The following is a 55,797-nucleotide window of genomic DNA, read 5'->3' on the forward strand; positions in this document are numbered from 1 at the left end:
ACAGGCCCGACAGTGCGTCGAAAATCTTGCGGCCTTTGTCATCGACCAGATAGTTGCCTTCGGCGGCGACGATCAGGCGCGGATCGCGCTGGAAATTACGGTTTGCGGTGTAAGGCATCCAGTGCGCATCCAGCTTCAGCTGGCTAGCCAGACCGGCGGGAGCGGTTTCAGGCAGGTTCATCGTCAAGACCTCGCAAGGCGGATTGAACAGCATTCGAAGAAAGCGTTGTGTTGCCGATACGTTGTCACGGCTATAAAGACCGGAAAACTGTACTTTTCTAATCCTCAGTTCACTGGACACTAAACTATGAGTCGTCGCCCGGAGCCGCTTTCCCAAGTCAGTGATTTCGACATCCGGCTGCTGAAGATTTTCCGCAGCGTTGTTGAATGTGGCGGCTTCTCTGCGGCGGAGAACGTGCTTGGGATCGGGCGCTCGGCGATCAGCCAGCAGATGGGCGATCTGGAACAGCGCCTCGGGCTGCGCCTTTGTCAGCGCGGGCGTGCCGGTTTCTCGCTGACCGAGGAAGGTCGGGAGGTCTATCAGTCGGCGCTGCAGTTGCTCAGCGCACTGGAGAGTTTCCGCACCGAGGTCAACGGCCTGCACCAGCACCTGCGCGGCGAGTTGAACATCGGCCTGACCGACAATCTGGTGACCATGCCGCACATGCGCATCACTCATGCCCTCGCCCAGTTGAAGGACCGCGGCCCGGACGTGCGCATCCGCATCCGCATGATCCCGCCGAGCCAGGTCGAACAAGGCGTGCTCGACGGCAGCCTGCATGTCGGCGTGGTGCCGCAGGCCAGCCCGCTGTCCGGGCTCGAATACCAGCCGCTGTACAGCGAACGGTCTCTGCTTTATTGCGCAGTGGGCCACCCACTGTTCTATGCCGACGACCGCCAACTGGACGACCAGCGCCTCAACAGCCAGGACGCCATCGCCCCGACCTTCCGGCTTCCTGCGGAAATCCAGGAGCACTACCAGGCACTCCACTGCACGGCCAGCGCGTCTGACCGCGAAGGCATGGCGTTTCTGATCCTCACCGGGCGCTACATCGGCTACCTGCCGGATCACTACGCCACCTTCTGGGTTCAGCAGGGCCGCCTGCGTGCACTCAAACCCAGCGAGCGTTTTTACGACCTGAGCCTGGCCTGGGTAACACGCAAAGGGAGGCGCCCGCATCTGGTGCTGGAGAGCTTCTTGGAGAGTCTGGCTGCGACACGATGAGACGCATTTGCGATATTCTGCCGCTTCGCGCTTGTCTGTCCGCTGCGGCTGGGGTATCAGTGCAGGTGCCTCTATTTCCCAGCTCTTGCCGGAATCGCCCATGACCCTCGAAGTGCCCGCCCACCGCCCCTTGGCCGCCAAGCCCGCCGGGCGAATTCGCCAGAAGAACGAGCAAGCCATCATCCAGGCCGCCGAGGACGAATTCGCACGGCACGGCTTCAAAGGCACCAGCATGAACACCATCGCCCAGAACGCCGGGCTGCCCAAAGCCAACCTGCACTACTACTTCACCAACAAGTTGGGGCTGTACATCGCGGTGCTGAGCAACATCATCGAGTTGTGGGACAGCACCTTCAACGCCCTGAGCGTCGATGACGACCCGGCCGAGTCCCTCGCCCAGTACATCCGCGCCAAGATGGAATTCTCGCGCCGCAACCCGCAGGCCTCGCGGATCTTCGCCATGGAGATCATCAGCGGCGGCCAGTGCCTGAGCGACTACTTCAGCCAGGACTACCGCGAATGGTTCAAAGGCAGGGCTGCGGTGTTCCAAGGCTGGATCGATGCCGGCAAGATGGACCGGGTCGACCCGGTTCACCTGATCTTCCTGCTCTGGAGCAGCACCCAGCACTACGCCGACTTCGCCACCCAGATCTGCCAGGTCACCGGCCGCAGCCGCCTGACCAAGCAAGACATGGAAGAAGCCGGCAACAATCTTATCCACATCATCCTTAAAGGCTGTGGCCTGACGCCGCCGAACTGACACCCGCTTATGCCTTCTACCCTGCTGGACACTTGCGAATACCGCGAAGAGATTCGCAAGAGCCGCTTCATTACCTTGGCCGCGCCCATCAGCACGCCTGGCGACGCCCAGGCGTTCATCGAGCAGAACAGCGACCTCGCCGCGACCCATAACTGCTGGGCCTGGAAGATCGGCGAGCAATACCGCAGCAGCGACGACGGTGAACCCGGCGGCACTGCCGGTCGGCCGATACTCGCCGCCATCGAAGCCCAGGACTGTGATCAAGTGGTGGTGCTGGTGATCCGCTGGTACGGCGGCATTCAGTTGGGCACCGGCGGACTGGCCCGGGCCTACGGCGGCGGCGCCAACAAGTGCCTGCAACAGGCGCCGAAGCGCCTGCTGGTCAGTCGGGCGGAGCTCAAGTGCAGTTGCTCGTTCAGCGAATTGGCGCTGCTCAAGCTGCGGGTGAGCGAAGCCGATGGCGTGGTGCTGGGCGAGGAGTTCACCTCAAATGGCGTCGATGTCCGCCTCGCCCTTGGCGCAGCGCAGATCGATACCGTGCAACGCCAGTTGGCGGACCTCAGCCGTGGCCGAATCCTGCTCGAGCCCTGCTGAGCGATTTGCCCACATCTGCTGTGGGCCCGGTTGTGGATAACCTCTGCGCACTCCTCTACAGGCCTTGCCCAGCAAGGCCTGCAGGGAAACGATCAGATTTTGATCACAATCTGATGACAACCGCTTATTCGTCCAAAAATCAGCCGCTTAAGTCCGGTTATCAGCGTTGGAAAGCAACGAATCCGGGCCGGGATACCTCACGCGGTGTTGCACACAAATACTGTGGAGCAAGTTGTGGATAAACCGTGCACGCCTGCGCCAATCGCTTGCCTGGCCGTCACGCGGAGCAGTTGATCGTTTTTTGATCAGACGAGTTGTCCACAGCGCGTACTGGCCACAACTGCAGCGCCGCCCAGGCCAACTCCAACACCAGAATCCCCCAGATCAATTCGCTCGCGCCCTGCATCAGCGCATACGCTTGCCAACTGGCGAACAGCAATCGGCCCGCGGCGTCATAGCGACCGAATTGCACCTGTGGATCGCGAATACGCAGCACAGACCAGACGCAGACAATCGAGCCCATCAGGTTGGCCATCAACACGTGCATCGGGGCGAAGGGCGGCAGTTCTCCCGCCAATCCCCAACCGGCGCTCAACTGGCTCAACGCGCCGTGCAACAGCGCCAGGCTCCAGGGCGTTACGAATGCCGCCGTGACCAACAGGTCGTACCAGCCACTGGCCCTGACCAGACCCCGATAACCGCTCTGACTCCACATGTGCCGCTCCTTGCTGGAAAGTAAAGGCAGCAGGCTAAAGCCTGGAGTATGCTCCAGGGTCAACCCTTCCTCAGGAAACAATTGTGCGTATCGGAGAACTGGCCCAGACCTGTTCCGTCAGCCGCGACACGTTGCGGTTCTACGAGGAGCGCGGCCTGATCCGCGCCCATCGCAGTGCCAATGGCTACCGCAATTACCCGGCAGAAACCGTGCAACTGGTGCTGCTGATCAAGACCGCGCAGAAGCTCGGTTTCAGCCTTGGCGAAATCAGCCAGAACGTCGCCGAGTTGTGGCAGGCGAAAGACCCGGAAGCGCTGGTCACGCGCTTTATCGAAGACAAGCTGGCACTGGTCGAAGCCCGGATAGAGGCCCTTGATCAGTTGCGCCAGGAGTTGCGTGAACGGCTGCAGCAACGCTGTCCCTTGCGCCTGACGGCGTCCCCCTCATTGAAAGGAGCTCTCGCATGACTAACCTGAAAACCGCCCTGATCATCGGCGCCTCCCGTGGTCTGGGCCTCGGCCTGGCTGAACGCTTGAGCGAAGACGGCTGGAAGGTCGTCGCAACCGTGCGCGACCCGGCCAAGGCCAGTGCACTGGCGGCATTGCCAGGCATTCAGGTGGAAACCCTGGAAATGAACAGCACCACCCAGCTCGACGCTCTGCAAAAGCGTCTCGATGGCCAGGCGTTTGACCTGCTGTTCGTCAACGCAGGGGTTAAAGGGCCGGACAATCAAAACGCCGAAGTCGCACAACTGAACGAGATCGGAGAACTGTTCCTGACCAACAGCGTGGCACCGATCCGCGTGGCCCAGCGCTTTGCCGGGCAAGTGCGTGGAAGCGGCGTTATCGCGTTCATGAGTTCTATCCTCGGCAGCATCAGCATTCCCGACGCTCCAGACCTGGCCCTGTACAAAGCCAGCAAGGCCGCACTGAACTCGATGATCAACAGCTTCGTCGTGCGCCTGGGCGAAACCGGCCTGAGCGTGCTGGCCATGCACCCGGGCTGGGTCAAGACCGACATGGGCGGCGACGGCGCCGACATCGACGTGCTCACCAGCACCCGCGGCATGGTCGAGCAAGTCAACGCTTACGCCGGCAAGGGCGGCGTGCATTACATCAACTACAAGGGCGAATCGCTGGTCTGGTGATTTCTCCTGCGAAGGGGCCGTTCCACGCAAAGTGAAACGGCCCGGGCAGGTGTCACGGCGCAGCTATAGTTCAACCAGCCGGTCAGGTTTCACCGCCCCGGTCCGACAACCTCTGTAGAATGCGCCGATTGCACCTGATGAGAATTGACCATGTACGACTGGCTTAACGCGCTGCCCAAGGCAGAATTGCACCTGCACCTGGAAGGATCGCTGGAGCCCGAGTTGCTGTTCGCCCTGGCTGAGCGCAACAAGATCGCCCTGCCCTGGAATGATGTCGAAGCCCTGCGCGCGGCTTATGCCTTCAACAACCTGCAAGAATTCCTCGACCTGTACTACCAGGGCGCCGACGTGTTGCGCACCGAGCAGGACTTCTATGACCTGACCTGGGCCTACCTGCAACGCTGCAAGGCTCAGAACGTCATCCATACCGAGCCGTTCTTCGACCCGCAGACCCACACCGACCGTGGCATTCCCTTCGAAGTGGTCCTGGACGGTATCGCCCGTGCACTCAAGGACGGCCGCGAGCAACTGGGCATCGGCAGCGGGCTGATCCTTAGCTTCCTACGCCACCTGAGCGAAGAAGAAGCCCAGAAGACCCTCGACCAGGCCCTGCCGTTTCGCGATGCCTTCATTGCCGTGGGCCTCGACAGCTCGGAGAAAGGTCATCCACCGAGCAAGTTCAAGCGCGTCTTCGACCGTGCCCGTAGCGAAGGCTTCCTGACTGTCGCCCACGCCGGCGAAGAAGGTCCGCCCGAGTACATCTGGGAAGCGCTGGACCTGTTGAAGATCGAGCGTATCGACCACGGCGTGCGCGCCATCGAGGACGAGCGTCTGATGCAGCGCATCATCGACGAGCAGATCCCGCTGACCGTGTGCCCACTGTCCAACACCAAGCTCTGCGTGTTCGACCACATGAGCCAGCACAACATCCTCGACATGCTCGAACGCGGCGTGAAGGTCACGGTGAACTCGGACGACCCAGCGTACTTCGGCGGCTATGTCACCGAGAACTTCCACGCCCTGCACACCCATCTCGGCATGACCGAAGACCAGGCCCGTCGCCTCGCCCAGAACAGTCTGGACGCCCGTCTCGTCAAAGCCTGAAACGTCTGAACAAACGCTCGGCGACCTTCTCGCCGGGCGTCGTGTTCAGCCCATCGACAGCGGCGCCGGCATGCGGGCGATTTGCTGGATGCCGCGCAGTCCACCGGGGGTCAACTGCACCACCCTGGATTCATCGCTGATCCGCACCCAACCCGACTGAACGAACAACTTCATGAGGCTGCTGCCCAGCGCGCCGCCTAGGTGCGAGCGTCGGTCGTGGACCTCGCTGCAGCAGTTGCAGAGGCTGCACAGGCGACCATCGCGTGGGGCCAGTGCGTCGATGAAGATGCCCTGGCGAGCGAAATGAACGCGGCCGTGCAGGGTAATTTCCAGTTGCTGCTCGGCCTGTTGCACCCACTGTGCGTCCAGCAGGCGCTGCAGCAGATCCGCCGCCACCTCGCCGCCCAGGTGATCCCAACACAGCCGTGCCCGACGCATTGCCAGCGGCACCGTCACCGGAGCCTGCTCGCGTGATGTCGCCGGCCGCTCGAAGTCGCGGATGGTCACGCTTGCCAGTGCTTCCACGGCAGTGCCGATTTCCGGTGCGGCCAGCCGGAAGTAGCGCTTGCGCCCGCGAGCTTCACGCTTGAGCAGCCCCCCGGCCGACAGCCGGGCCAGATGCGCGCACGCCGAAGAAGGTGTCAGCCCGGCCAGGGTGGCCAGTTCCTCCAGGGGACGCGCCATTCCATCAATAAGTGCCCAGAGCATTGCACTGCGTTTGGGATCGGCCATCAAACTGGCGATCTGGCTGATACTGGCTATCGGTTGCATCTGTCCACTCCCTGCGTAGTTGTCATTGGCGAATGCGGGCTCCTCCCATCTTCAAGCCGGGCAGACAATGGCCCGACCGCCGATACCAGGAAACCGGTACGGTACTTACTCGAGGTAGAAGTTCATGGGGAAAGGGCATCCCGCCCTTGCTTCAACCTGGAAACATTATCCCGATGATGGCAATTGCCCGGTCCAGTATAAGCCTGCTTATTCCGGTGTAAGCGCCGCCTTTTGCGACAAACTGCCCATGCTTTCGCAACCCTGGGTGAAAGCCCGACGCTAGGTGTTCTGCGGGACAACGGCCATTTTTGAGGCGCAAGTGCCTATGTATTCATGGCATCGCGGATGACAGGAAAGTTATCAAGGCAAATTGAATAGTTACTTTACCTACATTCAAAGTAATAACTTCCTTCATACATATGCGCAGTGTATGTCGGACATGAAAATGAATGATTAACCTGCCTCTGTTTTCAACTCATCCAGCAACAACCGGCAGCGCTCCTTGAGCAGGGCGCTCAAGCGCTGTACCGGCTTGCTCAACTGCGCCCGGTGAGTGCACAGCAGGTTCAGCGGCGTGGACTCGCCGCGATAGTGCCCCAGCAACACTCGCAGGCGACCGGCACGCACATCGGCGGCCACATCCAGCCAGGATTTGTAGGCGATCCCGACACCCGCCACGGCCCAGCGCCGCACGACATCCGCGTCGTCACAGAAACGGTCGCCGCGGACCAGCACGCTTTCCTCGCGGCCCTGCAACTGGAACCGCCAGTGATCATGCACACCGTTGCCCAGTTGATAGAGCAGGCAGTTGTGTTCGCTCAGTTGGGCGATGCTGCGCGGCTCGCCATGTTGCGCAAGATAGTCCGGCGCGGCGCAGAGCACACGGCGGTTGTCCAGGCACAGCGGCACTGCGACCAGGCTGGAATCCTCCGGCGTGCCGTAGCGCAGGGCGATATCCACCGGCTGGCGGAACAGGTCGGCGTTGCGGTCGCCCAGCAACAGCCGCACGTTGAGCAGCGGATGGGCGCGTTGCAGTTCGTCCAGCCAGGGCAGCAGCACGTTGCGGCCAAAGTCCGAGGGCGCCGATAGCTGCAACACCCCGCTGATTTCATCCTGTTCGCGGGCCAGCAGGCGCCGTCCTTCATCGAGACTGGCCAGGGCTGCACGGGCGTGCGCGAGAAAGCCCTCGCCCTCGGCGGTCAGGCGCAGGCTGCGGGTCGAACGGGCCAGCAGGCGGGCGCCGAGTTGCGCCTCCAGACGCTTGAGCGCCGCGCTGGCCACCGCCGGCGACAGGTCGAGCAGCCGCGCCGCCGCCGACAGGCTGCCGTGTTCGGCAGCGCTGACAAATAACTGCAAGTCATCGAAGCGCAGCAAGGCGGCCTCCATTTTCAAAATTATTTTGAAAGTTTCTGCGGTTTTAGCGGCTTTTAACCGGAAACGAAAGGGTCAATGATGGCCAGCATCCCGCTCACGAGGAATCCCCTGATGAAAGCCGTTGCCTATTACCAGTCGCTGCCAATCGAAGACGCCGCCGCCCTGCAGGACATCGAACTGCCGGCCCCCGAACCCGGCCCGCGCGACTTGCTGGTGGAGGTCCGGGCAATCTCGGTCAACCCGGTGGATACCAAGGTGCGCCGCAACGCCCAGCCAGAAGGGGGCGCGGCCAAGGTGCTGGGTTGGGATGTCGCCGGGGTGGTCAAGGCGGTGGGCAGTGACGTCAGCCTGTTCCAGCCCGGCGACAAGGTTTACTACGCCGGCTCCATCGCCCGTGCCGGCGGCAACAGCGAGCTGCATGTGGTGGACGAACGCATCGTTGGCCACATGCCGAAAACCCTGAGTTTCGCCGAAGCCGCAGCTCTGCCTCTCACCGCGATTACCGCCTGGGAACTGCTGTTCGACCGCCTGCAGGTCGCCGAAGGCAAACAGGACCTGGGCCAGAGCCTGCTGATCGTTGGCGCCGCCGGTGGTGTCGGTTCGATTCTTACCCAACTGGCCAGCCAGCTCACCGGCCTGCGGGTAATCGGCAGTGCTTCGCGCGAGCAAACCCAACAGTGGGTGCGCGAGCTGGGCGCCGACCATGTGGTCGACCATCGCCAGCCACTGGCCGCAGAGTTGAAGGCGCAAGGGATCGATCAGGTCACCCATGTCGCCAGCCTGACGCAGACCGATGAACACCTCGATCAATTGGTCGAAGCCTTGGCGCCGCAAGGCAAGCTGGCGCTGATCGACGATCCGAAGCAACTGGACGTGACCAAGCTCAAACGCAAGAGCCTGTCGCTGCACTGGGAGTTCATGTACACGCGTTCGTTGTTCGAAACCCCGGACATGCTGGAACAGCACAAGCTGCTCAACCGGGTGGCCGAACTGGTCGACGCCGGCACCCTGAAGACCACGCTCGGCGAGCATTTTGGCCAGATCAACGCCGCCAACCTGCGCCGCGCCCACGCGTTGCTGGAAAGCGGCAGCGCCAAGGGCAAGATCGTCCTCGAAGGGTTCTGAGGCATCCGACGTACGGCATGACCGTCAGTCCGCAGCTTGCTCCAGGTCATGCCGCGCTCGCAAAAGCGGCGTCTACAATGCGGCAGCCTTTGCCAACCGGAGGTATGCCGCGATGAAGATTGTGCTCAATGCGTCAGGCAAAAAACCGGGCTGCCCTTGGGAAGTCCGGCTCGATCAGCATGTGGTGAGTTTTCGCAGCGAGGCCGAAGCCCGGGCCTTTATCAACACCCTGCAAACCCGGCTTCAGGCGCCGCATCCGCTCAGGCGCTACGCTTGAGCTGCAGGCGGCGGGTCAATACCGCCGCTGTCACCGCCCCGGCACCGCACAGGGTGATGACCAATGCCATGGGGAGCGCGGTGCCATCGTGCAACGCGCTCACCAGCCCCGCCGCCCCCGCCGCCACACTGAACTGCAGACAACCCAGCAATGCCGAGGCACTGCCGGCGCGAGCGCCCTGCCCGTTCATCGCGCAGGCCGAGGCGTTGGGAATGATGCAGCCCAGGCTGGCGATACACAGGAACAACGGCACCAACAGCGGCCACAGCGCTTGCGTGTGCAGCGCGCTGATGCCCAACACCACCAGACCCGCCAGCAAGTACACCCAGATCGTGCGCGCCAGCAGCGAGCTCGGCGCGCGCTTGGCCAACAGGCGAGCGTTGACTTGCGCCACCAGGATGAACCCCGCCGCATTCATGCCGAACAGCCAGCCGTAGTGCTCGGCCGGCACGCCGTACAACTTGATGAAGACGAACGGTGAACCGGCGACGTAGGCAAACATCCCGGCCATGGCGATCCCGCCGGTCAGGGCGTAACCGAGAAACACGCCATCCTTGAGCAATCGCCCGTATTGCCCCAGCGCCCCCGACAACGGTGGCCGCGGCTGATTCGCCGGCAGGCTTTCCGGCAAGCCCCAGGCCACGGTCAGCGCGCAGGCGGCACTGAACAGCGTCAGGGCGATGAAGATAGACTGCCAGCCATACAGGTTGACCAGCACCCCGCCGAGCATCGGCGCGAGGATCGGCGCCAGCCCCATCACCAGCATCAATTGCGAGAACACTTTCGCCGAGCCGACCGCGTCACACTTGTCGCTGACGATCGCCCGCGACAGCACCATTCCCGCGCAGCCGCCCAGGGCTTGGACGAAGCGTGCGACCACCAGCGTATCCAGGCTTGGCGCAAAGGCGCAGGCCAGCGATGCCAGGGTGAACAAGGTGACGCCGGCCAACAGCGGGATGCGCCGGCCAAAGCGGTCGGCTACCGGGCCATAGGCCAGTTGACCGATGGACAGGCCGAGGAAATACGCCGCAAGGGTGGTCTGGATATGTTTTTCATCGGTGCCGAAGGCCACCGCCATCGCGGGAAAGCCGGGCAGATAGAAGTCAATCGCCAACGGCCCGAACGCACTGAGTGCGCCGAGTATGAGGATGGTTCGCAGGTTCATCGGGAATCCGTAGCAGGCTAAGCAAGTTGGCTAGTCTAACTGGCCCACGGGGTTCTCGCTGAAGGAGTTATAAGGAAATTCCAGACGGTCATTGATTCGGCGTTCATCGCCGGCAAGCGGAACGCTGGCCGGCGATGAGGCTCGATCACTCAGATTGCGCGAGCTTCGTAGCCTTCTTCGCGGATCAGTTCGAGAATCTGCTCCGACGGCAATTCGCTCTTCACCGACACCTGTTTCTGCGCCAGATCGACGGTCACCTGGGCCGTCGCATCTTCACGCTGGACCGCGTTGGTCACGGCCTTGACGCAGTGGCCGCAGGTCATGCCTTGCACATTGAATACTTGCATCGTCGCTACCTCCTGGTTGGATTTGGTCGCAGTCTCAAGCTTGCCACCGGGGCAAGGTCAAGTTTGTCGTGGCGCTGCCGGGCTGGAAATCCTCGCCCGCCTCGGCCAAGCTGCGTGCTTGTCGATTCATCAGCAGGAGATTCATCCATGGGCAAGGCAGCGTTGGGCCTTCTCGGTGTGCTGGGGCTGTTCAGCAGCGTTTCCCCGGCCATCGCTGAAAGTCAGGACTACAGCGTGCTGATCATTTCCCGCGAGCGCCTGGAAGTGGCCACCACATGCGAGATCGGGATTTACCTCAACGACCAGCTCTCCGGTCGCGTATTCCAGGAAGACTCCGTCTCTTTCAACCTGCCGGCCGGCCAGGTGGATATCCGCCTGCGTCTACTGCCAGGCCAGGCGCCGGGCTGCTACAACGGCATCGAAAACCAGCGTAGCCAGCAATTCACCCTGCAGAACGGCCAGGTCAACAAATACCGCATCGCCTCGGGCCAATATGGCCTCTACCTGAAGAAGGCCGACTTGAACTATTGACCTTGCCAGCATGGCAAGGTTGATGCTGGCGGCCAGTCCACGGAGGAGAGCCCCCATGCCCGAGTCAATCACCTTCGACCTGCCGATCTCCGGCATGACCTGCGCCAGTTGCGCGGGTCGGGTGGAGCGGGCGCTGCGCAAAGTCGCCGGCGCCGAGCAGGTCAACGTCAACCTCGCCACCGAGCAGGCCCGCATCCTCGCCCCGGCCGACCGCCTGCCGGCGCTGGTGGAAGCGGTCAGCCAGGCCGGCTACAGCGTGCCGCTGCAAAGCCTGGAGTTGCAGATCGGCGGCATGACCTGCGCGTCCTGCGCCGGCCGTGTCGAGCGGGCCCTGAACAAGGTGTCCGGGGTGCAATCGGTCAGCGTCAACCTCGCCAGCGAACGTGCCCATGTCGAAGTCATCGGCCAACCCGACAGCAGCCTGCTGATTGCCGCCGTCGAGCGCGCCGGCTACAGCGCCAGCCTTCCACACACCGGCCAGACCGCCGTCGATGACAGCGAACGGCGTCTGCGCAACGAACGCTGGGCGGTGGGCATCGCCTTGCTGCTGGCCCTGCCGCTGGTGTTGCCGATGCTGCTGCAACCCTTCGGTATCGAGTGGATGCTCCCGGCCTGGGCACAGTTCGCCCTGGCCACTCCGGTGCAGTTCGTGCTCGGGGCGCGGTTCTATGTCGCGGCCTGGAAAGCGGTGCGGGCCGGCGCCGGCAATATGGACCTGCTGGTCGCCCTCGGCACCAGCGCCGGCTACGGCCTGAGCCTGTACGAATGGAGCCAGGCCCACGCCGGCATGGCACCGCACCTGTATTTCGAAGCCTCAGCGGTGGTCATCGCGCTGGTGCTGCTGGGCAAATACCTGGAAAGCCGCGCCAAGCGCCAGACCGCCAGCGCCATCCGCGCCCTCGAAGCCTTGCGCCCGGAACGCGCACTGCAAGTGGTGGACGGCGTGGAGCGCGACGTACCGATCAGCGCACTGCGCCTGGACGACCTGGTGCTGGTCAAGCCCGGTGAGCGCTTTCCGGTGGACGGCGAGGTCATCGAAGGCCAGAGCCACGCCGATGAAGCACTGATCAGCGGCGAGAGCCTGCCGGTTCCCAAGCAGCCGGGGGATCGTGTCACCGGCGGCGCCATCAACGGCGAAGGCCGGCTGCTGGTCCGCACCCTGGCGCTGGGCACGGAAACCGTGCTGGCGCGGATCATTCGGCTGGTGGAAGACGCTCAGGCGGCCAAGGCACCGATCCAGAAACTGGTGGACCGGGTCAGCCAGGTGTTCGTGCCCACGGTGCTGGTGCTGGCGCTGCTCACCCTGATCGGCTGGTGGCTGGCCGGCGCCTCCATGGAAGTGGCGCTGATCAATGCCGTCGCCGTGCTGGTGATCGCCTGTCCGTGCGCCCTCGGCCTGGCAACGCCCACCGCGATCATGGCCGGCACGGGCGTGGCCGCGCGCCACGGCATCCTGATCAAGGACGCCGAAGCCCTCGAGCGCGCCCATGCGGTGAACCGCGTGGTCTTCGACAAGACCGGCACCCTCACCTCCGGCAGCCCGCGCATCGTCCACAGCCAGGCGCTGGCAGTGCAACCCGAAGAATTGCTGCAACTGGCCGGCGCCCTGCAGCGCGGCAGCGAGCACCCGCTGGCCAAGGCGGTGCTGGATGCCTGTGCCGAACAACAACTGAACGTACCCGAGATCCAGGACAGCCAATCGCTGACCGGTCGCGGTATCGCCGGCAGCCTCGACGGCCGCTCGCTGGCGCTGGGCAACCGCCGCCTGCTGGATGAAAGCGGCTTGCAGCCGGGCGAGCTGGCAACTAACGCGCAAGCCTGGGAAGCCGAGGGCCGCACCTTGTCCTGGCTGATCGAGCGTGCTCCGCAGACGCGGGTGCTGGGCCTGTTCGCCTTCGGTGACAGCCTCAAGCCCGGCGCCGAGCAGGCCGTGAAGCAACTGGCCGCGCAAGGCATCAGCAGCCACCTGCTGACCGGTGACAACCGCGGCAGCGCCAAGGTGGTGGCCGAGGCCTTGGGCATCAAGGACGTGCACGCCGAAGTGCTGCCCGCAGATAAAGCCGCCGAAGTCGGCGCGCTGAAGAAGACCGGCGTGGTGGCGATGGTCGGCGACGGTATCAACGATGCCCCGGCCCTGGCTGCCGCCGATATCGGCATCGCCATGGGCGGCGGCACCGACGTCGCCATGCAGGCTGCCGGCATCACCCTGATGCGCGGTGATCCGCGCCTGGTGCCCGCGGCGCTGGAAATCAGCCGCAAGACCTACGCGAAGATTCGCCAGAACCTGTTCTGGGCCTTCATCTACAACCTGATCGGAATTCCACTGGCCGCCTTCGGCCTGCTCAACCCGGTACTGGCCGGCGCAGCGATGGCGCTGTCGAGCGTCAGCGTGGTGAGTAACGCCCTGCTGCTCAAAACCTGGAAACCGGACACGCCGACAGAGGAGCAAAAGCCATGAATATCGGCCAGGCGGCCAAGCGCACGGGTCTGAGCGCGAAGATGATCCGCTATTACGAGTCCATCGGCCTGCTCAAGCCGGCCTCGCGCAGCGACAGCGGCTACCGTCTCTACCAGCAGGACGACCTGCACAGCCTGACGTTCATCAAGCGCTCGCGAGACCTGGGGTTTTCATTGGAAGAAGTGGCGAAACTGCTGACCCTGTGGCAAGACCGCCAGCGCGCCAGCGCCGACGTGAAGGCGTTGGCCAGCGAACATATCGCCGACCTCAACCGGCGCATTGAAGAGTTGGTGAGCCTGCGCGACACCCTCAGCGAGCTGGTCGCCCACTGCCAGGGCGATGATCGCCCCGACTGCCCGATCCTCAAGGACCTGGCAGCCGGTTGCTGTCACTAGGCTCGGTACGAGATGTATTCGAGCGAAGGCCAGGCAAGGCGAAAACAGGCGAGGAAGCGGAGTTGACTGGTTGTCAATGAGCATTCCGAGCCTGTTTTCAACGCAGCATGGGCGAGTTCGGATGCATTTCGTACCGAGCCAGTTCACTGCATCCACGGGGGCGGGGGTTCCTCGCCCTTGGTCGGGCCGCGCTCGGCATCGACCTTGGCCGCCTTGCGCCGCTCGTCGTCGATCCGCGCCGCTTCGATTTCCCGCATCACGCCGTTCACATCAGCGGTGTGCTCATCGTCTTTCCACTGCCCGCTCAGGACGCTGTCCGGTTGCAGCTCACCCGCCTGGTACAGCGACCACATCTCGCGGGCAAAGCGGGTTTCCTTGAGTTCCGGGGCGAAACGCCCGAAGTAGTGGGCCATGTTCGCCACATCCCGCTCCAGCATGCTGAAAGCGTGGTTGTTGGCGGCGGCGTCCACGGCCTGCGGCAGGTCGATGATCACCGGGCCTTCCGGGTCGAGTAGCACGTTGAACTCGGAAAGGTCACCGTGCACCAGGCCCGCGCACAGCATCAGCACGATCTGACGAATGACGAAGGCGTGGTACTCACGGGCCTGTTCCGGCTCCAGGTCGACATCGTTGAGCCGCGGCGCGGCCTGGCCGTCGTCGCCGGCGACCAGTTCCATCAACAGCACACCATCGAGGAAATCGAAGGGCTTGGGCACCCGCACGCCGGCACTGGCCAGGCGGAACAGCGCCGCCACTTCGGCGTTCTGCCAGGCATCCTCGGCTTCCTTGCGACCGTACTTCGAGCCCTTGGCCATGGCCCGGGCCTGGCGGCTGTTGCGCACCTTGCGCCCTTCCTGGTACTCGGCGGCCTGGCGGAAACTGCGTTTGTTCGCTTCCTTGTAGACCTTGGCGCAGCGCAATTGCTGGCCGCAACGCACGACATACACCGCCGCTTCCTTTCCGCTCATCAGCGGGCGCAGCACTTCATCGACCAGACCGTCTTCGATCAGCGGTTCTATCCGTTTGGGAGTCTTCATCGGCTTTTGTTCTTGCTCCTGTCTCTGCCACTAATGAATGCGCTGCCGTGGCGCCGCGCGCACACGATAGCTCAAGCGCCCTGCCGGAAACGGACCCGGATCAAGGGCGAGGGGTTTCAATTTACGTCAGCTCAATTTCTGAACAGTTCCCCTGGGGTGGCACCAAATAATCCTTTGAAGGCGGCGATGAAGGCCGAGGTCGAGTCATAACCACAGCCCAGCGCCGCCTGGGTGACACTCTGGCCCTGTTCAAGTGCGTCGAGGGACGATAACAGACGCATGCGCTGACGCCACGCACGAAAACTCAAACCGGTCTCGCGCTGGAACAGCCGCATCAGGGTTTTTTCCGATCGCCCCAGGCGCTGAGCCCAGTGTTCAAGGGTGTGCGCCTGCTCAGGATGGGCCAGCAGTTCGTTGCATAACCTCAACAAACCGGGGTGTTGCGGCGAAGGCAGCGAGAAGCCCACCTCCGGCAAACGCTGCAACTGATCGAGCAAGACCTGTACCAGATGGGCCTCGTGGCTGTCGCCTTCCGGGTAGTCCACCGGGTACACGCAAAACTGCTTGATCAGCTCCCGCGCCAGCGGCGTCACCTCCAGCACCCGGCAGTGCGATGCAGCCCAGGACGAATCTTCGCTGCGCACATACAGGCTGCGCATTTCCGCCCGCGTCGAGGTGATCACCTCATGCTCGACCCCGGCCGGAATCCACACGCCCCACTGCGGCGGAGCGAAATAGCTGCCCTCGGCGGTATGTACCCCGAGCACTCCGCTGATGGCGTAGGAAAACTGCACCCAATCATGCCGATGACGCGGCGTCCAGGAGCCGGCGCCGAGGCTTTCGGCACGGGCATACAGCGGCCGCGGCAGCGCCGTCAGGTCGGGAATCCGACGAGGGGCGGAATTTTGTCCGTTACTCGGCATCGCTTGGCCTTATGTCGCAAGACGGAAACTGACGGGCAGGTTAGCCTCAACCACGATTATTACAAGATGATTCGAAGGTCCGCCTATGCAAGCACTCAAGCACCTCAAGCGCGTGGTTACCGACTGGTTCCTCTGCGGTATGTTCCTGGCCACCTTTCTCGCCTGGCTGTTCCCGCACTTCGGCGCGGCGGGCGGGGCGATGCATGCCGAGTACGTGATCAACATCGGCGTGTTCCTGGTGTTCTTCCTCCACGGCATCAACCTGTCCAGCGAGCAGATCCGCCACGGCCTGAAGAACACCCGCCTGCACCTGATGGTGCAAGTCTTCACCTTCGTGGTCTTCCCGCTGCTGTGGCTGCTGGGCAAGACACTGCTCGGCAGCCAGATTCCGGCGCTGCTGATGCTCGGTTTCCTCTACCTGTGCGCCCTGCCCTCGACCATTTCGTCCTCGGTGGCGCTGACCGGCAGCGCCGGCGGCAACGTCCCGGCGGCGATCCTCAACGCCAGCCTGTCCAGCGTGCTGGGTATCTTCATCACCCCATGGCTGGTGAGTCTGGTGGTGGGCAGCGGCAGCGACGGCATCGACCTAGGCGCCACCCTGCTCGACCTCTGTGGCCTGCTGCTGGCGCCGCTGCTGCTGGGCCAGTTGCTGCGGCCCTGGCTGGGACGCTTCTTCGCCCGGCACAAGCGCTACACCAATGTCATGGACAAGCTGGTGATCCTGCTGCTGGTCTACGCGGCGTTCTGCAACTCGATGATGTCGGGCATGTGGCAGCAACAAGGGCTGTCGGTGATCGTCACCGCCCTCGTCGGCAGCGCGCTGCTGCTGGCGCTGGTCCTGTGGCTGACCACCCGCAGCGCGCGGGCGCTGAAATTCAGCCGCCCCGACGAGATCGCCGCGGTGTTCTGCGCCAGCAAAGTCCCTGGCCGCCGGGGCACCGATGGCCGCACTGATTTTCGGCGCCCACCCGGGCCTGGGGCTGATCCTGCTGCCGATCATGATCTATCACCCGCTGCAGTTGATCGTCTGCTCGATCATGGCCGAGCACTACGCCAACCAGCCGGCCCGGGAAGCCGCCGCCCTGGTCAGCGCTCGATAATCGCCGTCACGCCCTGACCGCCCGCAGCGCAGATGGAAATCAGCCCGCGGCCCTGACCCGCCTGGTCGAGCAACTTGGCCAGGTTGGCGACAATGCGCCCGCCCGTAGCAGCGAACGGGTGACCGGCGGCCAGCGAGCTGCCCTTCACGTTCAACCGGCTGCGGTCGATGGACCCCAGCGGCTGGTCGAGGCCCAGCCGCTCGCGGCAGTAGTCGGCGTCTTCCCAGGCTTTCAGGGTGCACAGCACCTGCGCGGCGAAGGCTTCGTGGATTTCGTAGTAATCGAAGTCCTGCAGGCTCAGGCCGTGACGCGCGAGCAGCCGCGGCACCGCGTAGACCGGCGCCATCAACAAGCCTTCGTGACCTTTGACGAAATCCACCGCGGCGTTCTCGCCGTCCAGCAAGTAGGCCAGCACCGGCAGGCCGCGCTCTTTCGCCCATTCCTCACTCGCCAACAGCACCACCGAGGCGCCGTCGGTGAGCGGCGTCGAGTTGCCCGCGGTGAGGGTGCCCTTCTCGCTGCGCTCGAACACCGGCTTGAGACTGGCGAGCTTTTCCAGGGTCAGGTCCGGGCGCAGGTTGTGGTCGCGGGACAAGCCCTGGAACGGCGTCAGCAAATCGTTGTGCCAGCCTTCGGCGAAGGATGCGGCCATGTTCTGGTGGCTGCGCAGCGCCAGTTCGTCCTGCTCCTGGCGGCCGATCTGCCAGGTCTGCGCCATCAGCTCGCAATGCTCGCCCATCGACAGCCCGGTCCGCGGCTCGCCATTGCGCGGCAGTTCGGGTTTCAAAAAGCTTGGCCGCAGCTTGAGCAGGGCCTTGAGTTTGTCTGCGGTGCTCTTGCCGCGATTCGCTTCCAGCAGCACCCGGCGCAGGCCTTCGTTGACGGCGATGGGTGCATCGGAGGTGGTGTCGACGCCGCCGGCAATGCCGCATTCGATCTGCCCCAGGGCGATCTTGTTAGCGACCATCAACGCCGCTTCCAGACCGGTGCCACAGGCCTGCTGGATGTCGTAGGCCGGGGTCTGTGCCGACAGACGCGAGCCAAGCACGCATTCACGGGTCAGGTTGAAATCGCGGGAATGCTTGAGCACTGCCCCCGCAGCCACCTCGCCCAGGCGCAGGCCGTGCAGGCTGAAGCGCTCGATCAGCCCTTCCAGGGCCGCGGTCAGCATCATCTGATTGCTGGCGCGGGCATAAGGGCCGTTGGAGCGGGCGAAAGGGATTCGATTGCCGCCAATGATCGCGACCCGGCGCAAAACTCGCATAGAAAACTTTCCTTACTTCGCGAAATAGACGCCTACAGCGTAGGTGTTTTTTCCTGGAGCGAACGACCAATGGCCGATCATGGTCCACACTTTGTGGCTTATTTCAGGGAGACGTACTCATGAGCGATCGCTATATCAACTTCGCCAACTCCGATTTCGGACGCCGTGTAGTAGGCGCTGTCGGCCTGCCCGCGCCAGCCCGCCTGGAGCGCTGGGAAGCCGGCCGGCTGCGCCCGGTGGAAGGCGCCCTGCTGCTGGGTGGCGGGCCGCTGGCGGCGAAGGTGGCGGCGTTCGCCAATCGTCTCACCGACGAGTCCTACAGCTTCGCCGACGAAGCCCTAGGCTTGCCGGCCTGGGTTGCCGGGCTGGGCAGCAAGCTCAAGGCGGTGGTGTTCGACGCCAGTGCCATCAGTGATATCGATCAGCTCAAGCAACTGCGCGAGTTCTTCCAGCCGTTGCTCCGCAGCCTTGCCGGCAGCGCGCATATCGTCATTCTCGGGCGTGCGCCGGAACACCTCGATGACGTACTGGCCAGGGTCGCCCAGCGCGCTCTGGAAGGTTTCAGCCGGTCGCTGGCCAAGGAACTGCGCAACGGCGGCACCCTGCAACTGCTCTATGTGTCCCGCGATGCGGAAGACCAGCTCGAAGGCGCGCTGCGTTTCTTCCTTTCGCCGAAAAGCGCGTTCATCAGCGGCCAGGTGTTGCGCCTGGAAGCCTGCGCCAGCGAAGTGCAGGACTGGACCCGCCCGCTCGCCGGGCGCAAGGCGCTGGTCACCGGCGCGGCGCGGGGCATTGGCGCGTCCATCGCCGAAACCCTGGCCCGGGACGGCGCCGACGTCGTGCTGCTGGATGTACCGCAGGCCAGCGATGATCTGCACGCCCTGGCCGAGCGTCTCGGCGGCCGTGCCTTGCCGCTGGATATCTGCGCCAGCGACGCAGCGGCGCAACTGCTCGAAGGCCTGCCGGAGGGCATCGATATCGTCGTGCACAACGCCGGCATCACCCGCGACAAGACCCTGGCCAACATGACCCCGGAATACTGGGACTCGGTGCTGGCGGTCAACCTCAAGGCCCCGTCTGTGCTGACCCAGGCCCTGCTCGACAGCGGCGCCCTGCACGACAACGCGCGGATCGTCCTGCTCGCCTCCATCAGCGGTATCGCCGGCAACCGCGGGCAATCCAACTACGCGGCGAGCAAGGCCGGGCTGATCGGCCTCGCGCAAGCCTGGGCGCCGTTGCTGGCCGAGCGCGGCGCCAGCATCAACGCCGTGGCGCCAGGGTTTATCGAAACCCGCATGACCGCAGCCATCCCGTTCACCTTGCGTGAAGCCGGGCGGCGCATGAGTTCCCTTGGCCAGGGCGGCCTGCCGCAGGACGTTGCCGAAGCGGTCGCCTGGCTGTCGCAGCCGGGCAGCGGCGCGGTCAACGGCCAGGTGCTGCGGGTGTGCGGCCAAGCCGTGATGGGGGCCTGAACATGACCCAGACCTGGCACGACGTTGGTCACACCGCCGGCCTTTCCGGGCTGTACCTGAAGGCTGCGAGCAAGCGCAAGATCAGCGGCGACACGCTGCCGACCACCGGCCTGCGCTGCTCGCTCAGCGTCGATGAACGCAATCTGGCCGCTTACCGCAAGCTCTGCCTGTTCAGCAACGACGGACGCCTGCCGCCGACTTATCCACATGTGATGGCGTTCACCCTGCAATTGCAGTTGCTGACGGACAAAGCGTTTCCGTTTCCGCTACTGGGGCTGGTGCACCTGAGCAATCGAATCCGTGTGCTGCGCCCGTTGGGCGGTGTTTCGCGGCTGCGCTTCGCGGTGTCTGTGGATAACCTTCAGCCTCACGAAAAAGGCGCCACCTTCGACCTGCGCACCGACGCCGAAGACGGCCTCGGGCTGCTCTGGTCGGAGAGCAGCCGCATGCTCTGTCGCGGCATGAAACTCGAAGGCGAGCCGCCCGTCGCGCAAGCGCCGGCAGAACTGGAAATGAGCGAGCTGACCCGCTGGTATGCCGACAGCGATATCGGCCGGCATTACGCCAGGGTCTGCGGCGACTACAACCCCATCCACCTCAGCGCCGCGACCGCGAAGTTGTTCGGTTTTCCACAGGCCATCGCCCATGGCATGTGGAGCAAGGCCGTGGCCCTGGCTCACCTGCGCGGACACCTGCCGCGCAGTGGCTATGAAGTGGCGGTGGATTTCCACAAGCCGGTGCGGCTGCCGAGCGAGGTCATCCTGGATGGCAGCAAGGAGGCGCCGAGCGGGCAGTTCCGCTTGAGCGGGCATGGCGGGCTGGTGCATATGAGCGGCACATGGCGGCCGGTCGATTAGACACGCATCGCTTGCCAGCCACCCGCTTCCCCCTGAAGCTATACCGCCTCAGGAGACCCCACATGAATTTGCAAGAACTCACTCAACGGCTGCACCGCATCCGCGACAACAATGACTGGCGCGGTTTTCACAGCCCGAAAAACCTGGCCATGGCCGCCAGCGTTGAAATGGCCGAGCTGGTGGAAATCTTCCAGTGGCTGAGCGAGGACCAGTCGCGGCAGTTGTCCGCCGAACAACTGGAACACGCCGGCCAGGAAGTGGGCGATGTGGTGCTCTACCTGCTGTTGCTGTGCAGCGAACTGGGCCTGGACATGGAGCAGGTGGTGCGCGCCAAACTGGCCGATAGCGAGAGGCGCTTCGCCAAATGAACGACCGTCATTTCGATGCCCTGGCGACCCGTTTCGCCGAGAAGATCTACGGCGGCGCCAAAGGCGCGATCCGCCTCGCGGTGCTCCAGGCGGACCTAGCCGAGTGCCTGCCGGACCGCCCATTGCGGGTGCTGGATATTGGCGCGGGCCTGGGCCACATGTCGTTGTGGCTGGCCGAGCGCGGGCATCACCTGACGCTGGCCGACCCCGCCGCGCCGATGCTCGACGGCGCCCGCGAGCGCTTCGCGGCCGCCGGCCAGCCGGCTACCTTCATCCAGGCGCCGTGGCAGGACCTGCTCGGCGAACTGACCGAGCCCTATGACCTGGTGATCTGCCACGCGGTGCTGGAATGGCTCGCCGAACCGGAAACCATCCTGCCGGTACTGCACCAGCTCACCCGCCCCGATGGCCTGTTGTCGCTGGCGTTCTACAACCGCGACGCGCTGGTCTACCGCAACCTGCTCAAAGGCCATTTCCGCAAGATGCGGCGCAACACCCTGGCCGGCGAAAAGCAGAGCCTGACGCCACAGAAACCCCTTGATCCGCGCGAACTCAGGGCGCAAGTTGAAGGTCTATGGCAGATAGACACCGAGAGCGGCGTGCGCGTGTTCCATGACTATATGCCCACGGAATTCCAGGCCCGCGCCGAACTGATCGACCTGCTCGAAATGGAACTGGCCCACCGTCGTCACCCGGCCTTTGCCGGCCTCGGTCGTTACCTGCACTGGATATGTCGACCCCGTTAGGGCCCAACGCCCTGGGAGAGCCACATGCCGTACCGTGTCGTCCTCGCCCTCACTTGCCTCGCCCTGGCCGCCTGCCAGGGCAGCAACCCTTATGTCGCCGACTCCCGGCCCTTGCCGCCCGCGCCCCCGCAGGCGGCCACGACCTTCGACCAGAGCGCCTACCCAGCACCGGCCCGCGACTACGGTCGCTACCGTAGTTGGGCCTGGCGTGACGGCCAGTTGCCCGCCGGCAATGCCTCGACCGACTCTGCGCAACTGGCCGAAGTGGTGAGCAATGCCCTCGACCAGCGCGGCCTGCGCCCCGCCCGTGGCGGTCGCGGCGACCTGCTGGTGAGCGCCGGCATGCACACGGAACGGCGCCTGCGGCAATACCGTGACGATGATTACTCACCCTACGGCGGCTATGGCGGGATGGGCTATCGCCACGGTTACTACGGCAACAGTTACGGGGTCTACGGCAGCGTGCCCGTGGTCCGCACCTACGCGATCGACGTGCTGGTGGTGCGCGTCGATCTGTTCGATGCCGGCAGCGGCCAGCCGGTCTGGAGCGCCAGTGCCGAGAGTGGCAGCCAGGGTTCCCTGGCCGACCGCGACGAAGCCCTGCGCAAGGCCGTCGAAAAGGCCATGAGCGGCTATCCTCCCAGCTAGCCAATGTCACTGGAGAACAACCATGTTCCGCCGACTCGCTTTATTCTCGCTGCTGACACTGCTCGCAGCCTGCCAGTCCAACAATGTCAGCCAGGACTTCGACGCCAGCCGCGACTTCGCCGCGTACCGCAGTTGGACCTGGCTGGAACCGGCCCTGCAATACCGCCCGGATGACCCGCGTATCAAGAGCGACCTTACTGAACAGCGCATTCGCCAGGCCGTCAGCGGGCAGCTCGACCAGCGCGGCCTGCGCCCGGCCCAGCCCGGCACTCGCGGCGACCTCAACGTACAGACCTACCTGATCGTGGAAAACCGTCATCAACAGATCACCACCCAGTACGGCGGTGCGTGGGGCGGTTACTGGGGAGGCTACTGGGGCGGCCCGGCGTTCAACGAGACCCGCACCGTCGAGTACAAGGTGGCGACCATCCAGATCGACCTGTTCGAGGGCCGCGACGGCAAGCTGGTCTGGCGCGGCAGTGCCGAGCAGATCATGACCCACTCCCCGCCGACCCCGGAAGAACGCAACACCGCGATCCAGAAGACCGTCACCCAGGTGCTGGCCAACTACCCGCCCCGTTGACCCTTCGTCCGTGGCCAGTTGCCGTTACAGGCGACTGGCCATGTTCTTGACTACACTCCGTTGACGCACGCGACGTGCACGGCCATGTGCCGGCAAAGGAGTGCTCGTGTCTTCCCGATTCGCTACACGCCAGAGCGGGGCCATCGGCCTGATGACTGCGCTGACCCTGGCCTTGGCCGTGGTTTTCGGGCTGCTCGCGGTGGACGGCGGGCGGCTTTACATGGAACAGCGCAAGCTGCAACGCATCGTCGACATGGCGGCTCTGGAAGCCGCGGGCCAGAGCGCCACCTGCAATGGCATCGGACCGCAGGCCGCAACCCTGGCGAACACCAGCGCGGTGCGCAACGGCTTCACCCTCGCCGGCGGCAACACCCTGGTCACCACCTGCGGCAGCATCAGCACCGGCGCCAACAGCCTGCGCATCTTCAGCCCGAATGCCAGCCTGGCCCAGGCCATCAAGGTCGTAGGCAACGTCAACGTCCCCACCAGCATCGCCGCCGGCATCCGCAACCTGGTGGCCGGTCAACCTATTCCCACCACCCTGCAATTGCATGCTCAGGCCGTGGCCGCCGCGCCGCTGCCGCCCGTGGCCATGCTGCGCCTGCGCTCGACCCTGCTGACCATGGACACGCAAAAATCGGCGCTGCTCAATGCGCTGATCGACCCGCTGGGCGGCCGCGTGACGCTAGATGCCGTGGGCTGGCAGGGCATCGCCAACACGCAGATCAACCTGCTGAGTTTTCTCGACGCACTGGCGATCAAGGCCAATGTCGGCGCCGGCCATTACGACGAACTGCTGACCAAGGACCTGCACGTCACCGATATCATCCAGGTCGCCGCAAATGTGGCGAGCCAGTCGGGCGCGCTGGCCGAGGTGGTGACCAACCTTGGCAAAGTGGTGGTCGGGGCGAACAACAGCACCGTGATTCACCTGGGCGACATGCTGGATATCCAGAACGGCACGCCTAGAGCTGGCCTCGACACCATGGTCAACGTCATCGACCTGGTGCAGGCGTCGGTGATGCTGGCGGCCCAGCAGAGCGCCGCCGTGGCGCAGATTCCACTGAACCTGCTGGGGTTGGTGACGGGCACGATTCGCCTGAAGGTGATCGAGCCAGAGCAACTTTCCGCCATCGGCAATCCGGCCACCGACGAAATCAAGGTGCACACGGCCCAGGTTCGGGCGCTGATTTCGCTCGACCTGCCGATCCTGAGCAGTATCACCGGCCTGACCAACGCGGTACTTTCCCTCGCCTCGCCACTGACCACGCTGATCGGCAACCTGCTGAGCCTGAACCTCAAGGGCACCCTGGAATCGGTCGGCTGCGCCCTGCTGGTGCCCTGCAAAGTCAGCGACATCCAGTTGATGCCGAATGTGCAGCAGATCAACATCGGCCTGGAAGTCGCGGAGGGCAGCAGCCAGGTCAGCAACTACAGTTGCACGCCCACCAAGACCCTCACCGCGAGCACCAAGAGCTCGGCGGCGAAAGTCGCCGTTGGCAAGTTCGACACGCCCAACGACTTTTTCACCACCGGTAACGCGGCAATCCAGCCGATCCCGCTGATCGACTTCGGCACCAACGTGTGTACCAGGCTGATCGTCATTCCCCTTGGCTGCGAAACGCGCGTGCCCTTCGTCGGCGGCGGTATCGGCATCAAGGTCGATACCACCGTGCTGGGGACACCTCCCGCCTCGCCCGTGAACCTGTTGTTCAGTGGCCCCACCGAGTTGCCCAAGCTCAATCAACCTGCGGTGTACAAGACGACCACCGGTGCCAGCAACGCCGTAGCCAGCCTCGGCACCACCCTCACGGGCGTGCAGTTGCTGACGTACCAGCCGCAGGGCAGTCATCCGCTGGGGCAGGTGGTCACCTCGGCCACCAGCCTGCTCACGGGCGTGAAAGATATTCTGGTGCCAAAAATCACCGCTCTGCTCAACAGCCTGACCAATCCGCTGATCAATTCACTGCTGAAAGTGCTGGGCATCGACCTGGTGGTGACGGATGTCGCCGCCCACCTTGACTGCAGCAGCAACCGCGCTCAACTGGTGCTCTGAACCGGCAGTTCGATAGCGAAGCGCGCGCCGTCACGGCCATTGCTGACACTCAGGGTGCCGCCCATGCTCTCGACAATCCGGTAACTCACCGACAAGCCCAGCCCGGTCCCGACACCCGCCGGCTTGGTGGTGAAGAACGGTTCGAAGATGCACTCCAGCAGACGCGGCTCGATGCCGCCGCCGTTGTCTTCCACCAATAGGCGCACCCACTGGCCGTCGCGCTCGCTGCGCAGCGAGATCCACGGCTGCTCTGGTTTCTTCTCCATCAGCACATCGCGGGCGTTGACCATCAGGTTGATCAGCACCTGCTCCAACTGATCCAGATGGCCGCTGACCGGACACCCCGTCAGCGGGTCACCCAGGCGCACCGCGACATTCTTGGCGGCCAGACCATCGGCCAGCAGCGACAGCGCGCCCTCCACCGCAACCCAGGGTTCGAACAGCCCGCGCTCGACCTCCGAGCGGCGACCAAAGACGCGCATGTGATCGACCACCTTCGACGCCCGCACCACCTGGGCGTCGATGCGTTTGAGTTTTTCCTGCAGGTAATCGACATCCACCTCGCCGCCTTCCAGACGCTTGAGGGCGTTGACCACCGCCATGCGCATCACGTTGAGCGGCTGGTTGATCTCATGGGCGAGTCCGGTGGACATCTCGCCGAGGGTGGCCATCTTCGCGCTCTGCAGCAGCAGTTGCTGGCTGCGCCGGACCTCGGTGTTGTCGCGGCCCACCGCCTGGCTTTCCAGCAGGCGGCCGTCGGCATCGAACAGCCCGCGGTCCGACCAGATCCACCAGGCATGCTGGCGCCCCGGCAGTTGCAGGCAGACTTCGTCACTGCTCACCGGCGCATCAGGACTGAGCCGGGCAATGCGTTCGACAAACAGCTCGCGCTGCCCCGGCGACAACCAGTCGCCGAGGTTCATCCCCGGCAGTTGCGCCGGGGTGCATTCCAGGTAATCGGCCAGTGGCTGGTTGCCGTAGAGCAGTTCGAGATCGAGGCGGTAGCGACAGATCATCGCCGGCGAATCCTCCACCAGCACGCGGTAGCGCTCCTCGCTCTGGCGCACCCGTTCGGCAGCCTGGGTCGTTTCGGTGACGTCGAGCCAGATACCCACGGCCTCCACCGGGATGCCCAGGTCATTGCGCAACAGCCGGGCCTCGTCGAGCACCCAGTGCCAGCCGCCTTCGCTGTCGCGCAGGCGGTAGCGGCTGCGCACCTGGCCCTCGCGCAGCAGCGTGCGAGTACGCGCCAGCCACAGCGGTTGATCGTCAGGATGCACCCATTGCGCCGGTTGCAGGCGCTCGCCCGGCGCCGGCTGCCAACCAAGCAACGGTTGCAGGCTGGCGCTGAAGAATTCGGCGTGCAGCGCGCCATCGTCGTAGTGCTGGATGTAGATCACCGCCGGCGAACTGGCGATCAGGTTGTCCAGCCGCGCGTGGGCGGCGCTGGCCTGTTGCTCCTGCTGCTTGATGTCGCTGATGTCGAGCATGAAGCCGTGCAGCCGGCGCGCCTCCCCCTGGCCACGCAGCTCGCCGCACAAACGATACCAGCGCGGCGTGTCGCCAAGCAGGCGCAGGCACAATTGCAGGCTGTCGCCTTGGCGTTGCAGGCCGGTGAAGGCCAGCAGCGCCGCCTCGCGATCGGCCGGGTGCACCTGGGTCAGCCAGTCGGCCAGGGTGACCCGCGCCGGCACGCCGAAGCTGATCGCCAACCCCGGCGCCAGATGCAGATAAGGATCATGCGGCGACCACTCCCACCAACCGGCGCCGAGCAGGCCCTGGACATTGTCCAGGCGCTGCTGGCTGGCCTGCAGCCGATCACCCGCAAGACGTGCCAGCAGCGGCTCGGCCACGGCGTCGGCAAGCAGCAAGGCGTCGTCGTCCAGACGTGGCTGGCCGCGGTCCTCGCACAGCAACCAGGCCTGCACTTCATGCTGCTGGGTGTGGGGCATCAGGTAGAACGGCAATTCCAGCACCTGCAAAGTGGGCTGGGCAGCACTGTGGATCAGGTGCTCGGCCGGCAGGTCGTTGAGCAGCAGGCCCAGCCGTTGCTCGCTCCAGGGCAGGTTGTCGCCGTAGTGCACGTAGTTTTTCCAGCCACCGGCGCCCCGCACCCACAACATCGCCCAACCCGCCTGCCAGTGCCAGGCGAGACGGCGCAATTGCTCACTGGCCTGTTCCGCCAGGTGCTCAAGGCTGCAATCGCGCAGCGCCGCCGCGACTTCACTGGCGAGCATTTGTCGCTGCTGCGCGGCCAGGCCCTGGCGTTGTTGCTGCACCAGGTCGCCGATGTCGAACAGTTGCAGCAACCAGCCCTCGGGCTGAGCCAGCAACCAGCCACGGGTATGCAGGGTGTGACCGGCGGCGGCGCGGAAGTCCAGGTCAAGCGGGTGCGCCTGCCAGTCCGGCGGCTCGCCTTCCAGGGCCAGCAGGCTGTGCGGCTGCACATAATCCTGCAGTCGCGCCGGCATCTGCGCCGGCAAGGCCAATACGGTTCGCAACGGGCCGCTGAGGCGCAGCACTCGCGCCTGATTATCCAGCCACAGTTGCAGGCCGACCGCGGGCGGTGCCGAGGTCTCGGGCCAGGTCGGAAGTTCGCCGGCGCGGGTCCGCCAGCGGTCGAATAACCCCGAGCCGCCGCTCAAAGTTGCAGGCTCGCTTGAGCACCCAGTCGCGCCGGCAGTCGCGGCACTTCGCCGATGACCGGTAACACCAGCACCGGCATCGCCGAAGTGATCTTGGCTTTGTCGTAGTGAACGCTCACCGTCAGCAGCTTGCCCGACGTCAGCGTCACGGTGGCGTCACTGGCGTACTGGAAACGCAATGCACCAGGTAGCCAGGCCAGTTGTTGCTCCAGCACCTGTCTGGCCAGGTTGGTGACGTCGGTGCCGTAGGTCGCACTGGTCGGGTCCAGCGCCACGCAGCGGCGCACCGCTTCGCTACTGGCCTGGTTGAACGACTGCACCATGAGCATGGGCAGGCTGTAACTGAGCAGCCCGTAGAACACCGCAAAGAACATTACGAAGACCAGGGCGAACTCAATCGCCACCGCACCTTTTTCCCGTCCACCTAAGCTCGCTTTCATGATCGCGTCTACCCTGACAGTGACACCTCTTTGACAAGCATAGAATCAATCAGACCAGGGGATGGCCTTTCGCCAATGCAAAGTCTAGTCGTGCTGTTGTGGCTTGCCCTTTGTGCCGAACAGGATGTGCGCGAACGACAGATCGCCAACGTCCTCACCCTCGGTGCAGCCGCCCTCGCCCTCGCCTATCTGTTCGTCACCGGCCACACCTGGATCGGTGCCGAGCCCACGGATGCGGCCGTCGCGCTGGTACTGGTGATGTTGTTAACCCTTCCGGGTTATATCCTCGGCCGCTTGGGGGCTGGCGACGTGAAGATGTTGGGCGCCCTGGCCCTGGCAACTGACCAGTGGTATCTGCTGGGCACTTTCATCGGCGCCGGAGTCGCCGTGCTGGTCTGGCTGATCAGCCGACGCTGGCTGTGGTCCCTGCTCAATCAGAAGGTTAAGAAGCGCCTGCAGGCGATCCACGAGGAAGTGTCAAAAAAGCAGCCCTTCGCCCCATTCCTCATGGCGGGCTTCCTGCTGGCTGCTTTATGGATCCATTAGTCGCCTGATGCCTGTGGCACGGGTGTTACGCCTTGTAAATAGTCGAAAGGAGCGACTACTTTTGAGTTAGTGCCCCACCGTGACCCGGGACCGCCTTGGCAGCTTTCAGGGAGGGCACCTCAGCATGGAGTTGCGAGTTAAATGCCAACCAGCCAAGTGAAAGTTCTGGTCGTCGATGACCAGCCACTGATCGTCGAAGAGCTTTGTGAATTCCTCGAAAGCAGCGGTTATCTGTGCGTCCCCTGCCATTCCAGCGTCACTGCCATCGATCGCTTCAACGCCGACCCGGCCATCGGCCTGGTGCTCTGTGACCTGAACATGCCCGAGTACGACGGTATCGAGTTGGTCAAGGCGCTGAAGAAAAGTGCCGGGCAGGAGCGCGCCTTCGAAGCCATCATGCTCACCGGCCGCGCCGAAAAGCAGGATGTCATCAAGGCCCTGCGCGAAGGCTTCGCGGACTATTACCAGAAGCCGGTCGACCTCGAAGAGCTGCTCAAGGGCCTGCAGCATCAGGAAACGGAATTGCTGAAACGGCAGAAGAACTTCCATCAACTTGGCCACCTGAACCAGAAGCTCAAGTACCTCGCCGACTCCATCGACGACCTCTACCAGGACTTGGACAAGGCTCGCGGCCAGGCGCCCGGCAAAGGCGACGGCAGCGAAGACAGCGAGCACGACAGCGTCACCATCCCGACCATCTTCTCCCCACTATCGCCCCGCCAGCTTGATGTGGCGCGGCTGGTCGGCAAGGGCAAGACCAACTACCAGATCGCCTGTGAACTGGGCATCACCGAAAACACCGTGAAGCTCTATGTCTCGCAGGTGCTGCGCCTGACCCACATGCACAACCGCACGCAACTGGCCCTGGCGCTCTCGCCTGGATCATCGACGCCGTGGCAGCGGGTGACGGAGCATTGAGCGCCCTTGAGATCGAGCGCCGCTTAGGCGGTGCTCGATCTCAAGAACGCTGGAAAGCTTCCGTCCGATTCACTGACTCCCCGACGACGTCGCCTTCTCCCACTTGACGACCTCCGGAATCTTGTAGTCGTACACCTTCTTGAAGCGCTCCATGGACTTGTCGTACTCCATGGGCGTGGTGGCCTGCGGGTTACTGGACGCATGCAGCCCTCGGGGTTGCAGTTGCAGCCAGGTTTCGGTGGTTTCCTGGGCCTTGGACGAGGGCCCTTCGGGAGCCGCCGCGACAGCACACGAGAAGCCGGCCAGCACGATCAACAACGGGATTCGCACGTTCATCAGGAACTCCTGGGCGGCTGCGCGCCGCCGGGTTTGAGTTGCTCGGCACGGGCCTGGGCTTCGCTGAACTGGGCCGAACTCAGACCCAGCCGGCTGACCAGGTCGGCAGCCTGTTGCCACTTGTCCTGGTACAGCAGCAGGGTCACCAGGTTGACCGCCGCCAGCCGGTCGGTGTCTTTCAACTCGATGGCGGTAAGAAACTCGAAGCGGGCTTTTTCCATTTCGCCGAGGTTGAGGTAAATCACGCCGAGGTCGTTGCGGATTTTCTCGTCGGTGGGCGCCAGACCCACCGCGCGCATCAGGTGCTGCCGGGCCTGGACGTTGTCGCCACGCGCTGAAGCCAGCTGCCCCAAACCATGTTCCGCCTCCGCGGACATGCAACCACCCAGCAGGCTGCGGTACAGCGGCTCGGCCTCGCTGCTGCCCAGCAGGCGCAAAACTTTGGCCTTGCGCACACGCACCTGAACCAGGTTGTCCGGCATTTCCTCCAGGTGCGCCAGACTGGCATGCGGGCGGCCGTCGGCGAGCAACTCATCGGCCATGTTCAGCGCCAGCTCTTGAGAAGAGTCGAGCTTGGGGCAGGTGCCCGGACCGTTGGCCACGTTCAGCCAAGGCAGTGCGCCCTGATTGGCGCACCCGCTCAACAGCATCACACCCAGTATCAATACGCTGACTTTCATCCCGCTCTCCCCTTCAGGAACCAAATGCCCGGGCCAGGGCGCTCAGCCCAGGCCCGGCCAGGACAATCAACAGGGCCGGGAAGAGGAACACCATCATCACGATGGACATCTTCCCGGACATTTTCCCAATGCGTTCCTGCAGGCGCGTCAGGCGCCGGTCGTCCAGCAGTTGCTTGAGGGCCAGCAGCGACTTCATCGCCCCACCGCCCTGGCTCAGCAACTGTTGCAGGATCACGCAGGTATCGCTGAATTCATCCACCGACAGCAGCTTCGAGGTCTGCTCCAGTTCCGCCGACAGCGCCAGACCCGAATCGACCCGCACCAGAATCAACCGCAGTTCCTCGCTGAGCACCGGCAACAATTGCCGGCCCTCGATGCTGAGGATGCGCAGGCTCTGCTCCACGGCCAGCCCGGAATCGAAGAGGATGCGCAGCAACGGAATGAAGCTGGAGACCTCTTCGGATATCTGCTGCTGGCGGCGCGCGGCGGTGTAGGCCAGGACCCGTTTGGGCAGCAGGTAGCCAAGCCCCAGAGAAAACATCGGCAGCAGCCAGGGCGTCTGGCTGTCGTGATAGAACAGTTGCTGAACCACGATGGCGATAGCCAGCGCACACAGCGGAAGGCCAATCTGCAATGCCGCGTAAAGCGAACGTTGGCGTGTGCGACGCCAGCCGATACGATCAAGCAGCAGGCGGGTTTCGCTGTCCATGTTCAACGAGCGCTGGGCCAGGGCGCTGGTGCCCAGGCGCTCCAGCCAGTTGTCACGCGTCGTCGCCTCGGCCGGCTGACCTTGCAGGCGCAAGGCAACCAGTCGCTCGCGGCGCTGCTGACGTGCCAGCAGGCTCACCAACAGAACAAAGGTCAGGAAGAACAACGCGGCGCTGATCAGCAAGGCCATTTCAGATACTCCGCAACATGCGCCACAGCGCCACGCAGCCCAACACCTGCAGGAGGAAAGCGGCTATCAACATCAGTTGGCCGTTGTGGTCATGCCACATCGACAGCAGGTAACCGGGGTTGGCCAGCAGGAAATAACCTGCCATCCCTATCGGCAGCAGCGCCAGCACCATCGCCGTCATCCGCGTCTCGCCCGTCAGGGCGCGCAACTGACGAGCACCCTGCTCACGTTCGCGAATCAGCTTGACCAGGTTTTCCAGAAGCTCGCTGGCATTGCCGCCGTAGCGGTGGTTGATGCGTATGCCCAAGGCCAGCACGCGCAACTCATCCTGATCGTAGAGATCAGCCAGGTCCTGCAGCGCCTCGTCCAGGCTGACGCCCATCTGCACGTTGCGCTGCACCCGCTGCATGGCGCCTTTGAGCGGATCGGCGGACACGTCGACAGCCCCCAGCACGGCATCGTTCAAGGTACGGCCGGCCTTGAGACTGCGCACCGCATGATCGAGCAAACCAGGCAACTGCTCGATCATCCGCCGCAGCCGACGCTGGTAGCGCCAGCTCATGTACAGGCGCCACAGCAGCGGGCCAATTACCAGCGTCATCAGTGCCCCCGGCCAGCCCGAGAAACTGCCAGCCAAGACGATCAGCAGCAGCCACGCCGCCCCCCAGAGCAGCAGACGGTCGGCGCGCCGGTCGAAGCCTGCGCGCAACAGCAGCAGTTCCAGCCAGCCGCGGGTCGGGGCCTCGACCGCCACGGGCTCCGGCAATTGGCCTAGCCGCTGCAAGGTGCGCTCTTGCGCCGACTTGCGCACGCCGCTGTAGAACAGGCTGACAGAAGCGCTCAACAACAGCAGGCCGAGCAGCCCCAGCACCAGGGCGATCATGGCGCGGACTCCAGAGGATCGCGGCGCAGCTTCTCTCCGGCCGGGTTGACCGCTTCACGCACGAAGGCCGTGCCGCCTCGCCGATCAAGGCGGAACAAGGTGTTGGTGACATACACGTCATCGCGCAGGCCAACCACTTCCAATACCTCGCTGACACAGCGGCGCCCATCGGGCAGTCGCGTCAACTGGATCACCACATCAAGGGCGGCGCAGATCATCTGCCGCAGGGTCTTCTCCGCCACCTGGCGCCCGGTCAGGCCGACCAGGGTTTCCAGACGTAGCAACGCGTCCTGCGCGGTGTTGGCGTGGATGGTGCTCATGGAGCCGTCGTGGCCGGTGTTCATGGCGGTCAGCACGTCGATTACTTCCACCCCGCGAATCTCCCCGAGCAGGATGCGGTCCGGGCGCATCCGCAGGGCGTTGCGGATCAGTTCGCTGGCCTTGATCTCGCCATGGCCTTCGGCGTTCGGCGGCCGGGTTTCCAGCCGCACGACGGGAGGGGGATCCAGATGCAGTTCGGCCACGTCCTCGATGGTCACCAGCCGCTCGTGCGGGCTGATCAACTGGCTGAGGATGTTCAGCAACGTGGTCTTGCCGGTACCGGTACCGCCGCTGACCAGCACGTTGCAGCGCTTGCTCACCGCCAGCTCGAAGAAATCCAGAATGCCCGGATCGATGGCGCGGGTCGCCAGCAGGTCGACGCTCTTGAGCATGTCCTTGCGGAACTTACGGATCGACAGGCAAGGCCCGTCCAGCGCCACCGGCGGAATGATTGCGTTGACCCGGCTGCCGTCAGGCATGCGCGCATCGACCATCGGCGACGACTCATCCAGGCGCCGGCCAAGCGGCGCAAGGATGCGCTGCATCACCCGCTCGACATGGTGTGAGTCGATGAAGCGCAGGTCGGTCTGGTGCAATACCCCGGCACGCTCGACGAACACGCGGTAAGGGCCGTTGACCAGGATTTCGGTAACGCTGGTGTCGCGCAGCAGGACTTCCAGCGGACCGAAGCCGGTCAGTTCGTCGACCAGCTCCTCGGCCAGCCGCTCCATTTCATAGCGCGACAGCGCCAGGTGCAGGCGGGCGATGTAGTCACCGACCTGCTCGGCGACGAATTGCGCCAACGCCGGGCGCGAGCCTTCCAGCAGGTTGCGGCCGGAGTCTTCGATGGCGTCGATGATGTGACGGTGCAGCGCACGCTTGAGCGCCTGGGGATCGTTGCCAAGGTTGGCCCTGGGTCCGCCGAACAGCTCGTCACTGGTCATGCTTGTTTCCCCAGAGCCGCGTCAGCCAGTTGTTGGCCTTGGGCTTGAGGTTTTCCGAACGCCGCGCGAGGCGATCGCCGAGGGTCTTGAGGGCCTGGGTGAGGTTGTCGCGCGGGGCCAGTTCGAACAGGCTCACGCCCTGGTTCCGGGCATTGAGCCGCACCTCGGGACTGGACGGCAGCTCGGTCAGCACCGGCAGGGCGAAGCGCTTGCCGAGGGCTTCGGCGTCCGGCACCACGCTGCGCAGGTAGCGGTCGACCAGCAGTTTGGCGTGCTCCAGGTTCATGCCTTTTTCACGCCAGGTGTTCAGCACTTCCAGGTTGCGCCGACACTCGATGACGTTCTGGTCGGTGTACCAGATCAGCTTGTCGCAGTGGCTGACAAAGGTGCGCAGCGCCTCGCTGTCGGCCTGTCCGGTGAGGTTGACGATGATGTGCTGGAAGTGTTGCCGCAGCGCACTGAGCAACATGTACAACTCGGCGGCGCTGGTGCGCTCCAGCGCTTCGTCGCCGAGGGCGTAGGCCAGCAGGCGCAGGCCGCTGGCCTCGCGGGCGAAGGCGCTGTCGATCAGGGTGCTGTCGAGCCGACGCAGGTGGCGCAGGGCATCGCCGAAATGAAAGGACGACTCCACGCCCAGCAACGCCAGGCTGTCACCGCGGGGCAGGCCGAGGTCGAGCAACAGGGTTTGCTGGCCGCTTTTCTGCACCACTTGCCCGAGGTGCAGAGCCAACAGCGCGCCATCGGAACCGCACTGGGTGCCATAGAGCACGGTGAGGCCGCCCAGGTGCGGGTTGGTGGTCACCGGCGGCAGGCGCTTGCCCAGGCGCCGGACCAGCCCGGCCACCTCGCTCGAACGCGAACCGTAGGCGACGAAGTCCCGCGCGCCGGCGCGCATCGCATTGAGCACAAGCTGGTTGTCCATGCCATCGCCGAGGGCGACGATGGCTAACATCGGCTTGGCCTCCAGCACCCCTTCGATCAGTGCGCACTGGTTGACCACATGGTCGCGGTCCAGGCCGATGAACACCAGATTGGCGAACGTCACGTCGACCAGCGCCAACATTTCATCGAGGTTGCCGCTGCCGGCGCCGACCACCTGGCCCAGCGGCGCCAGTGCGGTCTGCAGCCATTGCAGGTCACCCTCGTTGCGGGTGATGGCAAGGAAGGTCTGACTCAGGCTTTCGCTCATTGGGATAACCCACTGCGACGTGCGAAGTCGCCGTTTTCCAGGAAGAAAAGCCGTCCCCAACTCGGGTCGTAAGTACGCAGGCGCTCACCCGGGAGCTCCGGCAGCTTAGCGTTGGCGGCCAGCGGCCTGACCAGATGAGGCGTGACGACCATCAGTAGTTCGGTTTCTTCGCTCCTCACATTCGACTGACGGAAGAACGCGCCGAGGATCGGCACATCGCCGAGGCCCGGGAATTTGTCGACCTGCGAGCGGTTGGTATTGCTGATAAGGCCACTGATAACGAAGCTTTCGCCATCGGCAAGGGAGATGCTGGTATCTGTGCGGCGAACCTTCAGACCGGGCACGTTGGTGCCGGCGATCTGCACCGCGTTGGTGTAGTCCAGTTCGCTCACCTCCGGGGCGACCTTCATGGAGATGCGGTCCCGGCTAACCACTGTCGGCGAGAGCGCGAGGCGGATACCAAACTCCTTGTACTCGATGGACACGTTGTCGCTGCCGCTGCTGGGCACCGGAATGGGAATCTCGCCACCGGCCAGGAAGCTTGCGGTCATACCGCTGAGCACCACCAGGCTGGGCCGCGCCAGGGTGTAGGCAAAGCCGCTTTGTTCCAAGGCGTTGATTGCCGCGAGGAAACGGCTGCTGCCACCGCCCCAGACAATATTGAAGGCGTCGTTGTAAAGGGGGATCAGCGGGTTGGTCACGGGCACATTGCCCGGGCTGACGTTGGTTCCCGGCACCGCGCCCGGCGACCCGATCAGCGAGTTGTTGGAGCCCTTGAAGAACAAGCGCGCCCCCGCCTCCTTGAGCTTGGTTCGACTGACTTCGACAAAGCGAATATCAGCCTGGATCTGGCTGGGCAGTTCGGCATCCAGCAAAGGCTGCCCGCCCGCCCCGGCCATGTCCGCCGAAGCCCGGCCGCGCACGAAGACCATGGTCTGGCGCGGTTCGCTGCCACAGCCGGTCCAGAGGCTCAGGCTGGTAGCGCCGGGCCCAATGGCGGTCAGTAACAAGGCGTTGTTGCCCACCGGGTGCACATCAGCGACTTTCGGGTCGCCCACCGCCGCACGGCTGATGCTCACCGGCAGGCGGACTTCCTGCTGCAGGCCCTGGTCGATTTCGATCACTGCGGGTACACGCGGCAATGCCGAACAACCGCTGCTGGCCGCGTGCGATGCTGACCATGGCAGGAGCAGCGAAGCCATCAAGGTGTAGACGGAGATCCGCGAAGAACGGCTGCGCATTGAAGGGCATCCTTGCTGGGTTCAGTGGGATTGCTCGGAGGATTGCGTGCCGCGGATGATTTCCATGGCCCGTCGTGGCGCCGGGGTGCTTTGCACCGGCGCCGCAGGCTGGGCCATGGCCAGTTGACTGAAGCGGTAGAGTTCGCGATTGGCGTTGGCCAGGGTGGTGTTCGTAGCCTTCGGATCCGCCCAGTAGCGGGCCAGGAGTTTTTCTTCGGCGCTACGTACTGCCAGGCGCAAGTTGCCGGCCTGGGCGGCGAGCATCAAGCGGCTCGACAGAGCTTCGGGAACCGCCACCACCACGGTGCGTGGCAGCGTGCGGCGTTTTTCCTCGCGGGCCTTGGGGTCGACCTCGACCGGCTCGGCCGGTTTGCCATCGTTGGCCAGGCCCATCTGCTGACCCACGCTGAGCAACCGCAGCGCCGGAACCACCACTTGGGCACTGGCCAAGGGGTTGTCGGTCTCTTCCTTCAGGTAAACCAGCACATCGACATAGTCGCCGGGGCGGATCTGTCCGGAGGCGCCGCTGACCTCATCCACGGCCAGGGTCAGGGCTCGCTCGCCCGGCTGGATCATCCGCGCCAGCGGGCCACCCGCTTCGAAGCTGGTTTCTTCCAGCCAGGTGCCCGCAGGCAAATCGCGCCAGGGCGTGCGCCCGGCGACCTCTTCGATCGTCTGGAAGCTGCCGGCCGGCGCCACTAGCAGGCGCTCTACGGCGAGATCATCGGTAGTCAGCGGCAGGTTGGCGACAACATCGCGGCGAAGCACCACCACCGGTTTGCGCAATTCGTCCTGCGCAGTGTTAACGGCTTGGGTAACGGGCTGGATTGCCGGTACTGGCGCTGGCGCCTCCGGAGCGGGCTGCTTGCCCAATACCAATCCCCAATATCCGGCGATGACGGCACCCAACAGAAACAGCCCCGCAAGAATCAATGTTATGCGACTGCTCATGTTCGGCCCCTCCCTTGCCCTTCGCCACCCACGACCCGCGACTTCTTGTTAACGGGCTCACAAATACACACTTGGAAGTAACTATTTCGCTATTTGACGGTAGCGCAGGTAGGACAAAACGCCATTACACCGTCAGATTATTTTCGGTGGTATTCCCGTCATCCCCATAAAACAACAGCTTATTGGCGACGGGTTTCCGTTATCACTTTTGGATTAATGCTTTCTTACATTTGCCGAAGGGTTAACTCTTGGCGATGCTCTGGTGGCAAAGGGGAATCACACAAGCCCCGTGTTACCCGCGCTACAGCGCCAAGGAGCAACATCATGACTCTCTTCTCAGCCATCCGGTCCGTTCGTAAATTCTTCAAGAAAACCGACGGTGCATCCGGTATCGAATATGCAATCGTTGCTGCCATGGTGGCCGTAGTACTGGCTGGGTTCATGGGCGGAATGAATGGTGGCCTGACCAACGTCTTCACCAAGATCCAGACGGCGTTGCCTGCCGCTACTGGAGGCTCCGGCAGTGGTTCCAACTGACCTGGCTTCGTGATGTGAACCCTGTCCCCCGGTAACAGGACTACGCCATGCCTGCTTCCCCCCCACGCGAACAGTTGCTGTTAGTGGATGATGAAGAGGAAGCGTTGAACGAACTGGCTGAACTGCTGGACGGCGAAGGCTTTCGTTGCCATGTGGCGACATCGGTGAAGCTCGCCCTCCAGCAGTTGACCCGGCACCCGGATATCGCCCTGGTCATCACCGACCTGAACATGCCGGAAGAGTCCGGCATCTCCCTGATCAAACGTCTGCGCGACCACACGGCCCGCGAGTATCTGCCGGTGATTGTCTGCAGTGGGCAGATCGACTCCGTTGTTGCAGGCGAACTGGACCGCTTGCAGGTACAGGGCGTCTTTCGCAAACCGATCTATCACACTCGCTTGCTGGACACGCTGAGCAGCCTGTTTCCGCTGGACGAGGTCCAGGAAAAACTGCGCGCCGTTCCCTAGAACACACAAATGCCCCGGGGTTGCTTGTCCGCCCCGGGGCACTCTCGTTACGACTTACTCACAACTGATAACTGAAGCTCACGGTGAACCGCGGCCGGCGGTTGAAACTGTCCAGCGCCATGTCCGACATCGGCTTGGCTGCCTCCAGCGAGATGTTGTAGTAATGCGCATCGCCAAAGCGCAGGCCGAGGGCCAGCGATGACATTCGCGAGTCTTGCACTTGCAGTTCGTTGAACCAGGTCCGCGCTGCGTCCAGCACTACATAGGGCTGCAGCACCTTCACCCACTCGCCTTCGCGCTTGAAGCTGTAGTTGACCTCGTAGGCCGCGCCCCAGCCCTTGTCGCCTGACGCCTGATCCACGGGGTAACCGCGACCGAAGTTCTGCCCACCGAACACCGCCCGCTCGCTGTCGGGCAGGCTGTCGTCAGTCCAGTACAACGCGGCAGACGCCACGCCTTGCCAGTTTTCGAAGAAGCGGTCGCTCTGTACGCCGGACAGTCGCAGGCGGAAGAAATCCAGGTCGTAGCCCGCGTCGGTTTCAGCACCGAAATGATCGAGGCCCTGGTAGACCCCCGCGCTGATGATCCGCAGCTGCTTTTCAGTCGCCTTGCGCCAGTCACCTTCGAAGGCCAGGGCGCGGATATCGGTGTTGGTACTGACTTTCAGCGGGAAGCCGATCACGCGGTAATCGGTAGTGTCGTCGACGGCGTAGAAGCGTGCTGACAGGCTCAGCCATTCATTGGGCGAGGCGATCAGCGGATGGGTCAGGCCGATGGAGTAGCGGTCGTTTTCACGGTGCTGCTTGAGGTTGATGTTATCCGTCAGCCTGACCACCGCACGGGGGTCGCTGCGGTAGCGGGACGCCGACAGGATCAGTTGGGTACCCTCGCTGTCCAGGGACTGCGAGTAGTCGGCGCGGAAGTAGTGCTCCTTGTCCTCGCCAGGCGGAAACAGGGCGCTGACACTCAATTGCTCGGCGACTGCAGTCTGCGCATTGCTGTTGGCACCGAACAGGGCCTGGATATCGTCGCGACTGCCGTCGGTGAGGCTCATGGTGGTGGTGAACGGCTTGCGGGAAGCCTGCACCATCAACTTGCTCGCTCCGTCGGTAGTGCTTGGTGGAGGCACGTTGGACTGCAAGGTGATCCCGGGCACGCGGCTCATCAGCGAGGTGTAGCGTTCGAATGCCTTGCGCGTCAGCGGCCGTACGGCCTTGAGCTTGGTCACCAGTTTGTCCAGGTAGCCCGAGACTCGACCAACATCGCCCTGCAGTTCGTAATCGCTGATATAGCCTTCGACCAGCACGACCCGCAGCCGGCCTTCGGCGAAATCCTGTACGGGGAGAAACGCGTAGGACAACAGGTAGCCGTCCTGCTGGTACCGCTGGGTGAGACGCCGGGTTGCCTCGATCAGCTCGCCGACCGTCACCTCGCGATCGATCAGCCCCTGGTAGTTCTCACGCAATTCACTCAGCGGGTAAACCGTCCCGCCTTCGATGCGGATTTTGTGGATCAGCACCCGGGTATTCATCATCAGCGGCTGGGGTTGAGCGGTTGCCGGACTCGGCACTTGCAGCTTGGGAGTGGTTGGCCTGAAAGCATCAGCCGGCAAGTTGGGCGCCGGCAAGTTGCGTTCGGTTTCGTTGCTGTTCAGATAGCTTGGGAGCGGCTCGGCCTGAAGCACACTGACCCAGGACAAACCCACTAACGCGACTGCCATCGATCGCATAGGACACTCCATGATCCTGAAAAGTACGAGGGAACCAAGGCGGTTCCCTCGTCAGACTCAAGCGTAGGTGTTGCCCGTAAGATCGTCTAACAACAGTGATGGCTTTTTACTTTTTGAGGCCCCCGGTCAGGCCGTTGAGCAGGCCGCCAACGCCGCCGGTAGCTCCGGCACCGGCCCCCACGGAACCACCGACATTGGCTCCGACTGTGCCATTCAAGGTTCCTGTCACGGTACTGACCACGCCACCCAGGGTACCGCCGACACCGCCAGCGCTGCCCGTTGCACTGCCCACGGCGCCCGTTACTGTGTTGACCACGCTACCCAGCCCTGCACCAGCACCGCCAGTTCCGCCAGTTGCGCCGTTCAAGGTGCTGGTTACGGTGTTGACTACACCACCCAGCCCTGCGCCTGCACCACCCGTTCCTCCAGTCGCACCGCTCAAGGTATTGGTTACCGTGTTGACTACACCACCCAGCCCTGCGCCGACACCACCACCGCTGGCTTGGCCGTTGACCAGACCACCCGCCTGGGTGACCGTTACGCCTACTGCACCCAGTGTTGCGCCAACCTGATCGACTACGGGATTGCTCGTAGCATTGCCCAACTGGGTACCAAGGCTGGTTACCGCACCACCGACCTGACTGACCAGCCCGTTGACCGGAGCGCCCAGACCAGTAGCAGCCCCAACCTGCTGGGTCACGCTGGCTACCGTGTTGACGACCGGCGTAACCGCCGAGCTTACCGAGTTGGTCAGTGCCGCAGCCGGTGCTGCCGCGCTACCGCTGGCGACACCGTTACCGCCGAGCAGTGTTCCCAGCGAAGCCACCGTGCTACCAACACCGGTCGCGGCATTGCCAGCAGCGCTCACCACACCATTGTTGCTGCCTGCATCGAGGCCGGCCCCGATACCCCCGACGACACCGCCCACGGTTTCCAGAAGGCCCGTCGAACCACCCGCCTTGCCATCGCCAACCAGACCGCCAGCGGTAGAGGTGCCACCACCGACATTGCTCAGCAAGCCACCCACCGCAGTGGTCAGGGGATTACCGTTGCCGGCGGCGGTTACGCTGTCGCCGACCTTGTCGACCAGGCCGCCCACTTTCTGCACCACCGAGTCAAGCGGAGCACCCAGCCCAGTCACAGAGCCCAGGTTGCCAGTGGTGTTTTCCACCAGCGACACGACTTGCACAGCGGTGTTGCTGAGTTGCTGGTTGAGGCTGCCCAGAGGGCCAGTCGTGCTCTGTGTATCGAGGGTGTTGCCCAGCATGGTGACCGCTTGACCAACCTGCCCGACCAGGCCGCCAACCACAGGTACCTGCTCGATGCCATTGCTACCGGCGAGTGCCTGTAATCCACTGCCAAGGTTCGCGACACCAGCACCGACCCCGGAAAGGGTCTTGCCAACAGCATTACCGCCAGTGCCCAGTTCGCCGAGGCCATTGCTCACCCCAGTACCGATACTGGTGACTGCTTGACCCGCGGAGTTCACCAGGCCACCGGCATTGACGTTGCCCAGCACCGGCAACGCGTTGACCGTCGTACCAAGGCTGCTGACAGCCGTTCCAACCCCGGAGACCCCGGTGCCGACCTGATCCAGAACCTGGCCGGTAATGAGAGGTGTGGTGGTGTTGCCACCACCGCCGGCGTTACCGCCACCGGTGCCGCCACCGCCAGTGCCACCGCCGCCCGTACCGCCACCGCCGGTGCCGCCACCACCTGTGCCGCCTCCGCCGGTTCCACCATCACCACCGCCCGTACCACCGCCACCGGTTCCGCCACCACCTGTGCCGCCACCGCCGGTTCCACCATCACCGCCGCCCGTGCCGCCGCCACCGGTTCCACCATCGCCGCCGCCCATGCCGCCGCCGCCGGTTCCGCCATCGCCGCCGCCCGTGCCGCCGCCGGTTCCACCATCACCGCCGCCCGTGCCACCGCCGGTTCCGCCATCGCCTCCGCCGGTGCCGCCACCGGTTCCACCATCGCCTCCGCCGGCAGCACCGCCGCCGTCAGTTTGTGAAGAACCGTCCACTGAGCTGTGATGGCCACCGCCACCACTGCTGCAACCCGCCGATGCGGTAACAGCCAGAACCAATGCCAGTGCTGTGCTTGCCTTAATCCACGCTTGAGTATTCATGATGGCGACTCCATAGCTTTCGCTGCCGCTGCTTGGTGTTTACGGACGGTCCCGGAGCGGAACCTCCACTTCCGTAACGCCATATCAGCCCCCCAAGCGAGGAGTCACAATTCTGAACTTGGTATTAACCGTTTATATACGCCGGCGATGGCAAAAAAAGCCCTTTGAGTTCAATGGCTTGAAAACCTCTTTCAGCCCAGGTGATGGCACTTCGACTTTCGCGCTATATCCATTTGACGGGTAGCTGGCGCCAATTTCAGGTGCATGGCGCATGCATTTGCAGGGCAGCGGCTATGCATGAAAAGCGATTCGGGAAAGCCCGTTGACTACAGTAAACTCCGCGCCCCCTTGCGGGTTTTCACTTGACCGGGAGCTTATCCGGCGAGTTTCGTAGCACTTTTTTCCTGGAGATTTTCCATGCCTGCCCCTGTCTGGTGGCTGCTTTGCCTGCCTTTTATCGCCGGTGCTTTCCTGCCCTTGCAGGCCGGTATCAACGGCCAGTTGGCCAAACAGGTGTCCAGCGTGCTGGCCGCCGCCCTGATCTCGTTTGCGGTGGGCACCGTCGCCCTGCTGGCGCTGGTCCTGAGCCAACGTGAGATGCCCGGGCTCACCGCCCTGAAAGGCCTGACCTGGTGGCACTGGAGCGGCGGACTGTTGGGTGCGTTCTTCATCACCACCGCCGCCTTCGCCGGCCCGCGCATCGGCGCCATGCTGTTCATGGCGCTGGTGCTGGCCGGGCAACTGGCAATGGCCATGGCCCTCGACCATTTCGGCTGGGCGGGCTTTCGCGAAGCGCCGGCCAGCCTAGGCAAGATCGCCGGGCTGGTGTTGATCCTCGGCGGGGTATGGATGATTCGCCGCTATTGAGTGACCTGGAAGGTCAGCCGTGCGGTCTGGCCGCTGGCATCGAGCACGCTCAGTTCGTACTGGCCCGCCTCGTCGAGGTTGGCCTTCAACAGGTTCTGGCCGGCAGTTTCACCCAGCGGCGCACCGTTGAGGAACCACCAGCGCTGACCATCGCCACCCAGCGCGGACACATCCACATGCAGCGTCTCGCGACTGGTGGCCGGACGCCGCAGTTGGTCACCCTGACGCACGCCAACGATGGACAGCGGCGGCGCCGTTGCCGGCACTTGCGGCGGGCACGCCGGGTCGGTCGCCGGTAGCCGTACATCACGCCGCTCCACCCGCGACAGCCATGGTTCCAACGGCGCCGGCCACAGGGCAATATCCCGCGACTGCGCGCCAGGACACCCCGCATCGACCCGCAATCCCCGGTCATTGATCCACACCCTCTCCAGCAACCCGACACTCAGCGGCTGGTCCTGCGCCATCAGCGTCGGTGGAGTGGTGCCGTCCAGCGTCCAGGCAAACCGCTGGCGTCGACAGTTGGGATCGCTGCGCGCCAGCGGTTGGCCCAACGGCCAGCAGATCGCTGCCACGCCAACATTGGCCGGCACCGCGGGCACCGGCACGGCGATGCCGCGCTGACTGTCGCGGTTGCTCAACACATCGTGCACTTGCAGCATCAACGGCGCGGCCGAAGCCAGACCGAACTGCCCCGGCACCGGTGTGCCGTCCGGACGACCGATCCATACGCCAATCAGGTAGCGCGGCCCGACCCCGATCGACCACGCATCGCGAAAGCCATAGCTGGTGCCGGTCTTCCAGGCCAGCGTCGGACGCTGCACCAGCTCGGCGTGCGGATCGCGATCAGGGCGGGCCTGACCGCTGAGAATACGCCGCACGATCCACGCCGCGCCCGGCGACAGCAGGCGTCGCTCCAGCAGCGGCGCATCCGGTTGCAGGCGCAGGCTGGCACTCATGCCGTCGCGGGCGAAGGCGCTGTAGCCGGCGACCAGGTCTTCCAGACGGCTGCCACCCCCACCAAGGATCAGCGACAGGTTCGGCTCAGCCAGCGCCGGCAGCGCCAGCGGTACACCCGCGGCGCGCAGTTGCGCGGCGAAGCGCTTGGGCCCGTAGGCTTCCAGCAATTGCACCGCCGGCAGGTTGAGCGATAGCGACAACGCTGAACTGGCCGCCACCGGGCCGCTGAAACCCATGGAGAAATTGCCGGGGCGATAGTCGCCGTAACGCCGCGGCACATCCTGCAACAGCGATTCGGAGTGGATCAGGCCATCGTCCATGGCCATGCCGTAGAGAAACGGTTTGAGGGTCGAGCCCGGCGAACGCCAGGCGCTGATCATGTCGACGTGACCAAAACGACGCTCGTCATTGAGGTCCACCGAACCGAGGTAAGCGCGCACCGCCATAGTCTGCGACTCGACCACCAGAATCGCCGCCGAAGTCCGCTCGGGAAGCCGCGCGCGCCAGCCGATCAGCAGGTCTTCCAGGCGCCGTTGCAATACGGCATCGAGGGTGGTGCGAATCAGCGGCGGGCTGTCCGCACGGTTCAGGCGTCGCGCCAACAAGGGGGCCAGTGCCGGCTCCTGACGCGGGGCGAGCAGCAGTGGTTCTTCCATGGCTTCGTGGATCTGCTGGCTCGGCCACACCTGATATTCATCGAGGCGCTGCAGCACCTTGTCGCGGGCGGCGGTGGCACGTTGCGGATGGCGATCCGGGCGCAGGCGGCTGGGCGCTTGCGGCAGTACCGCGAGCAGCGCTGCTTCGGCGGGCGTCAGGTGCAGCGGGGACTTGCCCAGGTACGCCCAGCTTGCCGCCGCCACGCCCTGCAGAGTGCCGCCGAAGGGCGCGCGATTGAGGTAGATCTCGAGGATCTCGCGCTTGGACAAATGCCACTCCAGTTGCAGCGTGCGCCAGAGCTGGCGCAGCTTGCCGGGCAAGGTGCGCGAGTGCGGGTCGAGCAGGCGCGCCACCTGCATCGACAAGGTGCTGCCGCCCGACAACACCCGGCCACCACTGAGGTTCTGCCAGGCCGCACGCCCGAGTGCCAGCGGGTTGACCCCGGGATGGCGGTAGAACCAACGGTCCTCGTAAGTGAGCAGGGCCTGCAGGTACAACGGCGAGACTTCCTCGACACCGACCGGGTAACGCCAGACGCCTTCGGCATCGGCGAAGCGCCACAACGGCGTACCGTCCTCGGCCAGCACCACCCGGGCCAGATCATCCTCGGGCAGCGGCAACGGCCAGATCCGGTCGGCCAACCACAGCAGCGCCACCAGCCCCAGTCCCGCCAGCAGCACCAGGGTTGCCAAGCGGGCCTTGCGACCACGCGGCAGGGCTACGCTGAACATCGGAAGCACTCCATCAGGGAACCGTAATGGCCTGGCGATAGCCAAAGGCTGGAAGGCAGCGTGAACGCTGTGACGATCATCAGGACACAACCATGCATGTAGAAGGTTTTTTCGAGTGGCTGGGACAAGCGATAGGCGCCGTCATCCGCTTTGTGGTGGACGCCCTCAGCGGGCTGTTTGCGCTGCTGGCCAACGCCGGAACGAAGTTCATCGACGGCCTGGCAAGCACCTTGGGCATGGACACGTCGCTCATCAGCATCCTGATTCTGATCATCGGGTTGCTGCTGTTGTATTCAGCGGTCAGGGCGTTCATGCGGGCATCGGTGATTGCCGGGATTATCTGGGCATTGTTGGGGTTGTGGGTGTTGAGTTGGGTGGTGCATTGAACAGGGGGGCCGCGATTGCGGCCCCCATTGATTTCAACGGCCCTTGATGACCATCTCTCCAGCGCCATCGCCCACAGCCTGCCAGTCCGGTCGGTACATCGACTCCACCTGCGGTGGCGGAATCCGGTAGCTGCCCGGCGTTACCGCCCGCGCCAGGTACAGCAGGTGGGTGGTGCCATAACCATCGAGGTTCAACGCCGCCACGTAGCGGTCATCGCGGAACTCCTGATGAACCACGTTGGCGTTCTCCATCGCCTCGCGCCATTGCTTGACCGCGCTGCTGGCGTTTTCCAGGCTGGCGGCGCTTTGCGCAAGGTTCTGGTTTTCCAGTTCCAGTCCCGCCGGCAGCAGATCCACCACCAGCGCATCCGGCACCCGGGCCTTGGCCTGGATCGCCAGGTGCACCAGCACCAGGTCGCCGCTTTCCAGCGAACGCAAATCCAGCGCCTGGCCGTTCATGCCCAGGTACTCGCGACGGATGCTCATGTTGTTGCCACTGGCTGCCGGTGCCTGACGCGGATAGCCGGACAAGGTCAGGCGCTGGTACAGCGTCTGCTCGCCTTCGTTGTGCACGGTCAGCGGCGAAGCCAGTAACGCGCCCTCAAGGTGCAGGCCGGACTGCGTCGGGCTCAGCTCGCGGGTTTCGCCGGCGCTGTCCAGTTGCGCTTTCCACTGCCCTTCGGGTTGTTGCGCCAGGCCACGGCCGGCGAGGAACAGGGCGTTGCGCTCCTGGGTAGACAGCCACGGACTGGCAGCCAACTGATCGGAGAGCTGGAACAGGCGATCCGGAATCACCTTGCTGGCGAGCTTGTACTCGTCGAGCAAGGCGAGAATCAGCGCCTGGTCCCGCAACGGGCTGCCGTAGTCGGCCATCCACGCGTTGTCGCGGGTGACCGCCAGCCCAGCCTGCAAGGCCTGCTCGCCACGGGGCTTGTCGCCCATGGTGTCGAGGGCGATCGCCAGTTGCACCAGCGGCAGACCGGAACGGGCATCGGCGCGACGCTCGAACAGACTGCGCAGGGCACCCAACGGCGCCTGCTGGCTACGGGACAACACCAGCGCGGCGTAAGCCTGCACGGCAAAGCGGCTGTGCTCGGCGTTCTCGCTGTAGTTGACCTCGATCAGATTGCGCTCCTGCACATAACGCAGCAGTCGCTCGCTGGCCTTCTTCAAGGCCTCGGGTGGTACGGCGAAGCCTTGGTCACGGGCACGCAGGAGGAAGTCGGTGACATACGCAGTCAGCCAGTACTCCTCGTCACCGTCGGAACTCCACAGGCCGAAACTGCCGTTGTAACGCTGCATGCCCAACAGGTGCTCGATGCCCATTTCGATCTTGCGCTGACGGTCCGCGGCCGGCTCGCCGGTCAGGCCGAGGCGCTTGAGGGTGGCGGCATCAGCGTAGAGCGATGGGTACAAGCCGCTGGTGGTCTGCTCCAGGCATCCATAGGGATAGGCTTTCAACGCGCGGATCTGTTCGGCGAGGTTCAGCGGCGGCCGGCTCGACAACGCCAGGGTCGCTTCCAGTCCCGCCGGCTCGAACAGCGCCAGGTCCTGCTCCGGCAAACTCCATGGCTCGTCCTTGAGCGCCACGCGGTAGTGCTTGAGTTGCGCCGGATACGCCGGGCGCACACCGAGGGTCCAGTCACGGGAGAAGCCGGTGTCGGTCTCGCCCGGCAGCATCAGTCCATCGACGCGCACGGTGACACGGCCCTGGCCGAAGCCGCCCTTGGCCTGCACCGGCACCTGCAGCGTGACGCGCTGGCCGGGCTTGAGCTTGAGCGTCTGATGGGATGAGCCCAGCAGGTCCAACTGGCCTTCGGTGGCCAGGGCCACCGCGAGGGTCTGCGGTTGTTCGGTGAGGTTGGAAAGGTCCAGCGCCAGGCTGGTGCGGTCGCCACCGGCAAGGAAGCGCGGCGCCGACAGCTCGGCGATCAGCGGCGCGGCAACCACGGTCTTGCCCTCGGCCACGCCGAAGCGGTCTTCGCTCCAGGCCTGGGCCATCAGGCGCAGCTCCCCGTTGAAGTCGGGAATCTCCACGGTCGCCTGACCTTTGCCCTGGGCGTCGAGGGTCACCGGTGCGCTTTGCAGGGCGACGATGGTCACGCTGGTGTCCGGACGCTTGCCGCCCTTGGCCATGCCGGCGTCACCACCGAAGGCGAGGCTGGCGAGACGGCCCTGGCCGGCTTCGATCAGTTGCCCGTAGATATCCAGTTGGTCAGCGCCGTAGGCCTTGCGGCCGAACATGCCGGTGAACGGATCAGGAGTGACGTAGCTGGTGATATTGAGAATGCCGACGTCCACTGCCGCCAGCAGCACCTGAACCTGCTTCGGCACGCTGCCATCGGCATTGCGCGCTTCGATGTTGACGGTCAGTGGGTGCTTGGGCCGCATCTTCGCGGGTGCGTCGAGGGTCAGCGCCAGCTTGCGCTGGGCGCGGTCCAGCGGCAGGTGCAGCACGCCCACGGCGCGCTTCGGTGTGACGTTGGCCTTGCGCTCGCCCGGGCGGATCACCAGCGCGCTGACATAGAGGTCATGCCGCGCCCATTTCGGGTCGAGCTTCACCTCGAAGGCCTTGCCCTCGGCGGGGACGTCTATCTCCTGCCACCACAGCGGGCCGTCATTGCCTTCCACCATCAGGTAGCCCTTGCCCGCAGCGGGCGGGGTGACGGTCACGGTGGCGGTGTCGCCATCGTTATAGGCTGGTTTGTCGAGGGCCAGGCGTACCTGGTCAGGACGCACTGCGCCGCCGTCGGCGTTGTCCTGGGCGCGGTAGCCGGCCCAGAAGCGCAGGCTGCTGGTGATGCCAGTCTCCGGGTCTTCCACTTCAACACGGTACGGGCCCCACTCCACCGGGAAACTGAGCTTGGTGGTGCTGCCGGCGGGAACGTTGATGTTCTGCTCGCTCTCCGTGAGCTGTTTCTCGTTGAAGTTGTAGCTCCAGCCGTCGCTCTGCGAGTAGTTCCAGTAGTAGTCGCGGCGCTCACGCACCAGGCGCACGCGCAGGTTTTCTGCAGCCAGCTTGTTGCCGTCGCGGTCAGCCATCAGCAGTTCGATTTCCACCGGGGCATCGCCATCGGTTTCCTCGCCGTCGAACAAACCGCGCAGGCCCGGCAGACGCTCCGCAGGCCAGATCGGTTGTTCCAGGCGCCGGGTGATCGGCCGGCCACCGGACTCCTGCAGGCTGGCCTGCACCGTCAGTTGCAGCGGCGAGCGGGCCTCGGCCCATTCGCTGGCGATGCTGATCGTCGCCTCGCCATTGGCATCGAGGGTGCTTTCTTCCAGCTCCAGGTCGTGGCTCAACTCGCCTTCGGTGACCGAACCGAACTGATAGCCGGGCAATGCCGGCACCGCCTCACGCAGTGGCCGCACATAGACCTGGCCACTGAGCCGGTTGCCCGCCGCCGGCGCGCCATACAGGTAGCGGCCGTTGACGCTGACTTCGGCGGTCTCGTCGGGGCTCAGCGGCGTATCGTTGCCCTTGAGCTCCAGCGCGAGGCGCTCGGGCAGGAAGTCTTCGACGAGGAATTCGTGAACCTGGCGCTTGCCGCCACCGAGGTCGAACAGCAGTTGCCAACGCCCGGTCGGCGCTTCACCGGCCAGTTGCAGTGGATACTGATAGAAGCCATTGGCATCGGCTTCCCAGACGAACTTGCGGCTGACCTGCTCGTCCGGCCGACGCACTTCCACGTTGATCGGCTGGGCGTTGACCGGCTTGCCGTCCTGGTCGCGCAGCAGGCCATTGAGCAGCACGGTTTCGCCGGGACGATAGAGGTCGCGCGGGCCGAAGACGAAGAACTGCAACGGATTGGCCTGCGGGCCGGTGACGGTGAATTCGGAAAGGTCCAGCGCGGCGCTGTTCAAGCGCAACAGCGTGGTGTGCTCGCCCTGGCGCGCCAGCAGCACGTCGGCCTTGGGTGGCAGCGGCAGTTGCGAGTGACCACTGCTGTCGGTCTTGCCCTGGCCGAGCAGTTTGCCCTCGTTGTCGAGCAGGTCCAGCTCGACGCCACTCAGGGCCTTGCCACCTTCCAGCGCCTGGGTGAAGACATCGAGGCGATTGCTGTAGCGGTGCACCGACAGGCCGATGTCGCTGAGAGTGAACAGGGTCGCCGGCTGCGAATAGTTGTAGGTGCCGGAAGCACGCATCACCGCCAGGTAGACCCCGGCCTCCTGCAATGGCTTGATCCCGGCCATGGGCAGCAGCAGGGTTTCGCGGGTGTTGGCGGCCGGGTTCAGGTCGAAGCGACCGGCGTAGACCAGATCGGCCATGGGCAGCAGCTCATTGGCCTCGTAGCTCTGCAACGCGCTGTTGCGGCCCCACGAACCGAGGAAGGTCGGCAGGGACTCGGACTTGATGCGGAAGAATTCGACATCGACCTTGGCGACGTTCAGGGCGATCACCGGCAGGCCCTCGGCCAGGCGGGTCGGCAGCAGCGAACCGCGACTGGCGAAACCGATGCTCGGCTCCATGTCACGCGTCTCCAGGCGGCTGACATATTCACCGGCCAGGCGCTGGCCATTGACGCTGAGCAGACCGGCATCGATGGTCAGTACCAGCTTGCGCTTTGGTTCCAGGTGGCGCAGGCGCAATTCCATGCGGTTGTTGGACAGCTCCCAGGCGCCATCCACCTTGCCCTTGACGGTGTCCACCAGGTGCAGCCGTTCGGCGAACGGCTGGTCGGCGTCCAGCGGCGCGGAGAATGTCACCGACAGCGCACTGGCGCCGTCGAGTTGCACTTCCGAGACGTCCACCACGTTCAGCTCACGGCCGGCGTAGCGCTGGGCCAGCGCGGCGACATCGACGGTGGTCGGCGTAGCCGCGGGAGCGGTTGCGGCGGCCTTCTCGGCGGGCGCGGGTTTATCGACGGATGACGAATCACAGGCGCTGAGCAGCGCCAGCGCGCAGGCCAGCCACAGTCCTTTGTTGAGCATGGGGATAACTCTTTGGCAGCAGGATCAGACGGGAAACTATATATCAAGGCTGCCGGCTTCACCGGCCAATGCCCGCGGGATGAGACAGGGTTCACCCGGCAAAGTGCGGCGAGGTGGGTAGAATGTGCCGATTCAGGCCGCTGTGCTGCCCTTCTGTAGGAGCGAACCTGCTCACAACGAGGACAGCGCCTCAGCCACATCAAGGACTTTTCATGCCCTCATTCCTCACCGACTGGCGCCACCGCCCCACTCACCACAAGGTCTGGGCCCTGGCTGCGCCGATGATTCTGTCCAACATCTCGGTGCCACTGGTGGCCCTGGTCGACAGCACAGTGATCGGCCACCTGCCCCACGCCCACCAGCTCGGCTCCGTGGCGGTGGGCGCCAGCCTGTACACCCTGCTGGTGTCGGTGCTGGGCTTCCTGCGCATGGGCTCGACCGGTTTCGCCGCCCAGGCCGCCGGCCGATCCGACGGCGCCGCGCTGCGCCAGGTGCTGGTTCAGGGTCTGTTGCTGGCGCTGTTCTTCGCCCTGTTGCTCGGTCTGCTGGCCATCCCGTTGAGTCATCTTGCCGTGGGCTTGATGCAGCCCGGCGCGGAGCTGGAACAAGGCACTCTGCAATTTTTCCAGATCCGCCTGCTGGGCTTGCCTGCTGCGCTGGCCAGCTTCGCTCTGGTCGGCTGGTTCCTCGGCACGCAGAACGCCCGCGCGCCGCTGATCATCCTGCTGACCACCAACCTGCTGAACATCGTTCTCAACCTGTGGTTCGTCCTCGGACTGGACTGGGGCGTGGCCGGATCGGCGCGGGCCTCGGTGATCGCCGAATGGGCCGCGGCCTTGATCGGACTGGCGCTGACCCGGCCCTCGTTACGCGCGTTTCCCGGTCACATCATCTGGCCGCTGCTCGCACGCTGGCAGAGCTGGCGCCCGATGCTCAGCGTCAACCGCGACATCTTCATCCGCAGCCTGGCGCTTCAAGGCGTGTTCTTCCTCATTACCGTGCAAGGCGCGCGCATGGGCGAAGCGACCGTGGCCGCCAACGCCCTGCTGCTCAACGGCCTGCTGCTGACAGCCTACGCGCTGGACGGTCTGGCCCATGCCGTCGAAGCCCTGTGCGGCCACGCCATCGGTGCCCACGACCGTCCGGCGTTGCGCCGTTCACTGGTGATCGCCGGTGGCTGGTCCTTGATCGCCAGTGTGGGGTTTGCCGTCCTGTTCCTGCTCGGCGGGCACCTGTTCATCCAGATGCAGACCGACATCCCGAGCGTGCGCGAAACCGCCTTCGAATACCTGCCATACCTGGCGCTGCTGCCGTTGATTGCCGTCTGGAGCTACCTGCTCGATGGCCTGTTCATCGGCGCCACTCGCGCCCGCGAAATGCGCGATGCCATGTTGCTCAGCGTCGTCATCGCCCTGCCCTTCGCCTGGTTCGCCAGCGACCTGGGGAATCATGGGTTGTGGTTGGCGTTTCTGTTGTTCATGGCCTTGCGCGGGGTGACGCTGGGGTTGATGGGGTGGTGGTTGCAACGGCGGGATGGGGGGGTTGAGTAAAGGCCCGAGCAAAAACAATGTGTCATACATCATCCTTTGACTCCTCAGACGCTTCGATAGAGAAAGCCAGATCCCAAATACGGGGACAACGCGATCATCTACAGAAGCAAGGAGCCAAGATGTACCCGCCACGTGCGCCATCCGGAGTATCGATCAGCCACAACATGCAGATAGCCAGCATGGAAAGAAACCACTTCAAGAATGGCGGAACAGCGTTTCTGTTTTCCTGGTTCTACCAGAAGGTTCGCAATCGAGGTGAATGGGACTACAAGCAACAAGGGCGACAATACGAAGCCTTTGGCAACTTCAACTACAGCGCATGTGGCACGGCTGCGGGCCTATCTGAAACAGTACTGTTGAGGGGAGCGGGATGGGCTCAGAGCAGAGCGGGCACCACTAACCCGTCCTTTGGCACTTGGTGGGGTGACATACCTTACGGTGACGACCCACAAGATCAGGAATGGATCAAGGCAGGTATCAGGTATGCGAAATCCTTTGGTTACTAAATGGCTATTGGCAGGCCTGCTGTTACTCGTCATCGCTCAAGCCGCATGGATTCTGACGCCCGCTTCGAGACCTGAGTTGAACCAGGTCGTCAGCGCGACACCGATAGGCGAAAACAGTGCAGTGTATGAGGTGTTGAGCAATGCCGGAGGTGCAACGGTGCCGCTGATTTACCTGTATTTCATTGCGCCGCGGCATGAGGATGAGCGCCAGACGTTGAAGGCGCTGGAACAGCTCAGTCCGTTTCTGGTGACAAAACAATCAGGCGCCGTTGTAGGTGTGGAAGGACTGAGGGTAGTCGCCCGCACGCACGATCAGGTCTACAGCTATGTCAGTACGGCGGTGCTGCGGGAAGCGGGAGAAGTGAGGGCGGTGGATATCGAGCTGACCGCAACCCGCAGAAACTGAAAAGGCCCTCCCCCGGAATCCCGAGGGCGGGCCTTTTCAGTTCAGCGCTATTAAGACGACAGGTACGAAGACCGCGTCAGCCCCAAGCGCAGTGCATCAAGGAACTGGGTCCGCTCGCGGGCCGTGATGCGCGCACTGGCGACCTTGTCGCGGTAGTGGGTCATCAGTTCTTCCGGCGACAAGTGCACGTAGCGCAGCATGTCTTCGATGGTGTCGTGGGTTTCGATACCGGCGTGGTACACGCTGCCGTTCGGGTTCTGGTAGATGTTCACCGAGTCGGTGTCGCCGAACAGGTTGTGCATGTCGCCGAGGATTTCCTGGTAGGCACCGACCAGGAAGATCCCCAGCAGGTAGTCTTCACCCTCTTTGACCGCATGCACCGGCAGGCTGGTCTCGATGCTCTGCTCGTCGACGTACTGGTTGATCTTGCCGTCGGAGTCGCAGGTCAGGTCCTGCAGCACCGCGCGGCGCAGCGGCTCTTCGTCCAGGCGATGCAGCGGCAGGATCGGCAGGACCTGGCCGATGGCCCAGGTGTCCGGCAGGCTCTGGAATACCGAGAAGTTGCAGATGTACTTGTCGGCCAGTTTGTCGTTGAGTTCGTCGAGCACCTGGCGGTGCGAGCGCTGACGCGCCTTGAGCGAGTTGTGCAGGCGCCGGCAGACGGCGAAGTAGCACTGCTCGGCCAGGGCTTTCTCGGCAAGGGTGATCTTGCCGTCGGCGTACTGCGCAGCCACGTCGCTCATGTAGTGGGTGGCGCGCCAGTAGGTCTCGGTGACCATCTCGATATCGGTCGGGCCGAGCAGGTCTACCAGCCATTGCACGGTTTCCGGCAGGCTTTCCTTGTTTTCGATTTCCGGCACGTCATCGTTGTGGCGCTCGACGTCGGTCACCTGCACCACCAGCATGGCGTGGTGCGCAGTCAGCGAGCGGCCGCTTTCCGAGAAGATGTGCGGATGCGGCAGCCCTTGGGCGTCGCAGAATTCCTTGAGCATGCCGACCACGACACCGGCGTAGTCGTCCATGTCGTAGTTGATCGAGCTGGCATTGCGCGAGTGGGTACCGTCGTAGTCCACGCCCAGGCCGCCGCCGACGTCGATGTGATCGACCGGCAGGCCCAGCGCGCGCAGTTCGCCGTAGTAACGGATGGCTTCCTTGAAGCCGTGCTGGTAGTCCGCCAGGTTGGCGATCTGCGAACCCATGTGGAAGTGCAGCAGGCGGATGCCCTGGTCGAGCCCGGCATCACGGAAGCGCTGGACCACGGAGATCAGTTGCGCCGCGGACAGGCCGAACTTGGATTTCTCGCCACCGGTGTCAGCCCATTTGCTCGACGCCAGCGACGACAGGCGCACGCGCAGGCCGACCTGCGGTTTGACCTTGAGCTCGGCGGCCTCTTCGATCACCAGGCCCACTTCCGACTCTTTCTCGATGACGATAAAGACGTTGTGGCCGAGCTTCTGGCCCATCAGCGCCAGGCGAATGAACTCGCGGTCCTTGTAGCCGTTGCAGACGATGGTGCCGCCCTTCGGCGCCAGCGCCAGTACCGCCAGCAGCTCCGGCTTGGAGCCGGCTTCCAGGCCGATGGAAACATTCTGGGTGGCGATGATGTTCTCGATCACCGCTTCCTGCTGGTTGACCTTGATCGGGTACAGCGCGGTGTACTCGCTCTGGTATTCCAGGCGCGCGATGTTGGCGTCGAAGGCGCCGGTCAGTTGGCGAACGCGGTCTTGCAGGATGTCGGGGAAGCGCACCAGCAGTGGCAGCGACAGGCCGCTCTTGCGCAGTTCGTCGACCTGTTCGAACAGGTCGATCGGTGCACTGCCCGGGCCGTTGGGGCGAACTTCGACACGCCCCGCTTCATTGATCGCGAAATATCCCGCGCCCCAATGGCGAATCCCATAAACACTGCGGCTATCGGCCACGGTCCATTGGCTGCCATCGTCTTTGCGTGTGCGTCGTACGGACATCGAAGTCCCCTATTCAAGAAAGTCAGGTAACACCGGCCAAGCGGGATGGCGCAGTGTAAAAAATGAAAATGACGATTTTCCCTGTTCAGGCATAGACCCCTCACAAGGCAACGAGTTTAGACGCTGGACGAAAAGTCCCGGGTGCCCCGGCCCTGCGCCCGCCCTGCACAAGCAGCGGACACGCAAGAGCGAGGCAGGCGATCAGCCGCCGGATTTTTTCGCTTTGAAACCTTGCTTGATCAGCTCGGCCAGCAACAACTCGACATGGTCGCCCTGGATTTCGATGACGCCGTCTTTCAACGCGCCGCCTGTGCCGCAACGCCGTTTCAGCGTGGTGGCGAGGTCCTTGAGCTGTTCTGCAGGCAGCGGGACGCCGCTGATGGTGGTCACCGTCTTGCCGCCGCGACCTTTGCTTTCGCGGCGCACACGGGCGATGCCATCACCTTCGGGGATGACCGTCTGCTTGCAGATGCAGGCATCGATGGGTTTGCTGCAGTCCGGACAGTGCCGACCTGCATCAGTGGAGAACACCAGGCCGCCGAGGGCGGAAAATGATGAGGCTTTCTTGGCCACTTTTGATCCTCTGTGTTGAGGACAAAAACTGGTCGCTGTCCCTGGCAGGACATCGACCGCGAAGCCCCACTCTGGCAGGGGCAGCGCACCTGCCGTGAGCGGGTCGCGGCAGGGTGAAAAAGGCCGCGCAGTGTAACGGCAAATGCGCCGGTTGCTAAGTACAGAACTGCGCCATTTTGGGCGATTTTCGCGACGTCAGGCTTGACGGTCGAAAACCCGGTTCAGGGCAGCCAGGGAGTCGGGGCAATACGGCAGGTGAAGGGACTCTTCGCGGATCACTTCGAGATTGACGAAACGGGCTTCGCTGACCTCTTCCGGCTGCAGCTGCAAAGGCCCGTCCCAGACGGCCGAGAACACCGAACACCAG

Annotated in this window: 54 protein-coding genes and 1 pseudogene (2 of these 55 running past the window's edge); 29 read left to right on the plus strand and 26 right to left on the minus strand. The window is 64.0% G+C overall.

The features are described 5' to 3' along the window. Positions 1-181: the beginning of an aspartate aminotransferase family protein gene (locus tag HWV67_RS25885; RefSeq protein ID WP_175653317.1), read on the minus strand. It extends 1,166 nt beyond the left edge of the window; the window shows 181 of its 1,347 coding nt (coding positions 1-181); it begins with the start codon at positions 179-181; its stop codon lies beyond the left edge, outside the window. Positions 182-307: 126 nt separating this feature from the next. On the opposite strand from HWV67_RS25885, the gene HWV67_RS25890 reads away from it, so the two are divergent. The 3 genes from HWV67_RS25890 (at position 308) to HWV67_RS25900 (ending at position 2,579) form a co-directional block, all read left to right on the plus strand. Then, positions 308-1,225 (plus strand): LysR family transcriptional regulator, encoded by a 918-nt coding sequence (locus HWV67_RS25890; protein WP_095156091.1) that lies wholly within the window; start codon positions 308-310, stop codon positions 1,223-1,225. Positions 1,226-1,325: 100 nt separating this feature from the next. After that, complete coding sequence (locus HWV67_RS25895) at positions 1,326-1,985, plus strand: TetR/AcrR family transcriptional regulator (protein ID WP_095156090.1); 660 nt, start codon at positions 1,326-1,328, stop codon at positions 1,983-1,985. A 9-nt stretch (positions 1,986-1,994) separates the two neighbouring features. Then, the gene (locus tag HWV67_RS25900; RefSeq protein ID WP_175653318.1) at positions 1,995-2,579 is read left to right on the plus strand and encodes an IMPACT family protein; all 585 of its coding nucleotides are present in this window, start codon (positions 1,995-1,997) and stop codon (positions 2,577-2,579) included. Positions 2,580-2,856: 277 nt separating this feature from the next. On the opposite strand, the gene HWV67_RS25905 is transcribed toward HWV67_RS25900, so the two are convergent. Next, on the minus strand, positions 2,857-3,294 hold the full coding sequence (locus HWV67_RS25905; RefSeq protein WP_175653319.1) for a hypothetical protein: 438 nt from the start codon (positions 3,292-3,294) through the stop codon (positions 2,857-2,859). An 83-nt stretch (positions 3,295-3,377) separates the two neighbouring features. Here HWV67_RS25905 and HWV67_RS25910 point away from each other — a divergent pair, with 83 nt between their 5' ends. From HWV67_RS25910 to HWV67_RS25920, 3 genes are all read left to right on the plus strand, one after another. Beyond that, positions 3,378-3,761: a MerR family transcriptional regulator gene (locus tag HWV67_RS25910; RefSeq protein ID WP_095156087.1), complete on the plus strand. Its 384-nt coding sequence runs from the start codon at positions 3,378-3,380 to the stop codon at positions 3,759-3,761. Next, complete coding sequence (locus HWV67_RS25915; RefSeq protein ID WP_175653320.1) at positions 3,758-4,441, plus strand: SDR family oxidoreductase; 684 nt, start codon at positions 3,758-3,760, stop codon at positions 4,439-4,441. Before HWV67_RS25910 ends, HWV67_RS25915 begins: the two co-directional genes overlap by 4 nt. A gap of 150 nt (positions 4,442-4,591) precedes the next feature. After that, positions 4,592-5,545 (plus strand): adenosine deaminase, encoded by a 954-nt coding sequence (locus tag HWV67_RS25920; RefSeq protein WP_110971323.1) that lies wholly within the window; start codon positions 4,592-4,594, stop codon positions 5,543-5,545. 45 nt (positions 5,546-5,590) lie between these two features. Here the strand turns inward: HWV67_RS25920 and HWV67_RS25925 are convergent, their stop codons facing one another. Both HWV67_RS25925 and HWV67_RS25930 read right to left on the minus strand, forming a co-directional pair. Then, the gene (locus HWV67_RS25925; RefSeq protein ID WP_095156084.1) at positions 5,591-6,316 is read right to left on the minus strand and encodes an ArsR/SmtB family transcription factor; all 726 of its coding nucleotides are present in this window, start codon (positions 6,314-6,316) and stop codon (positions 5,591-5,593) included. Positions 6,317-6,769: 453 nt separating this feature from the next. Then, positions 6,770-7,690 carry a LysR family transcriptional regulator gene (locus HWV67_RS25930; RefSeq protein ID WP_175653321.1) on the minus strand — a complete coding sequence of 307 codons (921 nt, stop codon included), beginning with the start codon at positions 7,688-7,690 and terminating at the stop codon, positions 6,770-6,772. Positions 7,691-7,801: 111 nt separating this feature from the next. Here HWV67_RS25930 and HWV67_RS25935 point away from each other — a divergent pair, with 111 nt between their 5' ends. Further along, entirely contained in the window at positions 7,802-8,815 is a 1,014-nt protein-coding gene (locus HWV67_RS25935; protein ID WP_175653322.1) for a zinc-binding alcohol dehydrogenase family protein, read from the plus strand. A 112-nt stretch (positions 8,816-8,927) separates the two neighbouring features. Beyond that, entirely contained in the window at positions 8,928-9,092 is a 165-nt protein-coding gene (locus tag HWV67_RS25940; RefSeq protein ID WP_175653323.1) for a hypothetical protein, read from the plus strand. Here the strand turns inward: HWV67_RS25940 and HWV67_RS25945 are convergent. Together HWV67_RS25945 and HWV67_RS25950 are read right to left on the minus strand one after the other, a co-directional pair. Then, positions 9,076-10,257 (minus strand): multidrug effflux MFS transporter, encoded by a 1,182-nt coding sequence (locus tag HWV67_RS25945; RefSeq protein ID WP_175653324.1) that lies wholly within the window; start codon positions 10,255-10,257, stop codon positions 9,076-9,078. The two genes, HWV67_RS25940 and HWV67_RS25945, sit on opposite strands and share 17 nt — an antisense overlap. Positions 10,258-10,406: 149 nt before the next feature. Further along, positions 10,407-10,604 carry a heavy-metal-associated domain-containing protein gene (locus tag HWV67_RS25950; RefSeq protein WP_095156081.1) on the minus strand — a complete coding sequence of 66 codons (198 nt, stop codon included), beginning with the start codon at positions 10,602-10,604 and terminating at the stop codon, positions 10,407-10,409. A 147-nt stretch (positions 10,605-10,751) separates the two neighbouring features. Here HWV67_RS25950 and HWV67_RS25955 point away from each other — a divergent pair, with 147 nt between their 5' ends. From HWV67_RS25955 to cueR, 3 genes are read left to right on the plus strand one after another with little or no spacing between them, the layout of a single operon-like run. Then, entirely contained in the window at positions 10,752-11,135 is a 384-nt protein-coding gene (locus HWV67_RS25955; protein WP_175653325.1) for a hypothetical protein, read from the plus strand. A 55-nt stretch (positions 11,136-11,190) separates the two neighbouring features. Beyond that, a complete protein-coding gene (locus HWV67_RS25960) occupies positions 11,191-13,593 on the plus strand; it encodes a heavy metal translocating P-type ATPase (protein ID WP_175653326.1) in 2,403 nt (800 codons plus the stop codon). Then, positions 13,590-13,988: a Cu(I)-responsive transcriptional regulator gene (cueR, locus tag HWV67_RS25965; RefSeq protein WP_110971328.1), complete on the plus strand. Its 399-nt coding sequence runs from the start codon at positions 13,590-13,592 to the stop codon at positions 13,986-13,988. Before HWV67_RS25960 ends, cueR begins: the two co-directional genes overlap by 4 nt. 143 nt (positions 13,989-14,131) lie before the next feature. Here the strand turns inward: cueR and HWV67_RS25970 are convergent, their stop codons facing one another. Further along, positions 14,132-15,025 (minus strand): PA4780 family RIO1-like protein kinase, encoded by an 894-nt coding sequence (locus HWV67_RS25970; RefSeq protein ID WP_110971329.1) that lies wholly within the window; start codon positions 15,023-15,025, stop codon positions 14,132-14,134. Between the two features lie 131 nt (positions 15,026-15,156). Next, positions 15,157-15,948 (minus strand): AraC family transcriptional regulator, encoded by a 792-nt coding sequence (locus HWV67_RS25975; RefSeq protein WP_110971330.1) that lies wholly within the window; start codon positions 15,946-15,948, stop codon positions 15,157-15,159. A gap of 85 nt (positions 15,949-16,033) precedes the next feature. On the opposite strand from HWV67_RS25975, the pseudogene HWV67_RS25980 reads away from it, so the two are divergent. Then, positions 16,034-17,048: pseudogene (locus HWV67_RS25980) on the plus strand (bile acid:sodium symporter family protein). On the opposite strand, the gene HWV67_RS25985 reads toward HWV67_RS25980, so the two are convergent. Then, the gene (locus HWV67_RS25985; RefSeq protein WP_110971332.1) at positions 17,035-18,312 is read right to left on the minus strand and encodes an acetyl-CoA C-acetyltransferase; all 1,278 of its coding nucleotides are present in this window, start codon (positions 18,310-18,312) and stop codon (positions 17,035-17,037) included. The pseudogene HWV67_RS25980 and the gene HWV67_RS25985 sit on opposite strands and share 14 nt — an antisense overlap. A gap of 119 nt (positions 18,313-18,431) precedes the next feature. Here HWV67_RS25985 and HWV67_RS25990 point away from each other — a divergent pair, with 119 nt between their 5' ends. From HWV67_RS25990 to HWV67_RS26020, 7 genes are all read left to right on the plus strand, one after another. After that, positions 18,432-19,784: a 3-oxoacyl-ACP reductase gene (locus HWV67_RS25990; RefSeq protein WP_175653327.1), complete on the plus strand. Its 1,353-nt coding sequence runs from the start codon at positions 18,432-18,434 to the stop codon at positions 19,782-19,784. Between the two features lie 2 nt (positions 19,785-19,786). Continuing rightward, positions 19,787-20,641, plus strand: coding sequence for a MaoC family dehydratase (locus HWV67_RS25995; protein ID WP_175653328.1), 855 nt, complete (start codon positions 19,787-19,789; stop codon positions 20,639-20,641). A gap of 62 nt (positions 20,642-20,703) precedes the next feature. Continuing rightward, complete coding sequence (locus HWV67_RS26000) at positions 20,704-21,009, plus strand: MazG-like family protein (RefSeq protein WP_175653329.1); 306 nt, start codon at positions 20,704-20,706, stop codon at positions 21,007-21,009. Beyond that, positions 21,006-21,755: a methyltransferase gene (locus tag HWV67_RS26005; protein WP_175653330.1), complete on the plus strand. Its 750-nt coding sequence runs from the start codon at positions 21,006-21,008 to the stop codon at positions 21,753-21,755. Before HWV67_RS26000 ends, HWV67_RS26005 begins: the two co-directional genes overlap by 4 nt. Positions 21,756-21,779: 24 nt before the next feature. After that, positions 21,780-22,403 (plus strand): DUF4136 domain-containing protein, encoded by a 624-nt coding sequence (locus tag HWV67_RS26010; protein WP_175653331.1) that lies wholly within the window; start codon positions 21,780-21,782, stop codon positions 22,401-22,403. Positions 22,404-22,425: 22 nt separating this feature from the next. After that, the gene (locus tag HWV67_RS26015; RefSeq protein ID WP_175653332.1) at positions 22,426-22,986 is read left to right on the plus strand and encodes a DUF4136 domain-containing protein; all 561 of its coding nucleotides are present in this window, start codon (positions 22,426-22,428) and stop codon (positions 22,984-22,986) included. 106 nt (positions 22,987-23,092) lie between these two features. Further along, entirely contained in the window at positions 23,093-25,042 is a 1,950-nt protein-coding gene (locus HWV67_RS26020; protein WP_256680205.1) for a pilus assembly protein TadG-related protein, read from the plus strand. Here the strand turns inward: HWV67_RS26020 and HWV67_RS26025 are convergent. Both HWV67_RS26025 and HWV67_RS26030 read right to left on the minus strand, forming a co-directional pair. Then, entirely contained in the window at positions 25,027-27,687 is a 2,661-nt protein-coding gene (locus HWV67_RS26025; protein ID WP_175653333.1) for a PAS domain-containing sensor histidine kinase, read from the minus strand. The genes HWV67_RS26020 and HWV67_RS26025 overlap by 16 nt on opposite strands. Then, entirely contained in the window at positions 27,684-28,127 is a 444-nt protein-coding gene (locus HWV67_RS26030) for a TadE/TadG family type IV pilus assembly protein (protein WP_175653334.1), read from the minus strand. The genes HWV67_RS26025 and HWV67_RS26030 overlap by 4 nt, the downstream gene beginning before the upstream one ends. 75 nt (positions 28,128-28,202) lie before the next feature. On the opposite strand from HWV67_RS26030, the gene HWV67_RS26035 reads away from it, so the two are divergent. Further along, positions 28,203-28,673: a prepilin peptidase gene (locus HWV67_RS26035; protein WP_095156064.1), complete on the plus strand. Its 471-nt coding sequence runs from the start codon at positions 28,203-28,205 to the stop codon at positions 28,671-28,673. Positions 28,674-28,814: 141 nt separating this feature from the next. Then, on the plus strand, positions 28,815-29,591 hold the full coding sequence (locus HWV67_RS26040) for a response regulator transcription factor (RefSeq protein WP_175653335.1): 777 nt from the start codon (positions 28,815-28,817) through the stop codon (positions 29,589-29,591). A 69-nt stretch (positions 29,592-29,660) separates the two neighbouring features. On the opposite strand, the gene HWV67_RS26045 is transcribed toward HWV67_RS26040, so the two are convergent. The 8 genes from HWV67_RS26045 to cpaB are packed head-to-tail and all read right to left on the minus strand — an operon-like array spanning position 29,661 to position 37,034. Beyond that, on the minus strand, positions 29,661-29,927 hold the full coding sequence (locus tag HWV67_RS26045; protein WP_175653336.1) for a DUF3613 domain-containing protein: 267 nt from the start codon (positions 29,925-29,927) through the stop codon (positions 29,661-29,663). After that, positions 29,927-30,607 carry a tetratricopeptide repeat protein gene (locus tag HWV67_RS26050; protein WP_175653337.1) on the minus strand — a complete coding sequence of 227 codons (681 nt, stop codon included), beginning with the start codon at positions 30,605-30,607 and terminating at the stop codon, positions 29,927-29,929. The genes HWV67_RS26045 and HWV67_RS26050 overlap by 1 nt, the downstream gene beginning before the upstream one ends. Before the next feature lie 13 nt (positions 30,608-30,620). Next, complete coding sequence (locus tag HWV67_RS26055; RefSeq protein WP_175653338.1) at positions 30,621-31,505, minus strand: type II secretion system F family protein; 885 nt, start codon at positions 31,503-31,505, stop codon at positions 30,621-30,623. Position 31,506: 1 nt separating this feature from the next. Then, the gene (locus tag HWV67_RS26060; RefSeq protein WP_175653339.1) at positions 31,507-32,388 is read right to left on the minus strand and encodes a type II secretion system F family protein; all 882 of its coding nucleotides are present in this window, start codon (positions 32,386-32,388) and stop codon (positions 31,507-31,509) included. Then, positions 32,385-33,653: a CpaF family protein gene (locus tag HWV67_RS26065; RefSeq protein WP_175653340.1), complete on the minus strand. Its 1,269-nt coding sequence runs from the start codon at positions 33,651-33,653 to the stop codon at positions 32,385-32,387. Before HWV67_RS26065 ends, HWV67_RS26060 begins: the two co-directional genes overlap by 4 nt. After that, the gene (locus HWV67_RS26070; protein WP_175653341.1) at positions 33,643-34,842 is read right to left on the minus strand and encodes a pilus assembly protein; all 1,200 of its coding nucleotides are present in this window, start codon (positions 34,840-34,842) and stop codon (positions 33,643-33,645) included. The genes HWV67_RS26065 and HWV67_RS26070 overlap by 11 nt, the downstream gene beginning before the upstream one ends. Next, positions 34,839-36,083 (minus strand): type II and III secretion system protein family protein, encoded by a 1,245-nt coding sequence (locus tag HWV67_RS26075; RefSeq protein ID WP_175653342.1) that lies wholly within the window; start codon positions 36,081-36,083, stop codon positions 34,839-34,841. The genes HWV67_RS26070 and HWV67_RS26075 overlap by 4 nt, the downstream gene beginning before the upstream one ends. A 21-nt stretch (positions 36,084-36,104) precedes the next feature. Further along, positions 36,105-37,034, minus strand: coding sequence for a Flp pilus assembly protein CpaB (gene cpaB / locus HWV67_RS26080; RefSeq protein ID WP_175653343.1), 930 nt, complete (start codon positions 37,032-37,034; stop codon positions 36,105-36,107). A 324-nt stretch (positions 37,035-37,358) separates the two neighbouring features. Between cpaB and HWV67_RS26085 the strand changes: the two genes are divergently transcribed. Both HWV67_RS26085 and HWV67_RS26090 read left to right on the plus strand, forming a co-directional pair. Continuing rightward, positions 37,359-37,571 (plus strand): Flp family type IVb pilin, encoded by a 213-nt coding sequence (locus HWV67_RS26085; RefSeq protein WP_175653344.1) that lies wholly within the window; start codon positions 37,359-37,361, stop codon positions 37,569-37,571. 47 nt (positions 37,572-37,618) lie between these two features. Beyond that, positions 37,619-38,038 (plus strand): response regulator, encoded by a 420-nt coding sequence (locus HWV67_RS26090; RefSeq protein WP_175653345.1) that lies wholly within the window; start codon positions 37,619-37,621, stop codon positions 38,036-38,038. Positions 38,039-38,096: 58 nt separating this feature from the next. On the opposite strand, the gene HWV67_RS26095 is transcribed toward HWV67_RS26090, so the two are convergent. Then, positions 38,097-39,767, minus strand: a complete 1,671-nt coding sequence (locus tag HWV67_RS26095) for a ShlB/FhaC/HecB family hemolysin secretion/activation protein (protein WP_175653346.1) — start codon at positions 39,765-39,767, stop codon at positions 38,097-38,099. A 106-nt stretch (positions 39,768-39,873) separates the two neighbouring features. Next, complete coding sequence (locus tag HWV67_RS26100) at positions 39,874-41,256, minus strand: collagen-like triple helix repeat-containing protein (RefSeq protein WP_256680206.1); 1,383 nt, start codon at positions 41,254-41,256, stop codon at positions 39,874-39,876. On the opposite strand from HWV67_RS26100, the gene HWV67_RS31830 reads away from it, so the two are divergent. Both HWV67_RS31830 and HWV67_RS26105 read left to right on the plus strand, forming a co-directional pair. Then, positions 41,239-41,784 (plus strand): hypothetical protein, encoded by a 546-nt coding sequence (locus HWV67_RS31830; RefSeq protein WP_256680207.1) that lies wholly within the window; start codon positions 41,239-41,241, stop codon positions 41,782-41,784. The genes HWV67_RS26100 and HWV67_RS31830 overlap by 18 nt on opposite strands. Before the next feature lie 534 nt (positions 41,785-42,318). Next, a complete protein-coding gene (locus tag HWV67_RS26105) occupies positions 42,319-42,768 on the plus strand; it encodes a DMT family transporter (protein WP_095156050.1) in 450 nt (149 codons plus the stop codon). Here HWV67_RS26105 and pbpC read toward each other — a convergent pair. Beyond that, on the minus strand, positions 42,762-45,116 hold the full coding sequence (pbpC, locus tag HWV67_RS26110) for a peptidoglycan glycosyltransferase PbpC (RefSeq protein ID WP_175653348.1): 2,355 nt from the start codon (positions 45,114-45,116) through the stop codon (positions 42,762-42,764). The genes HWV67_RS26105 and pbpC overlap by 7 nt on opposite strands. 92 nt (positions 45,117-45,208) lie before the next feature. Between pbpC and HWV67_RS26115 the strand changes: the two genes are divergently transcribed. After that, complete coding sequence (locus HWV67_RS26115) at positions 45,209-45,502, plus strand: hypothetical protein (RefSeq protein WP_175653349.1); 294 nt, start codon at positions 45,209-45,211, stop codon at positions 45,500-45,502. 33 nt (positions 45,503-45,535) lie between these two features. Here the strand turns inward: HWV67_RS26115 and HWV67_RS26120 are convergent, their stop codons facing one another. Further along, the gene (locus HWV67_RS26120; RefSeq protein ID WP_175653350.1) at positions 45,536-50,431 is read right to left on the minus strand and encodes an alpha-2-macroglobulin family protein; all 4,896 of its coding nucleotides are present in this window, start codon (positions 50,429-50,431) and stop codon (positions 45,536-45,538) included. A gap of 212 nt (positions 50,432-50,643) precedes the next feature. Here HWV67_RS26120 and HWV67_RS26125 point away from each other — a divergent pair, with 212 nt between their 5' ends. From HWV67_RS26125 to HWV67_RS26135, 3 genes are all read left to right on the plus strand, one after another. Then, positions 50,644-51,981: an MATE family efflux transporter gene (locus HWV67_RS26125; protein ID WP_175653351.1), complete on the plus strand. Its 1,338-nt coding sequence runs from the start codon at positions 50,644-50,646 to the stop codon at positions 51,979-51,981. A gap of 119 nt (positions 51,982-52,100) precedes the next feature. Beyond that, positions 52,101-52,487 carry a polymorphic toxin type 44 domain-containing protein gene (locus HWV67_RS26130; protein ID WP_256680208.1) on the plus strand — a complete coding sequence of 129 codons (387 nt, stop codon included), beginning with the start codon at positions 52,101-52,103 and terminating at the stop codon, positions 52,485-52,487. After that, on the plus strand, positions 52,465-52,893 hold the full coding sequence (locus tag HWV67_RS26135) for a hypothetical protein (protein ID WP_175653352.1): 429 nt from the start codon (positions 52,465-52,467) through the stop codon (positions 52,891-52,893). Before HWV67_RS26130 ends, HWV67_RS26135 begins: the two co-directional genes overlap by 23 nt. Positions 52,894-52,943: 50 nt before the next feature. On the opposite strand, the gene speA is transcribed toward HWV67_RS26135, so the two are convergent. The 3 genes from speA to HWV67_RS26150 all read right to left on the minus strand — a co-directional run. Beyond that, on the minus strand, positions 52,944-54,857 hold the full coding sequence (gene speA, locus HWV67_RS26140; RefSeq protein WP_110971360.1) for an arginine decarboxylase: 1,914 nt from the start codon (positions 54,855-54,857) through the stop codon (positions 52,944-52,946). A 201-nt stretch (positions 54,858-55,058) separates the two neighbouring features. Next, entirely contained in the window at positions 55,059-55,430 is a 372-nt protein-coding gene (locus tag HWV67_RS26145) for a translation initiation factor Sui1 (protein WP_095156044.1), read from the minus strand. Between the two features lie 195 nt (positions 55,431-55,625). Continuing rightward, a protein-coding gene (locus tag HWV67_RS26150) for an NUDIX hydrolase (protein WP_175653353.1) crosses the window boundary here: on the minus strand, positions 55,626-55,797 show its final stretch. It continues 365 nt past the right edge of the window; 172 of the gene's 537 nt are visible here — the last part of the coding sequence; its start codon lies off the right edge, out of view; it ends in the stop codon at positions 55,626-55,628.

The organism is Pseudomonas sp. Marseille-P9899 (assembly GCF_903166565.1).
In the GTDB taxonomy this organism is placed as follows: Bacteria; Pseudomonadota; Gammaproteobacteria; order Pseudomonadales; family Pseudomonadaceae; genus Aquipseudomonas; species Aquipseudomonas huaxiensis.

Excerpts from the sequence above, each read along its gene's own strand:
- HWV67_RS26010 (WP_175653331.1), top strand. The coding sequence starts at position 21,780 with ATGCCGTACCGTGTCGTCCTCGCCCTCACTTGCCTCGCCCTGGCCGCC.
- HWV67_RS25995 (WP_175653328.1), top strand. The coding sequence starts at position 19,787 with ATGACCCAGACCTGGCACGACGTTGGTCACACCGCCGGCCTTTCCGGG.
- HWV67_RS25970 (WP_110971329.1), bottom strand. The coding sequence starts at position 15,025 with ATGAAGACTCCCAAACGGATAGAACCGCTGATCGAAGACGGTCTGGTC.
- HWV67_RS26070 (WP_175653341.1), bottom strand. The coding sequence starts at position 34,842 with ATGAGCGAAAGCCTGAGTCAGACCTTCCTTGCCATCACCCGCAACGAG.
- HWV67_RS25920 (WP_110971323.1), top strand. The coding sequence starts at position 4,592 with ATGTACGACTGGCTTAACGCGCTGCCCAAGGCAGAATTGCACCTGCAC.
- cueR (WP_110971328.1), top strand. The coding sequence starts at position 13,590 with ATGAATATCGGCCAGGCGGCCAAGCGCACGGGTCTGAGCGCGAAGATG.
- HWV67_RS26005 (WP_175653330.1), top strand. The coding sequence starts at position 21,006 with ATGAACGACCGTCATTTCGATGCCCTGGCGACCCGTTTCGCCGAGAAG.
- HWV67_RS25940 (WP_175653323.1), top strand. The coding sequence starts at position 8,928 with ATGAAGATTGTGCTCAATGCGTCAGGCAAAAAACCGGGCTGCCCTTGG.
- HWV67_RS26120 (WP_175653350.1), bottom strand. The coding sequence starts at position 50,431 with ATGCTCAACAAAGGACTGTGGCTGGCCTGCGCGCTGGCGCTGCTCAGC.
- HWV67_RS25960 (WP_175653326.1), top strand. The coding sequence starts at position 11,191 with ATGCCCGAGTCAATCACCTTCGACCTGCCGATCTCCGGCATGACCTGC.
- HWV67_RS25935 (WP_175653322.1), top strand. The coding sequence starts at position 7,802 with ATGAAAGCCGTTGCCTATTACCAGTCGCTGCCAATCGAAGACGCCGCC.
- cpaB (WP_175653343.1), bottom strand. The coding sequence starts at position 37,034 with ATGAGCAGTCGCATAACATTGATTCTTGCGGGGCTGTTTCTGTTGGGT.
- HWV67_RS26035 (WP_095156064.1), top strand. The coding sequence starts at position 28,203 with ATGCAAAGTCTAGTCGTGCTGTTGTGGCTTGCCCTTTGTGCCGAACAG.
- pbpC (WP_175653348.1), bottom strand. The coding sequence starts at position 45,116 with ATGTTCAGCGTAGCCCTGCCGCGTGGTCGCAAGGCCCGCTTGGCAACC.
- HWV67_RS26015 (WP_175653332.1), top strand. The coding sequence starts at position 22,426 with ATGTTCCGCCGACTCGCTTTATTCTCGCTGCTGACACTGCTCGCAGCC.
- HWV67_RS25915 (WP_175653320.1), top strand. The coding sequence starts at position 3,758 with ATGACTAACCTGAAAACCGCCCTGATCATCGGCGCCTCCCGTGGTCTG.
- HWV67_RS26135 (WP_175653352.1), top strand. The coding sequence starts at position 52,465 with ATGCGAAATCCTTTGGTTACTAAATGGCTATTGGCAGGCCTGCTGTTA.
- HWV67_RS26050 (WP_175653337.1), bottom strand. The coding sequence starts at position 30,607 with ATGAAAGTCAGCGTATTGATACTGGGTGTGATGCTGTTGAGCGGGTGC.
- HWV67_RS26065 (WP_175653340.1), bottom strand. The coding sequence starts at position 33,653 with ATGACCAGTGACGAGCTGTTCGGCGGACCCAGGGCCAACCTTGGCAAC.
- HWV67_RS26105 (WP_095156050.1), top strand. The coding sequence starts at position 42,319 with ATGCCTGCCCCTGTCTGGTGGCTGCTTTGCCTGCCTTTTATCGCCGGT.
- HWV67_RS26130 (WP_256680208.1), top strand. The coding sequence starts at position 52,101 with ATGTACCCGCCACGTGCGCCATCCGGAGTATCGATCAGCCACAACATG.
- HWV67_RS25900 (WP_175653318.1), top strand. The coding sequence starts at position 1,995 with ATGCCTTCTACCCTGCTGGACACTTGCGAATACCGCGAAGAGATTCGC.
- HWV67_RS26075 (WP_175653342.1), bottom strand. The coding sequence starts at position 36,083 with ATGCGCAGCCGTTCTTCGCGGATCTCCGTCTACACCTTGATGGCTTCG.
- HWV67_RS25890 (WP_095156091.1), top strand. The coding sequence starts at position 308 with ATGAGTCGTCGCCCGGAGCCGCTTTCCCAAGTCAGTGATTTCGACATC.
- HWV67_RS26090 (WP_175653345.1), top strand. The coding sequence starts at position 37,619 with ATGCCTGCTTCCCCCCCACGCGAACAGTTGCTGTTAGTGGATGATGAA.
- HWV67_RS26125 (WP_175653351.1), top strand. The coding sequence starts at position 50,644 with ATGCCCTCATTCCTCACCGACTGGCGCCACCGCCCCACTCACCACAAG.
- HWV67_RS25975 (WP_110971330.1), bottom strand. The coding sequence starts at position 15,948 with ATGCCGAGTAACGGACAAAATTCCGCCCCTCGTCGGATTCCCGACCTG.
- HWV67_RS26055 (WP_175653338.1), bottom strand. The coding sequence starts at position 31,505 with ATGGCCTTGCTGATCAGCGCCGCGTTGTTCTTCCTGACCTTTGTTCTG.
- HWV67_RS25945 (WP_175653324.1), bottom strand. The coding sequence starts at position 10,257 with ATGAACCTGCGAACCATCCTCATACTCGGCGCACTCAGTGCGTTCGGG.
- HWV67_RS25950 (WP_095156081.1), bottom strand. The coding sequence starts at position 10,604 with ATGCAAGTATTCAATGTGCAAGGCATGACCTGCGGCCACTGCGTCAAG.
- HWV67_RS25990 (WP_175653327.1), top strand. The coding sequence starts at position 18,432 with ATGAGCGATCGCTATATCAACTTCGCCAACTCCGATTTCGGACGCCGT.
- HWV67_RS26000 (WP_175653329.1), top strand. The coding sequence starts at position 20,704 with ATGAATTTGCAAGAACTCACTCAACGGCTGCACCGCATCCGCGACAAC.
- HWV67_RS26085 (WP_175653344.1), top strand. The coding sequence starts at position 37,359 with ATGACTCTCTTCTCAGCCATCCGGTCCGTTCGTAAATTCTTCAAGAAA.
- HWV67_RS26060 (WP_175653339.1), bottom strand. The coding sequence starts at position 32,388 with ATGATCGCCCTGGTGCTGGGGCTGCTCGGCCTGCTGTTGTTGAGCGCT.
- speA (WP_110971360.1), bottom strand. The coding sequence starts at position 54,857 with ATGTCCGTACGACGCACACGCAAAGACGATGGCAGCCAATGGACCGTG.
- HWV67_RS25905 (WP_175653319.1), bottom strand. The coding sequence starts at position 3,294 with ATGTGGAGTCAGAGCGGTTATCGGGGTCTGGTCAGGGCCAGTGGCTGG.
- HWV67_RS26030 (WP_175653334.1), bottom strand. The coding sequence starts at position 28,127 with ATGAAAGCGAGCTTAGGTGGACGGGAAAAAGGTGCGGTGGCGATTGAG.
- HWV67_RS26095 (WP_175653346.1), bottom strand. The coding sequence starts at position 39,767 with ATGCGATCGATGGCAGTCGCGTTAGTGGGTTTGTCCTGGGTCAGTGTG.
- HWV67_RS25925 (WP_095156084.1), bottom strand. The coding sequence starts at position 6,316 with ATGCAACCGATAGCCAGTATCAGCCAGATCGCCAGTTTGATGGCCGAT.
- HWV67_RS25955 (WP_175653325.1), top strand. The coding sequence starts at position 10,752 with ATGGGCAAGGCAGCGTTGGGCCTTCTCGGTGTGCTGGGGCTGTTCAGC.
- HWV67_RS25895 (WP_095156090.1), top strand. The coding sequence starts at position 1,326 with ATGACCCTCGAAGTGCCCGCCCACCGCCCCTTGGCCGCCAAGCCCGCC.
- HWV67_RS26040 (WP_175653335.1), top strand. The coding sequence starts at position 28,815 with ATGCCAACCAGCCAAGTGAAAGTTCTGGTCGTCGATGACCAGCCACTG.
- HWV67_RS26115 (WP_175653349.1), top strand. The coding sequence starts at position 45,209 with ATGCATGTAGAAGGTTTTTTCGAGTGGCTGGGACAAGCGATAGGCGCC.
- HWV67_RS26045 (WP_175653336.1), bottom strand. The coding sequence starts at position 29,927 with ATGAACGTGCGAATCCCGTTGTTGATCGTGCTGGCCGGCTTCTCGTGT.
- HWV67_RS25985 (WP_110971332.1), bottom strand. The coding sequence starts at position 18,312 with ATGCGAGTTTTGCGCCGGGTCGCGATCATTGGCGGCAATCGAATCCCT.